The sequence below is a fragment of the Streptomyces tendae genome (assembly GCF_014650435.1).
Classification (GTDB): Bacteria; Actinomycetota; Actinomycetes; order Streptomycetales; family Streptomycetaceae; genus Streptomyces; species Streptomyces tendae.
Genome location: NZ_BMUY01000021.1, coordinates 55,166 through 108,995, shown reverse-complemented (window position 1 = coordinate 108,995; position 53,830 = coordinate 55,166). Strand labels below are relative to the sequence as shown.

The 53,830-nt window shown below is 71.6% G+C and carries 61 protein-coding genes (2 of these 61 cut by a window edge); 37 read left to right on the top strand and 24 right to left on the bottom strand.

Going from position 1 to position 53,830, the window contains the following annotated elements:
• Nucleotides 1-1,113 carry the 5' portion of an FAD-binding oxidoreductase gene (locus IE258_RS37415; RefSeq protein WP_189750253.1) on the bottom strand. 492 nt of this gene lie to the left of the window's left edge, so 1,113 of the gene's 1,605 nt are visible here — the first part of the coding sequence; it begins with the start codon at nt 1,111-1,113; its stop codon lies off the left edge, out of view.
• A 475-nt stretch (nt 1,114-1,588) separates the two neighbouring features.
• On the opposite strand from IE258_RS37415, the gene IE258_RS37410 reads away from it, so the two are divergent.
• Both IE258_RS37410 and IE258_RS37405 read left to right on the top strand, forming a co-directional pair.
• Nucleotides 1,589-2,527, top strand: coding sequence for an SCO4651 family lipoprotein (locus IE258_RS37410; protein ID WP_189750273.1), 939 nt, complete (start codon nt 1,589-1,591; stop codon nt 2,525-2,527).
• Nucleotides 2,528-2,604: 77 nt separating this feature from the next.
• Entirely contained in the window at nt 2,605-2,769 is a 165-nt protein-coding gene (locus IE258_RS37405; RefSeq protein WP_171987290.1) for a hypothetical protein, read from the top strand.
• Here IE258_RS37405 and IE258_RS37400 read toward each other — a convergent pair.
• On the bottom strand, nt 2,755-3,144 hold the full coding sequence (locus tag IE258_RS37400) for a metal-sensitive transcriptional regulator (protein ID WP_127892494.1): 390 nt from the start codon (nt 3,142-3,144) through the stop codon (nt 2,755-2,757). The two genes, IE258_RS37405 and IE258_RS37400, sit on opposite strands and share 15 nt — an antisense overlap.
• A gap of 206 nt (nt 3,145-3,350) precedes the next feature.
• Here IE258_RS37400 and IE258_RS37395 point away from each other — a divergent pair, with 206 nt between their 5' ends.
• A complete protein-coding gene (locus IE258_RS37395) occupies nt 3,351-3,971 on the top strand; it encodes a DUF47 domain-containing protein (RefSeq protein ID WP_030403626.1) in 621 nt (206 codons plus the stop codon).
• A gap of 7 nt (nt 3,972-3,978) precedes the next feature.
• Complete coding sequence (pitH, locus tag IE258_RS37390) at nt 3,979-4,977, top strand: low-affinity phosphate transporter PitH (RefSeq protein ID WP_127892495.1); 999 nt, start codon at nt 3,979-3,981, stop codon at nt 4,975-4,977.
• A 235-nt stretch (nt 4,978-5,212) separates the two neighbouring features.
• Here the strand turns inward: pitH and pstB are convergent, their stop codons facing one another.
• From pstB to IE258_RS37355, 7 genes are all read right to left on the bottom strand, one after another.
• Nucleotides 5,213-5,989 carry a phosphate ABC transporter ATP-binding protein PstB gene (gene pstB, locus IE258_RS37385; RefSeq protein WP_003974830.1) on the bottom strand — a complete coding sequence of 259 codons (777 nt, stop codon included), beginning with the start codon at nt 5,987-5,989 and terminating at the stop codon, nt 5,213-5,215.
• Nucleotides 5,990-6,043: 54 nt separating this feature from the next.
• Nucleotides 6,044-7,108 carry a phosphate ABC transporter permease PstA gene (gene pstA, locus IE258_RS37380; RefSeq protein ID WP_087808558.1) on the bottom strand — a complete coding sequence of 355 codons (1,065 nt, stop codon included), beginning with the start codon at nt 7,106-7,108 and terminating at the stop codon, nt 6,044-6,046.
• Nucleotides 7,105-8,115, bottom strand: a complete 1,011-nt coding sequence (pstC, locus tag IE258_RS37375; protein WP_189750252.1) for a phosphate ABC transporter permease subunit PstC — start codon at nt 8,113-8,115, stop codon at nt 7,105-7,107. The genes pstA and pstC overlap by 4 nt, the downstream gene beginning before the upstream one ends.
• Nucleotides 8,116-8,283: 168 nt before the next feature.
• On the bottom strand, nt 8,284-9,411 hold the full coding sequence (gene pstS, locus IE258_RS37370; protein WP_189750251.1) for a phosphate ABC transporter substrate-binding protein PstS: 1,128 nt from the start codon (nt 9,409-9,411) through the stop codon (nt 8,284-8,286).
• Nucleotides 9,412-9,604: 193 nt separating this feature from the next.
• Nucleotides 9,605-10,087: an NUDIX hydrolase gene (locus IE258_RS37365; protein WP_229892673.1), complete on the bottom strand. Its 483-nt coding sequence runs from the start codon at nt 10,085-10,087 to the stop codon at nt 9,605-9,607.
• 34 nt (nt 10,088-10,121) lie between these two features.
• Nucleotides 10,122-11,507, bottom strand: coding sequence for a CHAD domain-containing protein (locus tag IE258_RS37360; RefSeq protein WP_373309977.1), 1,386 nt, complete (start codon nt 11,505-11,507; stop codon nt 10,122-10,124).
• Complete coding sequence (locus IE258_RS37355; protein ID WP_189750249.1) at nt 11,488-13,728, bottom strand: RNA degradosome polyphosphate kinase; 2,241 nt, start codon at nt 13,726-13,728, stop codon at nt 11,488-11,490. The genes IE258_RS37360 and IE258_RS37355 overlap by 20 nt, the downstream gene beginning before the upstream one ends.
• Before the next feature lie 234 nt (nt 13,729-13,962).
• Here IE258_RS37355 and IE258_RS37350 point away from each other — a divergent pair, with 234 nt between their 5' ends.
• Genes IE258_RS37350 through IE258_RS37330 form a run of 5 tightly spaced genes read left to right on the top strand, consistent with a single transcriptional unit; the run spans nt 13,963 to nt 18,460 of the window.
• Nucleotides 13,963-14,505 carry an RNA polymerase sigma factor gene (locus IE258_RS37350; RefSeq protein WP_127895416.1) on the top strand — a complete coding sequence of 181 codons (543 nt, stop codon included), beginning with the start codon at nt 13,963-13,965 and terminating at the stop codon, nt 14,503-14,505.
• Nucleotides 14,502-15,365 (top strand): cupin domain-containing protein, encoded by an 864-nt coding sequence (locus IE258_RS37345; protein WP_189750248.1) that lies wholly within the window; start codon nt 14,502-14,504, stop codon nt 15,363-15,365. The genes IE258_RS37350 and IE258_RS37345 overlap by 4 nt, the downstream gene beginning before the upstream one ends.
• A gap of 52 nt (nt 15,366-15,417) precedes the next feature.
• Nucleotides 15,418-16,278, top strand: a complete 861-nt coding sequence (locus tag IE258_RS37340; protein WP_189750271.1) for an ABC transporter ATP-binding protein — start codon at nt 15,418-15,420, stop codon at nt 16,276-16,278.
• Nucleotides 16,275-17,795, top strand: coding sequence for an ABC transporter permease (locus tag IE258_RS37335; protein WP_189750247.1), 1,521 nt, complete (start codon nt 16,275-16,277; stop codon nt 17,793-17,795). Before IE258_RS37340 ends, IE258_RS37335 begins: the two co-directional genes overlap by 4 nt.
• A 14-nt stretch (nt 17,796-17,809) precedes the next feature.
• Nucleotides 17,810-18,460 carry an ABC transporter gene (locus IE258_RS37330; RefSeq protein ID WP_229892671.1) on the top strand — a complete coding sequence of 217 codons (651 nt, stop codon included), beginning with the start codon at nt 17,810-17,812 and terminating at the stop codon, nt 18,458-18,460.
• A gap of 47 nt (nt 18,461-18,507) precedes the next feature.
• On the opposite strand, the gene mshD is transcribed toward IE258_RS37330, so the two are convergent.
• Nucleotides 18,508-19,437: a mycothiol synthase gene (mshD, locus tag IE258_RS37325; protein WP_189750246.1), complete on the bottom strand. Its 930-nt coding sequence runs from the start codon at nt 19,435-19,437 to the stop codon at nt 18,508-18,510.
• A gap of 196 nt (nt 19,438-19,633) precedes the next feature.
• Here mshD and IE258_RS37320 point away from each other — a divergent pair, with 196 nt between their 5' ends.
• The 3 genes from IE258_RS37320 (at nt 19,634) to IE258_RS37310 (ending at nt 22,247) form a co-directional block, all read left to right on the top strand.
• Complete coding sequence (locus tag IE258_RS37320; protein ID WP_189750245.1) at nt 19,634-21,478, top strand: bifunctional metallophosphatase/5'-nucleotidase; 1,845 nt, start codon at nt 19,634-19,636, stop codon at nt 21,476-21,478.
• A gap of 86 nt (nt 21,479-21,564) precedes the next feature.
• Nucleotides 21,565-21,852, top strand: a complete 288-nt coding sequence (locus tag IE258_RS37315; protein ID WP_189750244.1) for a hypothetical protein — start codon at nt 21,565-21,567, stop codon at nt 21,850-21,852.
• Nucleotides 21,849-22,247 carry a PIN domain-containing protein gene (locus IE258_RS37310; RefSeq protein ID WP_189750243.1) on the top strand — a complete coding sequence of 133 codons (399 nt, stop codon included), beginning with the start codon at nt 21,849-21,851 and terminating at the stop codon, nt 22,245-22,247. The genes IE258_RS37315 and IE258_RS37310 overlap by 4 nt, the downstream gene beginning before the upstream one ends.
• Before the next feature lie 6 nt (nt 22,248-22,253).
• Here the strand turns inward: IE258_RS37310 and IE258_RS37305 are convergent, their stop codons facing one another.
• Nucleotides 22,254-22,637: a winged helix-turn-helix transcriptional regulator gene (locus IE258_RS37305; RefSeq protein ID WP_109035081.1), complete on the bottom strand. Its 384-nt coding sequence runs from the start codon at nt 22,635-22,637 to the stop codon at nt 22,254-22,256.
• Nucleotides 22,638-22,742: 105 nt separating this feature from the next.
• Here IE258_RS37305 and IE258_RS37300 point away from each other — a divergent pair, with 105 nt between their 5' ends.
• Nucleotides 22,743-23,144, top strand: a complete 402-nt coding sequence (locus tag IE258_RS37300) for a RidA family protein (RefSeq protein WP_127895308.1) — start codon at nt 22,743-22,745, stop codon at nt 23,142-23,144.
• On the opposite strand, the gene IE258_RS37295 is transcribed toward IE258_RS37300, so the two are convergent.
• From IE258_RS37295 to glnR, 5 genes are all read right to left on the bottom strand, one after another.
• Nucleotides 23,119-24,597, bottom strand: coding sequence for a sensor histidine kinase (locus IE258_RS37295; protein ID WP_159328942.1), 1,479 nt, complete (start codon nt 24,595-24,597; stop codon nt 23,119-23,121). The genes IE258_RS37300 and IE258_RS37295 overlap by 26 nt on opposite strands.
• Nucleotides 24,594-25,334, bottom strand: a complete 741-nt coding sequence (locus IE258_RS37290) for a response regulator transcription factor (RefSeq protein WP_123625093.1) — start codon at nt 25,332-25,334, stop codon at nt 24,594-24,596. Before IE258_RS37290 ends, IE258_RS37295 begins: the two co-directional genes overlap by 4 nt.
• A 121-nt stretch (nt 25,335-25,455) precedes the next feature.
• The gene (locus tag IE258_RS37285) at nt 25,456-26,523 is read right to left on the bottom strand and encodes a S1C family serine protease (RefSeq protein ID WP_189750242.1); all 1,068 of its coding nucleotides are present in this window, start codon (nt 26,521-26,523) and stop codon (nt 25,456-25,458) included.
• 100 nt (nt 26,524-26,623) lie between these two features.
• Nucleotides 26,624-27,646, bottom strand: coding sequence for a LacI family DNA-binding transcriptional regulator (locus tag IE258_RS37280; RefSeq protein ID WP_087808575.1), 1,023 nt, complete (start codon nt 27,644-27,646; stop codon nt 26,624-26,626).
• A 42-nt stretch (nt 27,647-27,688) separates the two neighbouring features.
• Entirely contained in the window at nt 27,689-28,465 is a 777-nt protein-coding gene (gene glnR, locus IE258_RS37275; RefSeq protein ID WP_189750241.1) for a two-component system response regulator GlnR, read from the bottom strand.
• Nucleotides 28,466-28,683: 218 nt separating this feature from the next.
• Here glnR and IE258_RS37270 point away from each other — a divergent pair, with 218 nt between their 5' ends.
• The 7 genes from IE258_RS37270 (at nt 28,684) to IE258_RS37240 (ending at nt 33,931) form a co-directional block, all read left to right on the top strand.
• The gene (locus IE258_RS37270; protein WP_189750240.1) at nt 28,684-29,544 is read left to right on the top strand and encodes an alpha/beta hydrolase; all 861 of its coding nucleotides are present in this window, start codon (nt 28,684-28,686) and stop codon (nt 29,542-29,544) included.
• Between the two features lie 36 nt (nt 29,545-29,580).
• A complete protein-coding gene (locus tag IE258_RS37265) occupies nt 29,581-29,835 on the top strand; it encodes a MoaD/ThiS family protein (RefSeq protein ID WP_159328938.1) in 255 nt (84 codons plus the stop codon).
• A gap of 3 nt (nt 29,836-29,838) precedes the next feature.
• Nucleotides 29,839-31,047 (top strand): hypothetical protein, encoded by a 1,209-nt coding sequence (locus IE258_RS37260; RefSeq protein ID WP_189750239.1) that lies wholly within the window; start codon nt 29,839-29,841, stop codon nt 31,045-31,047.
• A gap of 156 nt (nt 31,048-31,203) precedes the next feature.
• Nucleotides 31,204-31,941, top strand: coding sequence for an LmeA family phospholipid-binding protein (locus tag IE258_RS37255; RefSeq protein WP_189750238.1), 738 nt, complete (start codon nt 31,204-31,206; stop codon nt 31,939-31,941).
• Between the two features lie 443 nt (nt 31,942-32,384).
• Nucleotides 32,385-33,230 (top strand): sulfurtransferase, encoded by an 846-nt coding sequence (locus IE258_RS37250; protein WP_087808581.1) that lies wholly within the window; start codon nt 32,385-32,387, stop codon nt 33,228-33,230.
• A 33-nt stretch (nt 33,231-33,263) separates the two neighbouring features.
• The gene (locus tag IE258_RS37245; protein WP_159328934.1) at nt 33,264-33,551 is read left to right on the top strand and encodes a DUF1416 domain-containing protein; all 288 of its coding nucleotides are present in this window, start codon (nt 33,264-33,266) and stop codon (nt 33,549-33,551) included.
• A 122-nt stretch (nt 33,552-33,673) separates the two neighbouring features.
• Nucleotides 33,674-33,931 carry a DUF3099 domain-containing protein gene (locus IE258_RS37240; protein WP_016326801.1) on the top strand — a complete coding sequence of 86 codons (258 nt, stop codon included), beginning with the start codon at nt 33,674-33,676 and terminating at the stop codon, nt 33,929-33,931.
• 28 nt (nt 33,932-33,959) lie between these two features.
• On the opposite strand, the gene IE258_RS37235 is transcribed toward IE258_RS37240, so the two are convergent.
• A complete protein-coding gene (locus IE258_RS37235) occupies nt 33,960-34,592 on the bottom strand; it encodes a TetR family transcriptional regulator (RefSeq protein WP_189750237.1) in 633 nt (210 codons plus the stop codon).
• A gap of 93 nt (nt 34,593-34,685) precedes the next feature.
• Between IE258_RS37235 and IE258_RS37230 the strand changes: the two genes are divergently transcribed.
• Together IE258_RS37230 and IE258_RS37225 are read left to right on the top strand one after the other, a co-directional pair.
• Nucleotides 34,686-35,480 carry an SDR family NAD(P)-dependent oxidoreductase gene (locus IE258_RS37230; protein WP_189750269.1) on the top strand — a complete coding sequence of 265 codons (795 nt, stop codon included), beginning with the start codon at nt 34,686-34,688 and terminating at the stop codon, nt 35,478-35,480.
• A gap of 84 nt (nt 35,481-35,564) precedes the next feature.
• Complete coding sequence (locus IE258_RS37225) at nt 35,565-36,329, top strand: glucose 1-dehydrogenase (protein ID WP_189750236.1); 765 nt, start codon at nt 35,565-35,567, stop codon at nt 36,327-36,329.
• Nucleotides 36,330-36,344: 15 nt separating this feature from the next.
• Here IE258_RS37225 and IE258_RS37220 read toward each other — a convergent pair whose 3' ends face one another.
• Entirely contained in the window at nt 36,345-36,707 is a 363-nt protein-coding gene (locus IE258_RS37220) for a DsrE family protein (protein ID WP_052842954.1), read from the bottom strand.
• A gap of 137 nt (nt 36,708-36,844) precedes the next feature.
• On the opposite strand from IE258_RS37220, the gene IE258_RS37215 reads away from it, so the two are divergent.
• The 6 genes from IE258_RS37215 to ygfZ all read left to right on the top strand — a co-directional run bounded on the left by IE258_RS37215 (nt 36,845) and on the right by ygfZ (nt 41,752).
• Nucleotides 36,845-37,603: a hypothetical protein gene (locus tag IE258_RS37215; RefSeq protein ID WP_189750235.1), complete on the top strand. Its 759-nt coding sequence runs from the start codon at nt 36,845-36,847 to the stop codon at nt 37,601-37,603.
• Between the two features lie 257 nt (nt 37,604-37,860).
• Entirely contained in the window at nt 37,861-38,658 is a 798-nt protein-coding gene (locus tag IE258_RS37210; protein WP_229892668.1) for a hypothetical protein, read from the top strand.
• Nucleotides 38,655-39,521, top strand: coding sequence for a hypothetical protein (locus tag IE258_RS37205; protein ID WP_189750234.1), 867 nt, complete (start codon nt 38,655-38,657; stop codon nt 39,519-39,521). The genes IE258_RS37210 and IE258_RS37205 overlap by 4 nt, the downstream gene beginning before the upstream one ends.
• A 216-nt stretch (nt 39,522-39,737) precedes the next feature.
• On the top strand, nt 39,738-40,313 hold the full coding sequence (locus tag IE258_RS37200) for a heme-binding beta-barrel domain-containing protein (RefSeq protein WP_087808593.1): 576 nt from the start codon (nt 39,738-39,740) through the stop codon (nt 40,311-40,313).
• A gap of 15 nt (nt 40,314-40,328) precedes the next feature.
• Nucleotides 40,329-40,766, top strand: coding sequence for a Fur family transcriptional regulator (locus IE258_RS37195; protein ID WP_115743326.1), 438 nt, complete (start codon nt 40,329-40,331; stop codon nt 40,764-40,766).
• A gap of 20 nt (nt 40,767-40,786) precedes the next feature.
• Nucleotides 40,787-41,752: a CAF17-like 4Fe-4S cluster assembly/insertion protein YgfZ gene (gene ygfZ / locus IE258_RS37190; RefSeq protein WP_189750233.1), complete on the top strand. Its 966-nt coding sequence runs from the start codon at nt 40,787-40,789 to the stop codon at nt 41,750-41,752.
• A 58-nt stretch (nt 41,753-41,810) separates the two neighbouring features.
• On the opposite strand, the gene dtd is transcribed toward ygfZ, so the two are convergent.
• Nucleotides 41,811-42,236, bottom strand: a complete 426-nt coding sequence (gene dtd, locus IE258_RS37185; protein ID WP_007388827.1) for a D-aminoacyl-tRNA deacylase — start codon at nt 42,234-42,236, stop codon at nt 41,811-41,813.
• Between the two features lie 178 nt (nt 42,237-42,414).
• Here dtd and IE258_RS37180 point away from each other — a divergent pair, with 178 nt between their 5' ends.
• The 3 genes from IE258_RS37180 (at nt 42,415) to IE258_RS37170 (ending at nt 45,536) form a co-directional block, all read left to right on the top strand.
• Nucleotides 42,415-43,089: an RsiG family protein gene (locus tag IE258_RS37180; RefSeq protein ID WP_189750232.1), complete on the top strand. Its 675-nt coding sequence runs from the start codon at nt 42,415-42,417 to the stop codon at nt 43,087-43,089.
• A gap of 90 nt (nt 43,090-43,179) precedes the next feature.
• Entirely contained in the window at nt 43,180-44,208 is a 1,029-nt protein-coding gene (locus tag IE258_RS37175) for an asparaginase (RefSeq protein WP_189750231.1), read from the top strand.
• Between the two features lie 71 nt (nt 44,209-44,279).
• Nucleotides 44,280-45,536, top strand: a complete 1,257-nt coding sequence (locus IE258_RS37170; RefSeq protein ID WP_159328924.1) for a GNAT family N-acetyltransferase — start codon at nt 44,280-44,282, stop codon at nt 45,534-45,536.
• 187 nt (nt 45,537-45,723) lie between these two features.
• On the opposite strand, the gene IE258_RS37165 is transcribed toward IE258_RS37170, so the two are convergent.
• Nucleotides 45,724-45,909 (bottom strand): hypothetical protein, encoded by a 186-nt coding sequence (locus IE258_RS37165; protein WP_003974784.1) that lies wholly within the window; start codon nt 45,907-45,909, stop codon nt 45,724-45,726.
• A 153-nt stretch (nt 45,910-46,062) separates the two neighbouring features.
• Here IE258_RS37165 and IE258_RS37160 point away from each other — a divergent pair, with 153 nt between their 5' ends.
• Complete coding sequence (locus IE258_RS37160) at nt 46,063-46,974, top strand: GntR family transcriptional regulator (protein WP_189750230.1); 912 nt, start codon at nt 46,063-46,065, stop codon at nt 46,972-46,974.
• A gap of 9 nt (nt 46,975-46,983) precedes the next feature.
• Here IE258_RS37160 and IE258_RS37155 read toward each other — a convergent pair whose 3' ends face one another.
• Nucleotides 46,984-47,172: a hypothetical protein gene (locus tag IE258_RS37155; RefSeq protein WP_087808600.1), complete on the bottom strand. Its 189-nt coding sequence runs from the start codon at nt 47,170-47,172 to the stop codon at nt 46,984-46,986.
• Between the two features lie 165 nt (nt 47,173-47,337).
• On the opposite strand from IE258_RS37155, the gene IE258_RS37150 reads away from it, so the two are divergent.
• Together IE258_RS37150 and IE258_RS37145 are read left to right on the top strand one after the other, a co-directional pair.
• Nucleotides 47,338-48,213, top strand: coding sequence for a winged helix-turn-helix domain-containing protein (locus IE258_RS37150; protein ID WP_159328922.1), 876 nt, complete (start codon nt 47,338-47,340; stop codon nt 48,211-48,213).
• A complete protein-coding gene (locus IE258_RS37145; protein WP_229892665.1) occupies nt 48,213-48,965 on the top strand; it encodes an HAD family hydrolase in 753 nt (250 codons plus the stop codon). The genes IE258_RS37150 and IE258_RS37145 overlap by 1 nt, the downstream gene beginning before the upstream one ends.
• Here the strand turns inward: IE258_RS37145 and IE258_RS37140 are convergent.
• Together IE258_RS37140 and IE258_RS37135 are read right to left on the bottom strand one after the other, a co-directional pair.
• On the bottom strand, nt 48,959-49,942 hold the full coding sequence (locus IE258_RS37140; RefSeq protein WP_189750228.1) for a hypothetical protein: 984 nt from the start codon (nt 49,940-49,942) through the stop codon (nt 48,959-48,961). The genes IE258_RS37145 and IE258_RS37140 overlap by 7 nt on opposite strands.
• Nucleotides 49,943-50,038: 96 nt before the next feature.
• Nucleotides 50,039-50,779, bottom strand: coding sequence for an HAD family hydrolase (locus tag IE258_RS37135; protein ID WP_189750227.1), 741 nt, complete (start codon nt 50,777-50,779; stop codon nt 50,039-50,041).
• 246 nt (nt 50,780-51,025) lie between these two features.
• On the opposite strand from IE258_RS37135, the gene IE258_RS37130 reads away from it, so the two are divergent.
• Nucleotides 51,026-52,129 (top strand): phosphotransferase, encoded by a 1,104-nt coding sequence (locus IE258_RS37130; RefSeq protein WP_189750226.1) that lies wholly within the window; start codon nt 51,026-51,028, stop codon nt 52,127-52,129.
• Between the two features lie 9 nt (nt 52,130-52,138).
• Entirely contained in the window at nt 52,139-52,756 is a 618-nt protein-coding gene (locus IE258_RS37125; RefSeq protein ID WP_189750225.1) for a TetR family transcriptional regulator, read from the top strand.
• 126 nt (nt 52,757-52,882) lie between these two features.
• On the opposite strand, the gene IE258_RS37120 is transcribed toward IE258_RS37125, so the two are convergent.
• Nucleotides 52,883-53,728: an SDR family NAD(P)-dependent oxidoreductase gene (locus IE258_RS37120; RefSeq protein WP_189750224.1), complete on the bottom strand. Its 846-nt coding sequence runs from the start codon at nt 53,726-53,728 to the stop codon at nt 52,883-52,885.
• An 87-nt stretch (nt 53,729-53,815) separates the two neighbouring features.
• Between IE258_RS37120 and IE258_RS37115 the strand changes: the two genes are divergently transcribed.
• Nucleotides 53,816-53,830, top strand: partial view of a helix-turn-helix transcriptional regulator gene (locus tag IE258_RS37115; RefSeq protein WP_189750223.1) — the 5' portion only. 864 nt of this gene lie beyond the right edge of the window; 15 of the gene's 879 nt are visible here — the first part of the coding sequence; it begins with the start codon at nt 53,816-53,818; its stop codon lies beyond the right edge, outside the window.

Sequence of the window (53,830 nt, the reverse complement as noted above, 5' to 3'; positions counted from 1 at the left end):
CGAGAAGGACGAGCAGCCCGCGTACATCTCCATCGACTCCTCGTACGTACGGCGTTTGAGGGAGACGTGGCTCGCGGACGAGCCGATGCGGTCGGCCAGGCGGTCGACGGCGTTCTGGAGTTCGCCGTAGGAGCCGAGGGAGAAGGCCGAGACCGACAGGGTGGGGGTGTGGCCGGGGGCCGCGGCCAGGTGGAGGGAGGACCAGATCTCGTCGGGCTGGCCGGGACCCCACTCCTGCCAGGCGCGGACCGCCGCGGCCGCCTTCCGCCAGGGCCAGGTCATGTACGCCGATACGGCTCTGGGGGCGGGGTGGGTGCGGAAGTGGAACTCCGTGACGATGCCGAAGTTGCCGTTGCCCGCGCCGCGCAGGGCCCAGAAGAGCTCCTTGTGGTCGCCCGCCGCGTCGGCGGTGATCTCCTTGCCGTCGGCCGTGATCAGGGTGGCCCGGGTGAGGCTGTCGCAGGTCAGGCCGTAGGCGCGGGAGACGACGCCGTGGCCGCCGCCGAGGGTGAGGCCGGAGATGCCGACGGTGGGGCAGGAGCCGGCCGGGACGGTCACGCCCTTCGCGGCGAGGGCGCGGTAGACGTCGATCAGCTTGGCGCCGGCGCCGACGACCGCCTCGCCGGCGGAGGCGCGGACGCGGTTCAGTTTCGAGACGTCGATGATCAGGCGGCCGTCGCCGGAGGACCAACCCGCGTAGGAGTGGCCGCCGTTGCGGATCGCCACGGGGATGTGGTGGGCGCGGGCGTAGGAGAGGGCGGTGCGGATGTCGTCGGGGTGGGCGGCGTAGGCGACGGCGGCGGGTTTCAGGGTGTCGAAGCGGGTGTTGTAGAGCTGGTGGGCCGTTTTCCAGGTGCGGTCGCCGGGGCGGACCAGAGGGCCGTCCAGGGATTTGGCGAGGGCGGTCCAGGTGGCGGGGGGCTTGGGGGTGGGGGCCTTGGGGGTGAGGGTTGCGCTGTTGCCGACGTTGGCTGTGCGTGTGGTTGTGCGTGTGGTTGTGGCTGCGGTCGCTTTGGAGTCGGTGCCTGGGGACTGGTGCTTGCCTGTGCAGGCGGTTGTGGCTGCTGCCAGGGTGGTGGCTGTGGTGGTGGTGAGGAATGTGCGCCGGTGCATGTCGCCTCCGCGTCTCGTGGGGGGTCTTGGGGGGAGACGGGGGTGTGGGGGGCGGGGTTCCCTGGGCGTCGGCTGTACGGGTGCACGGGGGTACGGATGTACGGCGTGGGTGCTTGCCGCGCTGGGCGGGTGCCGCTGCGCCCACCCGTGCCGCCCCAGCGGCACGACTGCCCGCAGCGACGGCGGCGTCGACTGCCCGCAGCTGCCGGGGGGCTAGGTGGTGGTGTGGGTTTGGGCGTCTGTGCGGGCCTGGCTTCTGGCTCTGCGGGCCGGGCCTCGCCAGCCGCAGGTGCAGCGGGCCAGGCAGAAGGGGCCTTGTTCGACCGTTGTCGTGAGGTGTTCCGGGGCGTCCCCGGGGGCTTCGAGACCGTCCTGCTGCGCCACGCCCACAACGTTACCGGGGTCGCCTGCCCCTCGTTAAGCGGGACGGCAGGGGGTCCGGAACGGGCGTGACGGCGTGGGACAGCAGGTGGCGATGGTCGGGCGGGAGCGGAAGCGGGAGCTGCGGAGTCGGAGGGCGGGCGGCGCTCTCGCCCTCGTCGGCGGTGTGGTCTGCGTCTGTCTTACCGGCGCCGGGTGCTCCGGAGAGGGAGCCGCGGTCCAGGGGGCGGACGGCGGGGACCCGGTCGCCGCGCTGCACCGGGCCGCCGACCGGCTGGTGGCCGCCGGGAGCGCCAAGGCGCGTACCGCGATGCAGATGGCCAGCGGCGGGACGCGGGTGACCATCCGGGGCGAGGGTGTGTACGACTTCGAGGAGCGGCTCGGGCAGTTGAAGGTGCGGCTGCCCCAGGACCCGGCGGGGACGAGTGAGCACCGGCCGATCACCGAGCTGCTTGCCCCGGGGGCTCTGTTCATGAAGAACCGGGGCGCCGGTGTCCCCGACGACAAGTGGGTGCGGGTGGAGACCGACTCGTTGTCCGACGGGAACCTGGTGACCGGCGGGGCGACGGATCCGTTCGCCGCCGCCGAGGTGCTGCGGGGGACGCGGACGGCGACGTTCGTGGAGCGCACGGAGGTCGCCGGTACCGCGGTGCGGCACTACCGGGGGACCGCCGATCTGGCGCGGGCGGCGCGCGGGGCATCGGAGGGCAACAGGAAGGCGCTGGCCGCGGCGGCCCAGGGGTTCGCCACCGCCGAGGTGCCCTTCGACGCCTACCTCGACGACGAGGGCCGTATCCGCAAGGTCCGGCACCGCTTCAGCTTCGCCAACGGGCGCCGGGACGGTACCGGCATCGTGGACGTCGCCTCGACGACGCTGCTCTACGACTTCGGCGCCGCCGTCCGCGTACGGTTGCCCGAGGAGCAGGACATCTACGCCGGCAAGATCGCCGCCGAGCCCGGCGAGTCCGGCGAGCCGGGCGGCACGGGCGGACCCGGAGAGGGCTCCGGTGCGGTGGGCGACGGCAAGAACTAGCCCTTCCGTGCCATGCGCGGTGTGTAGGCCGCTCCCTACTCTAGGAAGTCGGTGACGGCAGAGACGAGGTGACGCGTGTGGCTCCGGTCGGCGGTACGGCGGTTCAGGACCACGTGGCCCTCGCCGAGATCGAGCTGTGCGGCGAGCTGATCATCGCGGCGTCGGCCGCCCGGGAGCGGCTCAGCCTGGAGAGCATCGACGAGGTGCTGCGCGTCGCCGAGGAGCGGTCACGTACGCAGTAGGCGGCCGATGGCCTTCGTCGCCTCTTCCACCTTCGCGTCGATCTCGTTGCCGCCCTTGAGGGCCGCGTCGGCGACGCAGTGGCGCAGGTGCTCCTCCAGCAGTTGCAGCGCGAAGGACTGCAGGGCCTTGGTGGAGGCGGAGACCTGGGTCAGTATGTCGATGCAGTAGACGTCCTCGTCGACCATCCGCTGCAGGCCGCGGATCTGGCCCTCGATGCGGCGCAGGCGCTTGAGGTGCTCGTCCTTCTGTTTGTGGTAGCCGTGCACACCGCGGTCGTGGTCGGTCACGATGTCCGTGCCGTCCGTCTCGGCCTGGTGCGGCGTCTGCTCCACGGCGGGGGAGGGCGCACCCGCGCCGGCCTCGGTGGTCGTCATCGCGTCCTCCAATTACGGACATATACCCCTGGTGGGTATATGGTAACGAACTTTCCCGGGTAGGGGGCCCTTGCCGGAGCGGCCGACGTCGCCCCCCTGCTCATCACTCTGCCTGATGGGCGACACTGGTGGACGGCCGATAGCAGTGGCCGGATGATGCGCCTAGCATCAGCCTGACCGAAACCGATGCACCCCGAGGACCCCACGTGCGCTTTCGTCTGACCCCCAGGGAGACGAGCTTCTACGACATGTTCGCCGCTTCCGCGGACAACATCGTCACGGGCTCCAAGCTCCTGATGGAACTGCTCGGGGCGGACGCATCCGCCCGGGCCGAGATCGCAGAGCGTATGCGGGCCGCCGAACACGCGGGTGACGACGCCACGCACGCGATCTTCCATCAGCTGAACTCCTCGTTCATCACGCCCTTCGACCGCGAGGACATCTACAACCTCGCCTCGTCCCTCGACGACATCATGGACTTCATGGAGGAGGCCGTCGACCTGGTCGTCCTCTACAACATCGAGGAACTGCCCAAGGGTGTCGAGCAGCAGATCGAGGTGCTGGCGCGGGCCGCCGAGCTGACCGCCGAGGCCATGCCGAACCTGCGCACCATGGACAACCTCACCGAGTACTGGATCGAGGTCAACCGCCTGGAGAACCAGGCCGACCAGATCCACCGCAAGCTGCTCGCCCACCTCTTCAACGGCAAGTACGAGGCCATCGAGGTGCTGAAGCTGAAGCAGATCGTGGACGTGCTGGAGGAAGCGGCCGACGCGTTCGAGCACGTGGCGAACACGGTGGAGACCATCGCCGTCAAGGAGTCCTGAGCCGTTCATGGACACCTTTGCTCTGGTCGTGACCATCGGGGTCGCGCTCTTCTTCACGTACACCAACGGATTCCACGATTCGGCCAACGCGATCGCCACCTCCGTGTCGACGCGTGCGCTGACGCCGCGGGCGGCGCTCGCCATGGCCGCGGTCATGAACCTGGCCGGTGCGTTCATGGGATCCGGGGTCGCCAAGACCGTCAGTGAGGGGGTGATCGAGACCCCCGAGGGTTCGAAGGGGATGGGGATCCTCTTCGCGGCGCTCGTGGGCGCCATCGTCTGGAACCTCATCACCTGGTACTTCGGGCTGCCCTCGTCCTCGTCGCACGCGCTGTTCGGCGGCATGGTCGGCGCCGCGCTGGCCGGGAGTACGACCGTGTACTGGCACGGGGTCGTCGACAAGATCGTCATCCCCATGTTCGTGTCGCCGGTGATCGGTCTGCTCGCCGGTTACCTGGTGATGACCGCCATCATGTGGATCTTCCGGCGGGCCAATCCGCACAAGGCCAAGCGCGGCTTCCGCATCGCGCAGACCGTGTCGGCGGCGGGCATGGCGCTGGGGCACGGCCTGCAGGACGCGCAGAAGACGATGGGCATCGTCGTGATGGCGCTGGTCATCGCCGACGTCGAGGACTACGGCGACCCGATCCCGGTGTGGGTGAAGCTCGCCTGCGCGCTGATGCTGTCCGCGGGGACGTACGCCGGTGGCTGGCGGATCATGCGGACGCTGGGACGGAAGATCATCGAGCTGGACCCGCCGCAGGGGTTCGCCGCGGAGACGACGGGGGCCTCGATCATGTTCGGGTCGGCCTTCATCTTCCACGCGCCGATCTCCACGACGCACGTGATCACCTCGGCGATCATGGGCGTGGGGGCGACGAAGCGGGTCAACGCCGTGCGGTGGGGGGTCGCGAAGAACATCATCATGGGGTGGTTCATCACGATGCCCGCGGCCGCGGTGGTGGCCGCGGTGTCGTTCTGGGTGGTCAATCTCGCGTTCTTGTAGAGCGCTGCCCTGGGTTGTACCGGGCGGGGGTCGCTGACCGGCGCTGGCCGGGTGCCGCTGCGCCCACCCGTGCCGCCCTGGGGGTACCTCCCAGGCCGTTCAGGCACCGGCGGAGGCACGACTGCCCGCAGCTACGTGGAAGGGCCCGCCCCCGGATTCCGGGGGCGGGCCCTTGTGCTCCTCGCGGTGGCACCGCCATGCAGCACCGCGAGGGGTTCGGTGGGGCGGGGCCGGTCTAGCCGAAGCGGCCGGAGATGTAGTCCTCCGTGGCCTGGACCGACGGGTTGGAGAAGATCCGCTCCGTCTCGTCGATCTCGATCAGCTTGCCGGGCTGCCCGACCGCCGCCAGGTTGAAGAACGCCGTACGGTCCGAGACGCGCGCCGCCTGCTGCATGTTGTGCGTCACGATGACGATCGTGAAGCGCTCCTTCAGCTCGCCGATCAGGTCCTCGATGGCGAGGGTGGAGATCGGGTCCAGGGCGGAGCAGGGCTCGTCCATCAGGAGCACGTTCGGCTCGACCGCGATCGCGCGCGCGATGCACAGGCGCTGCTGCTGGCCGCCGGAGAGGCCGGAGCCCGGCTTGTTCAGGCGGTCCTTGACCTCGTTCCAGAGGTTGGCGCCGCGCAGCGACTTCTCGACGACGTCGTCCAGCTGGGACTTCTTGTACTTGCCGTTCAGACGCAGACCCGCCGCCACGTTGTCGTAGACCGACATCGTGGGGAACGGGTTCGGGCGCTGGAAGACCATGCCGACCTCGCGGCGCACGGCCACCGGGTCGATGCCCGCGCCGTAGAGGTTCTCGTCGTCGAGCATCACCTTGCCGTCGACGCGGCCGCCCGGGGTGACCTCGTGCATGCGGTTGAGCGTGCGCAGGAAGGTGGACTTGCCGCAGCCGGAGGGGCCGATGAAGGCCGTCACGGAGCGGGGCTCGACGGTCATCGAGATGTCCTCGATGGCGAGGAAGGAGCCGTAGTAGGCGTTGAGGCCGCTGACATCTATGCGCTTGGCCATGGGTATCACTGCTTCTTTCGGGTCCGGTCGCGGACGGTGCTTCTGCGGGTCGCGTCAGCGACCGGTCTTCGGGGCCTTCCAGCGGGCGATGCCGCGGGCCGCGAGGTTGAGGATCATGATGAACGCGATCAGCGTCAGGGCCGCCGCCCAGGCACGGTCGTAGGCCGCGTCGGAGCCCGCGCCGTACTGCAGGTAGATGTACATCGGCAGCGACTCCTGCGGGTCCTGGAAGGGATTCGCGTTGATGAAGTCGGTGCCCCAGACCAGCAGCAGCACGGGGGCCGTCTCGCCAGTGATGCGGGCGACGGCCAGCATGACGCCGGTGACGATGCCGCCGATCGAGGTCGGCAGGACCACCTTGAGGATCGTGCGCCACTTGGGCACGCCCAGGGCGAGGGACGCCTCGCGCAGCTCGTTCGGGACGAGCTTCAGCATCTCCTCGGTGGAGCGGACGACCACCGGGATCATCAGGATGCACAGGGCGAACGAGCCGGCCACGCCGGACGGGCCCATGTCCAGGATCAGCACCCACAGGCTGAGGACGAACAGACCGGCGACGATGGACGGGATGCCCGTCATGACGTCCACGAAGAAGGTGACGGCCTTGGCGAGCCGGCCGCGGCCGTACTCGACCAGGTAGATCGCGGTGAGCACGCCGACCGGCACGGAGAACAGCGTGGCGAGGCCGACCTGCTCCAGGGTGCCGAGGATGGCGTGGTAGATGCCGCCGCCGGGCTCGCTGTCGCCGACCACGCCCATCGAGTGGGTCAGGAAGTAGCCGTCGAGGACCTTCACGCCCTGCTTCACGGTCTCCCAGATCAGGGAGAGCAGCGGGATCAGGGCCAGCAGGAAGGCGACCCAGACCATGCTGGTCGCGACCCGGTCCTTGGCCTGCCGACCGCCCTCGACGCGCGCCGAGATGCCGTACGAACCGGCGACGAAGAGGACCGCGGCGATCAGGGCCCACTGGATGCTGCTGTTGAGCCCGGCGGCGGTGCTGATGCCGAGGCCGAGGAGGACCGAGCCGGCCGCGACCGCCCAGGGGAACCACTTGGGCAGGGTGGCGGCGCGCAGGGAGCTGCGGTTCTTGGGGGCGGGGGTCAGGGTTGCGTTGCTCATGCGTTGGCCCCCGAGTACTCCTTGCGGCGGGCGATGATCATGCGGGCGCCGCCGTTGACCAGCAGGGTGATGACGAACAGGACCAGACCGGAGGCGATCAGGGCGTCGCGGCCCATCTGGGTGGCCTCGTTGAACTTGCTGGCGATGTTCTGGGCGAAGGTGCCGCCGCCCGGGTCGAGCAGACTCGGGGTGATGTCGAAGGTCGGGGAGAGCACCATGGCCACGGCCATCGTCTCGCCGAGCGCGCGCCCGAGGCCGAGCATCGAGGCGGAGATGACGCCGGAGCGGCCGAAGGGCAGCACCGACATCCGGATGACCTCCCAGCGCGTGGCGCCGAGGGCCAGGGCGGCCTCCTCGTGCATGCGCGGGACCTGCCGGAAGACCTCACGGCTGACGTTGGTGATGATCGGCAGGATCATGATCGCCAGCAGGATGCCCACGGTGAGCAGCGAGCGTCCCGCGCCGCCGTTCCACTCGAAGATCCTGGTCCAGCCGAGGTACTCGTCGAGCCAGCCGTACAGGCCGTTCAGGTGCGGCACGAGGACGAGCGCGCCCCACAGGCCGTAGACGATCGAGGGCACGGCGGCGAGCAGGTCGATCACGTACCCGATCAGGCCGCCCAGCTTGCGCGGGGCGTAGTGCGTGATGAACAGCGCGATGCCGACCGAGATCGGGACGGCGATGGCCATGGCGATGATCGACGACACGACGGTGCCGTAGGCCAGGACCGCGATGCCGAACTCCGGCGGGCTGCCGGTCGGGTTCCATTCGAAGCTGGTGAAGAAGTTCGCCTCGTCCTCGCCGATGGCGAGAACGGCGCGGTAGGTGAGGAAGGCCGCGATGGCGGCCATGATGACCAGCACGAGGATGCCGGACCCGCGGGAGAGGCCGACGAATATCCGGTCGCCGGGGCGGCTGACGCCGCGGCCGGCGCGCTTGCTCCCGGCGGCGGGCGGCCGGGGGGTGCTGGAGGGGGCTGGCTTCTGGGTGTCCGTTGTTATGTCCATCGGGTTCTCCGGTCTGCGGAGCCGTCGTGGTCGGCGGCTCGGGCGGAGCCCCGGTCAAGGGCTCCTGGCGGCGGTGCACCGGACGGTGCGGTCCGGCCCCCGGCGGGGACGCTGTCGGTCCCGGGAGGGACGCTGTCGGCTCCGCGTGGAGGCCGGACCGCACTCGGGTCAGCTCAGGCCCGAGATGGTCTCGCGGACCTTGGTGATGATCTCGGTGGGCATCGGGGCGTAGCCGGCGTCCGCCAGCAGGCCCTGGCCGTCCTCCGAGGCCATGTAGTTCAGGAAGGACTTGGTGGCCGCCAGGGTGTCGGCCTTGTTGCCCTTGTCGCAGGCGATCTCGTACGTCACCAGGACCAGCGGGTAGGCGCCGGCGGCGTCCGGGGTGTAGTCCAGCTCCAGGGCCAGGTCCTTGCCGGTGCCGACGACCTTGGCCGCGCCGATGGCGGCGGTGGCGTTCTCGACGGTGGCCTTGACCGGCTCGGCGGCCGCGGTCTTGACGTCGACGGTCTTGATGCCGTCCTTGGCGTAGGACAGCTCGAAGTACGAGATGGCGCCGGGGGTCCCCTTCACCTGGCCGGCCAGGCCGGAGGAGCCCTGCGCGGACTGGCCGCCCTTGGCCTCCCAGGACTTGCCGCCCTCGTACTTCCAGTCGTCGGGCGCGGCGGCCTTGAGGTACTTGGTGAAGTTGTCCGTGGTGCCGGACTCGTCCGAGCGGTGGAAGGCCTGGATCTTCAGGTCCGGAAGCTTGGCGTCGGGGTTGAGCTTCTTGATCGCCTCGTCGTTCCAGTTGGTGATCTTGCTGTCGAAGATCTTCGCCATGGTCGGGGCGTCCAGGACGAGCGAGTCGACGCCCGTGACGTTGAAACCGACCGCGATCGGGCCGCCGACCATCGGCAGGTCGATGGCCTGGCCGTCCTTGCAGACCTTCTTCGAGGCCTCGACCTCTTCCGGCTTCAGCGCGGAGTCCGAACCGGCGAACGCGGTCTGGCCCTGCGTGAAGGCGGTGATGCCCGCGCCCGAGCCGGTCGGGTTGTAGTTGATCTGCACGCCGTTGCAGGCCGCGACGTACTGCTTGACCCAGGCGTCGATGGCGTTCTTCTGGGCGGACGAACCGGATGCCTGGAGCTGGCCCTTGGCGTCGTCGCACTTGATGTTGCTGTTGGCGGCGGCGCTGGCGTCGCCGCCGTTGCTGTTGCCGCCGGTGTCGTCCGAGCCGCACGCCGTGAGGGCCAGGGCGCCGGAGACGGCGAGAGCACCGAGAGCGAGGGCCCGCCGGTTCATGCGCTGAAGCTTCACTTGAGGGAGTTCCTTCCAGGAGCCGCCGTCCTGAATTCGGCGGCGTGCGAGGAGTGGTAAGGCCGAAATTAGGCAGATGAGATGAAGGCGCCGAAGGGCGTAAATGAACGCCGGGTGAACCCCTGAGGACGGTGCGGTGAGGTCACGGAACGCTTACGTCAAGGACACGGGCCGGTTCCGAGGGGGCGGGGGCTCAGGTCTCCCCGGGTGCTCCGGGAAGGCGCGTCGCCAGCAGCGCGTCCACGAGGGCCCGGTCCCGGGGCTGGGTGAGGCGGGTGCGGGCCGCCTCCGGGGACAGCCACAGGATGCGGTCGACCTCGTCGGAGGGGGCGAAGGCGCCGGGGCCGGCCGCCGCGGCCCAGTAGCGGACCTCTTTGGGGCGGCTGTTCGCGAGGTAGCGCACCGTGGGCAGCTCGGCGTCCGGCTCGGCGGCGTACCCCGTCTCCTCCGCGACCTCGCGCAGGGCGCCGGCGAGCGGCGCCTCACCCGGCTTGAGCTTGCCCTTCGGATGCGACCAGTCGTCGTACTTCGGGCGGTGCACGAGGCACAGCTCCAGGCCGGGGGAGGCAGTCGAGCCCGGGGACGCGGTCGAGCCGGGGGACGCGGTCGAGGGCGCGGGGCGCCACAGGACGCAGCCGGCCGCGCGGACCGTGGTGTCGTCGTCTGCGAGGCTCACGGCACGCACGCCTCCCGTCCTCCTGCGGCCGTTCCTACGGCAGCCTGATCGGTTCCTTGCGCCAGCTGTGCTGGAACGCGTACCGCGCCGCCTCCACCTCATGCCGCTGGTCGGCGTGGAGCACGCCCAGCGCGTACGCCGTCGCCGGGGCGATGCGCGGGGTGCGGGCGGCCTGGGCGGCGGCCGCGGCGGCCTCCGCGGCGTCGCGGTGGCGGTTGAGGGCCTCGCCGGCGGCCAGGAGACGTACGTCCGTGCCGTCGTCCACGTCCCCGGCCGCCGCGCCGGCCAGCGCCTCCAGGGCGTAGCGGTGCAGGCGCAGCAGCAGGCGGACCTGGTGCCAGGGGGCGTCCTGGGGGTGCGGGGCGGGGTCCGGGGAGAGCCCGTGGACCAGCGCCTCGGCGTTGTACGGGCTGCCCGCGGTGACCAGCGGGAGGGCGGCCACGGCGTCGGTGAGGCGCTCCTGCGCGGCGGTGGCCAGTGGGCGCAGGTCGACGGGGGCGGCGTCGGGGCGGGGGGCGGCAGCGGTCCCGCGGCCCGTACTGCTCAGCGGGACTTCGCTGGCCAGTAAGGCGACCTTGTCGGCGACGGCGTGGAAGCGGCTGCTGCCCAGCGCCTGGAGGGCGGTGGAGTGCGCCCGGGTGCGGGCCAGGGTCAGCTGCCGGTCGAGCAGGGCGCCCGCCTTGGCCGCGCCCACCGTGAGGTTGCCGCGGTTCGCGGACGCCGGATGGGCGGCGGCGGGCACGGAGGGCACGGCGGACACGCCGGGCGGCACGGTCGTCGTGACGGTGGACCGGCCCACCGGCCGCGGGGCCGGGAACGCCGTGGAGCCGGAGAGCCGGTGCAGGGCCTGGAGCAGGCGTTCCAGGCGCGACGCGTAGGCGTGCTCCATCGCCAGCGTGCCGGACAGCCAGGCCAGCTCGGGGCGCATCTCCTCCGCCCAGTCGGCGTCCAGCAGCGGCTGGAACGTGTGCAGGGTGGCGCTGATACGGCGGGCGGCGCGGCGCAGGGCGCGGGCCGCGTCCACGTCGTCCGCTGGCGGGGCCGCCCGGTCCGGGCCGCCGTACGTGCCGGTTCCCGTTCTTGTCGGCGCGCCCGCGTGCGCGCCGGTTCCCGCTCCGGCGCCCGCGCCCTTTCTGGCCCCCGGGCCCGTTCCGGCTCCGGTTGCCGGCCCCGTTGCCGGTGCGGTTCCCGCGCCCGTCCCCGACTCCCGGTGCCGGCGCAGTGCGCGCAGGAACTCCGTGGCCTGGGCGCGCAGGTAGCCCACGAGTGCGTCGGTGTCGGTGTCGGCACGCGGGCCCGCACCGGCGTCCCCGCGCGCGGTCGCGCTCGTGTCTGTGCCCGTACCCGCGCTGGCGCTGGTGGGGTGCGGCGGTGGGGCGGTCGCCGCGGGTTCCGTCGGGTCAAGGTGTCGCTGTGCCACGCCGGCGCCTCCGGGCGTCTATGAGCATCTCCTGGATGTTGCGCAGGGGCTGGCCGTCCGCGTCGGTCGCGTGCCGGGTCCACTCGCCGTCCGGGCCGAGGTGCCAGGAGGCGGTCGCGTCGGACATACCGTTCTCGAGGAGCCGGTTCAGGGCCGCCCGGTGGGCCGGGTCGGTGACCCGGACCAGGGCCTCTATCCGGCGGTCGAGGTTGCGGTGCATCATGTCGGCGCTGCCGAGCCACACCTCGGGCTCCCCGCCGTTGCCGAAGGCGAAGACCCGCGAGTGCTCCAGGAAGCGGCCGAGGACGGAGCGGACCCGGATGTTCTCCGACAGAGCCGGCACTCCCGGGCGCAGCGCGCAGATGCCGCGCACCCACACGTCGACCGGCACACCCGCCTGGGACGCCCGGTAGCAGGCGTCGACCACGGCCTCGTCGACCATCGAGTTGACCTTGATGCGGACGTGGGCGGGGCGGCCGGCGCGGTGGTGCTGGATCTCCTTGTGGATGCGGGAGACGAGGCCGTCGCGCAGGGACTTGGGCGCGACGAGCAGACGGCGGTAGGTCTCGCGCCGCGAGTAGCCGGAGAGCCGGTTGAACAGGTCGGAGAGGTCCGCGCCGACCTGCGGGTCCGAGGTGAGCAGGCCCAGGTCCTCGTAGAGCCGGGCCGTCTTCGGGTGGTAGTTGCCGGTGCCGACGTGGCTGTAGCGGCGCAGCGTCTCGCCCTCCTGGCGTACGACCAGGGAGAGCTTGCAGTGCGTCTTCAGGCCGACCAGGCCGTAGACGACGTGACAGCCGGACTCCTCCAGCTTGCGGGCCCACTTGATGTTGGCGGACTCGTCGAAACGGGCCTTGATCTCCACCAGGACCAGGACCTGCTTGCCGGACTCGGCCGCCTCGATGAGCGCGTCGACTATGGGGGAGTCGCCGGACGTCCGGTACAGCGTCTGCTTGATCGCCAGCACGTCCGGGTCGGTGGCGGCCTGCTCCAGGAACGCCTGCACGGAGGTGGAGAAGGAGTCGTACGGGTGGTGCAGCAGGACGTCCTTGCTGCGCAGGGCGGCGAAGATGTCCGGCGCGGACGCCGACTCCACCTCGGCCAGGTCGCGGTGGGTGCCGGCGACGAACTTCGGGTACTTCAGTTCGGGCCGGTCGAGGCTGTGGATGCGGAAGAGGCCGGTGAGGTCCAGGGGGCCGGGCAGTGGGTAGACCTCCGCCTCGCCGATCTTCAGCTCGCGCACCAGAAGGTCCAGGACCTCGCGGTCGACCGACTCCTCGACCTCCAGGCGGACGGGCGGGCCCAGGCGCCGCCGCATCAGCTCCTTCTCCAGGGCCTGGAGCAGGTTCTCCGCGTCGTCCTCCTCCACCTCCAGGTCCTCGTTGCGGGTGAGGCGGAAGGTGTGGTGCTCCAGGACCTCCATGCCCGGGAACAGCTCCTCCAGGTGGGCGGCGATGACGTCCTCGACGGGGACGTAGCGGCCCGGGGACGCCTCAAGGAAGCGGGAGAGCAGCGGCGGAACCTTGACGCGGGCGAAGTGGCGGTGGCCCGTGACGGGGTTGCGGACGACGACCGCGAGGTTGAGGGAGAGGCCCGAGATGTACGGGAAGGGGTGCGCCGGATCGACCGCGAGGGGGGTGAGGACCGGGAAGATCCGGTGCCGGAAGAGGGTGAACAGGCGGGCCTGCTCCTTCTCGGCCAGCTCGTTCCAGCGGACCAGGTGGATGCCCTCCTCGGCGAGCGCCGGGGCGACGTCCTCGTGGAAGCAGGCGGCGTGCCGGGCCATCAGCTCGCGGGAGCGGGCCCAGATCATGTCCAGCACCTCGCGGGGCTGGAGGCCGGAGGCGGAGCGGGTGGCGACGCCGGTCGCGATGCGGCGCTTGAGGCCGGCGACGCGGACCATGAAGAACTCGTCCAGGTTGCTGGCGAAGATCGCGAGGAAGTTGGCCCGCTCCAGCAGGGGCGTGTTCGGGTCCTCGGCGAGTTCGAGCACGCGTTCGTTGAACGCGAGCCAGCTGCGCTCGCGGTCCAGGAAGCGGCCCTGCGGGAGACGGGCGCCGCCGTCCTGGGACTCCTCCGACTCCTCGTACGCGTCGAGGTCGGCGTCGATGTCCGGCTCCAGCCCGGAGACCGTGGCGGCCACCGTGTCCGGGCGGTGCGCCGCGATGGAGCCCACGGAGGGCTGCGTGTGCTGGACCTCTGCCTGGGTGTTCGGCTGCCTCATGAACCCATTCTTCCGCGCCGCGCGCGAGTCAGGCGCGTCGGAGGGCTCCCAGGGCCCGGAAGGCTGTGGCTCGGTCGGCTTCATTCGGTGAGCCTCGCAAGGCTGTCTGAATCGATGGTTACGGGGACATGACGTGCGGGATAGCGGCGGGCCTCCGAAAGGTCGCCGGGAAGGGCGGCGGGGCCTCTCTGGGATCGTGTGAACCGATCGGCTGGGCTCGTGCGATGAGGAGATGTGAGCGAAACGAGAAGCGACGGGGAGCTGCTGCGGGCCGTCGCGGCCGATGCCGACCGCCGCGCCTTCGAGGAGCTGTACCGCCGGTACGCACCCTGGCTGACCGCCCGCATGCGCAGCCGCTGCGCCGACGCCGCCGTGGTCGACGACGTCGTGCAGGAGACCTTCCTCGCGGTGTGGCGCGGCAGCGCGCGCTACCGGGAGGAAGGGGACGTGGCGGGGTGGCTGTGGCGGATCGGATCGCGGCGGCTGATCGACGTGCTGCGCGGTGAGGGTGCGCGCGGACGGCTGCGGCAGGCGCTGGCGCGGCTGCGGCACCGGGACGAGGTCTCGGCGGAGGAGCGCGTCCTCGCCGGGGTCGAGCACGGAGACCTCGCCGGCGCGCTCGTACGGCTCTCGCCGGAGCTGCGCGCGGTGCTCCAGGCCACCGTCGTCGACGGGCTGACCACCCGTGAGGCGGCCGTCCTGCTCGGCATCCCGCCGGGCACGGTCAAGACGCGGGCGATGCGGGCCCGCCGGCAGTTGCGGGAGGCGCTGGCATGAGAATCGAGGAAAACCGTCCCCGGGACGCCTGGCACGTGGACGAGGACGACCTGCGGGCCTACGCCCGCGGAGAGCTGGCGGCGCCCGCCCTCTGGTCCGCCGACGCCCATCTGACCTCCTGCGCCACCTGCCGGGGCGTCCTCGCCGAGGTGAGCGACGTCGCCGCGCTGGACGCGGGGTGGGCCCGGCTCGACGCCGAGCTGGACGCCCCCCGGCCGGCCCTGCTCGAGCGCCTGCTGGTGCGGTGCGGCGTGGGCGACGGCACCGCGAGGCTGCTCGCGGCCACGCCCATACTGCGCCGGTCCTGGTTCGGCGCGCTCGCCGCCGTGCTGATCACGACCTTCCTCGTGGCCGTCGCGGCCGGTGCCGCCGGCCGGCCCACCCTGTTCCTGGTCTGCGCCCCGCTGCTGCCGCTGGTCTCCGTGGCACTCGCCTACGGGCCCGCCCTGGACCCCACGCACGAGATGGCCGTCGTATCGCCGATGCACGGCTTCCGGCTGCTGATGATCCGTACGGTCGCCGTGCTCGTGGTGGCGCTCGGGGTGGGCGGACTGGCCAGCCTCGCCCTGCCCGGGTTCGGACCGGCCGCCCTGGCCTGGCTGCTGCCCGGGCTCGCCCTCACCGCGACCGGCCTCGCGCTGACACCGCGGCTGGGTCCCGTGCTGGCACCGTCCGTGCTCGTGTGCGCCTGGGCGGCCGTGCTGCTGGCCGCGGACGCGGCCCGCGCGTCCACGGACGGCCCGCTGGCCCCGTTCACCGCGGCCGGACAGGGCGTGTCCGGGTGTGTGGCGGCGCTGGGCGCCGGGCTGCTGTTCCTGTTCCGCGACCGGTTCGACGTCTCCACGCGCGGTGTCGCGTGAGCCCCTCCTTCTTCCCGACCCTTCTCCCGTACGGAAGTGCCGTATGACCTCCATGACCCCCACCGTCTCCGCGTCCGGGCTCAGCCTCCACTACGGCCGCACCCGCGCCCTCGACGACGTGTCGCTGCGGCTGACCCCGGGCGTCACCGGGCTGCTCGGGCCCAACGGCGCCGGGAAGACGACGCTGCTGCGGGTGCTCGCCACCGCCGTGCCCGCCGACCGGGGGGCCTTCACCGTCCTCGGGCACGACCCCGCGAGTGCGCGCGGCCGGCAGGAGGTGCGGCGGCGGCTCGGCTATCTGCCGCAGACGCCCGGTTTCCACCCGGACTTCACCGCCTTCGAGTTCGTCGACTACGTGGCGATCCTCAAGGAGCTGGCGGACCGCCGGGAGCGGCACCGCGAGGTGCGGCGGGTACTGGACGAGGTCGACCTCGGGGACGTGCGCGGGCGCCGGATAAAGAAGCTGTCCGGAGGCATGCGGCAGCGGGTCGCGCTCGCCGCGGCACTGGTGGGCGACCCGGGGTTCCTGGTGCTGGACGAGCCGACCGTCGGTCTCGACCCCGAGCAGCGGATGAGGTTCAGGGAGCTGATCGCCGGAGCGGGGGAGGGGCGGACCGTGCTGCTGTCCACCCACCAGACCGAGGACGTGGCGATGCTCTGCCACCGCGTGATCGTGATGGCGGCCGGGGCGGTGCGGTTCGACGGGACTCCGGCCGAGCTGACGGCGCGGGCCGCCGGGCGGGTGTGGAACAGCACGGAGAAGGATCCCGGCGCCAAGGCAGGCTGGCGCACCGGCACCGGTTCCTTCCGGAACGTGGGCGATCCGCCCCCCGGTGCCGAGCCCGCCGAACCCACCCTGGAGGACGGCTACCTGCTCGTCCTCGACGGCGCCGACACGGAGGTGACGGCGTGAGCGCCGTACTGGTGGAGGAGTCCGCGCCCGTCCAGGCACCGCTGCGGGACCGCGGGGTGCGGGCCGTGCTCGCGCTGGCCCGCTTCGAGGCCCGCAGGCTGCTGCTGAGCATCCCCGTCCTCATCGCCTTCGCGGCGTACGTCGCGTGGATCGTCTGGCGCACCAGGACATCCTGGGACGGCAGCCCCGCCCTCCAGGACGCCGACCGCGCCACCCAGTCCATGCCGATGCTCGTCGGCCTGGCCGTCCTGCTCTACGCCAACTACGCGGTCGTCCGCTCCGAACGGCACGGCACGGAGCCGCACTTCTCGATCCTGGTCCTGCAGCCCTGGCGCCGTACGGCCGCCCACGCGCTGTCCGTCGTGCCGGCCGCCCTGCTCGCCGCCGTGTGCGTGGTCGGTCAGTTCACCTGGGAGGCACTCAAGCCGGGCGCGATCGGGCACGGTTCGCCGGCCGAGCTGGCCGTGGGGCCGCTGACGGTGCTGGTGTTCGGGGTGCTCGGGGTGCTGCTCGGCAGACTGGCGCGGCGGTGGGCGTTCGCCGCGCCGCTGCTGGTGGTCGTGCTGCTGTTCGCCTTCGTGCTCGGTACCGCGCCCGGCGACGCGAACGGGCGGTCCTGGCTGGCACCGGTCGTCTCCGAGACCGGCCCGGACACCCTGCCCTCCGACCTGCTGGGACGACCCGCCGCCTGGCACGCCCTCTACCTGGCGGGTGTCGCCCTGTGCATCGCCCTGCTCGCCGTGGTCGTCGCCGGCGGACGCAGCGCGGCCGTCCGCACGGGCCTCGCCCTCGGCCTCGCGGCGGCCGTGACGGGCGGGGTGCTCCAGGCCGGGGGCGCGACGCCGTCACCGGAGCTGACCGCGGCCCGTGAGCGCGCCTCGGCACGGCCCGAACTGACCTGCGCCGAGCACGGCGGTTCGACGTACTGCGCCTTCCCCGAGTGGGTGCCGCGCACCGATGCCTGGGCCGAGGTCGCGGACCGCGTCCAGTCCCTGGCCGGCGGCCCCGCGCACGACCGGCCACTCCTCGTACGGCAGCGCATCGACGCCCGGTACGGGCCGAGCGCCGACACGTCGATCCCGGCGTCGACCGAACCGCACCGGGTCACGGTGGGCACCGCCTGGGGCGGCAACCGGGTCCCCGAGTTCTCCAGTGCCGTCGCCGCCGTCCTCGTCGCGGGCACGGAGGCGGCGGGGAGCGAGATCTGCGACGGGCGGATGGTCACCGTCATGTGGCTCTCCCTGAGCTGGCAGGACGACCCGATGGCCGCGCTGCGCCGGGTCCGCCTGGACGACAGCGTGACGGGCTCCGCGATCGTCCTGTCCCCCACCGACCCGCTGAGCATGACGGAGGGTCAGACCGACGTCGTACGGCACCTGCTGGAGAAGCCGCCCGCCGGTGTCGGGGCGCGGGTGAAGGCGCACTGGGCCGAGCTGACCGCGCCGGGCGTCACCACCGCCCGCGCCGCCGAGCTGCTGGGCGTGGCCAAGCCGGGGAAGGCGGACTCGTGCGAGTGACGGCGGTCCGAGGCGTGACGCCGGATTTGGTCGGCCCGGTGTGGCGCACGCTTCCGTGGCGGGCGCTGGCGGCGGCGGGCATCCTGGGCCTGCTGGTCGCCGCCACCCCCCTCGTCACCGGGGGCGAACCGGCGCCCTGGCAGACGCTGTTGCTGCTGCGGGGCATCGCCCTGATCGGCGCGCTGGGCCTGGCCTTCCTGCTGGACGACCCGGCCCGGCACCTCACCGCACCCCTCCCGACCCCGAGGCCCGTGCGGCAGGCGCTGCGGGTGGCCCTGGTCACGCCCATCGCCGCCCTGTGGTGGGCAGCCGTCCTGCTGCTGACCCCTTCGGCGTCCCGGCCTCCGGTCGGCGAGGTGACCCTGGAGGCGGTGGCGGTGGGCGTCCTGGCCCTCGCCGCGGCCGCCCTGGCGGTACGGCTGACGGACGAGGCGCGTCCGGGGCCGTTCGTCGCCGCGGTCCTGCTGCTCACGGCCGTCCTCGCGCCCCTCCTCGCCCCGGAAGGGTGGGCACTGTTCGCCCAGGCCGACGACCCGCGCTGGCCGGCCGCGCACGACCGCTGGGCGGTGCTGGCGGTGGGGGCGGCTGTGGCGGGGGCGCTGTGCGGGCCCGAGCCCTTGGGGCGCGGGGCACGGCGAATACGCGGGGCAGGCGCCCCGGTGTGACTCCGGGGCGGGGGCGGCGACCTACGGTCCCGTGTCGGATCGGGCGCTCAGGTCTCCGTGCGGTACATCAGGTCCGTCTCGTGGGTGGTGAATCCGAGGCGCTCGTAGACGGCCACCGCCGCCTTGTTGTCGGCGTCCACGTACAGCATCGCCGTGGGCAGACCCTGTCCCTCCAGGTGCCGCAGGCCGATGGTGGTGAGGGCCTTGCCCAGGCCGCCGCCCTGGGTGTCGGGGCGGATGCCGAGGACGTACACCTCGCCGAGCCCCTCCTCGGCGTGCACCTTGGTCCAGTGGAAGCCGATCAGCTCGCCGTCCCGCTCGGCGAGGAAGAACCCCGCCGGGTCGAACCACGGCTCGGCCTTGCGGTCGTCGAGGTCGCGCTGGGTGAGCGAGCCCTGTTCGGGGTGGTGGGCGAAGGCGGCCGCGTTCACCGCGAGCCAGGCCGCGTCGTCCCGGCCGGGCACGAAGGTCCGCACGCCCACGCCCTCGGGCAGCCTCGGTTCCGGCAGGTCGAGGCCGGCCAACGGGCGGCGCATCTGCCGCAGTTCGCGGAAGAGGGACAGCCCCAGCACCTGCGCGAGATGCCGGGCGGCGGAGTGACCGCCGTGCGCCCAGACCCGCAGCCGCTTGCCGGAGGCGGCGAGCAGCGCGGAGCCCAGGGCCCGACCGTGCCCCTGGCCCCGGTGCGAGGGGTGGACGACCAGCTCGGCGGCCGGCGGCTCGACCGGGTCGGTGCCCTCCAGCTGTGCGTAGCCGACGAGTTCACCGTCGCCGACGGTGAGCAGAAGATGCGCGACGCCCTCCCGCGCGGGCCCGCGCAGCTGCAGCCGCCCCTGCTCGGACACGGCATGCTGCCCGTCGTTCCGGGCCGCCTCGGTGAGTAGGGCGAGGACGGCGTCGGTCTGCTCCGGCGTGAGTTCGGTGAGGGTCTCGATCGAGCGGGGGCGGCCGGGCCGCACGGTGTCGTCGCTGGTCATGCGTACGAGGGTAAGGGGCGGGCGGGGCAAAGCGGCGGCAGTGGACGGGGGCGAGGAAGAGGGCGAGGAAGGGGGTGAAGTTAAACCAGGCTGTAACCCGGAAGCCCCTGTCGCGCTACGCGCGTTGACTCTAGGCTGCTGCGCCGACGAGCCGTCGCCTCAGCGGCTCGCGCCACGCACACCCACAGGGGGGCGCATGCCAGTCACAGCACAGCCGCACCAGCCGCGTCGCAGACGCCGTACGAGCCGTCTCCTCGTCGCCGCCGCCACCGTCGTCACCGCCGGGGCGCTCGCCGCGGCGGCGCTGCCGGCCTCGGCGAGCGCGGGCGGGAACGACCGCGGGCACGGCGGCAACGGGCACGGACACGGCCATGGTCACCGCCAGGGCCGTTATCAGGACGTCCAGCTGCTCTCCTTCAACGACCTGCACGGCAACCTGGAGCCGCCCGCCGGTTCCTCCGGCCGGGTCACCGAGGTCCAGCCGGACGGCACGACGAAGACGATCGACGCGGGCGGCGTGGAGTACCTCGCCACCCACCTGCGCGAGGCGCGCAAGGGCAACCGGTACTCCATCACCGCCGCGGGCGGCGACATGGTGGGCGCCTCCCCGCTCCTCTCCGGCCTCTTCCACGACGAGCCGACGATCGAGGCGCTGAACAAGCTCGACCTGGACGTGACGAGCGTCGGCAACCACGAGTTCGACGAGGGCGCCAAGGAGCTGGCCCGCCTCCAGAACGGCGGCTGCCACCCCACCGAGGGCTGCTACACGGAGAAGGAGTTCAAGGGCGCCGACTTCCCCTACCTGGCGGCCAACGTCCTGGACGAGAAGACCGGGAAGCCCCTCCTCAAGCCCTACTGGGTGTGGAAGCAGCGGGGAGTCAAGGTCGGGTTCATCGGCGTGACCCTGGAGGGCACCCCGGACATCGTCTCGGCGGAGGGCGTGAAGGGCCTGAAGTTCAAGGACGAGGTCGAGACGATCAACAAGTACGCCAAGGAGCTGCAGCGCCAGGGCGTGAAGTCGATCGTCGCGCTCATCCACGAGGGCGGCTTCCCAGCCTCGTCCTCCTACAACTACGACTGCGACTCCCCGGGCGCGGGCGACGGCATCTCCGGTCCGATCGTCGACATCGCCAAGAACATCACCCCGCAGGTCGACGCGCTGGTCACCGGCCACACCCACAACGCGTACGTCTGCACGATCCCGGACCCGGCGGGCAACCCCCGCATGGTCACGTCGGCCTCCTCCTTCGGCCGCCTGTACACGGACACCACGCTGACCTACGACCGCCGCACGGGTGACATCGCCCGTACGTCGGTGAAGTCGGCGAACCACGTGGTGACGCGGGACGTCCCGAAGGCTCCCGACATGACTCGGCTGATCGGCAAGTGGAGCACCCTGGCCGCCCCGATCGGCAACCGCCCGATCGGCTACGTCTCCGCCGACATCAACCGCGACGGCACCGAGTCCCCACTGGGCGACCTGATCGCCGACGCGCAGTTCGCGTACGGCAAGGCGCAGGATCCGGAGACCGACCTGGCGCTGATGAACCCGGGCGGCATCCGGGCCCCGATCACCTACGCGGCCTCCGGTGCCGAGGGCGACGGCGTCGTCACCTACGCCGAGGGCTTCACGGTCCAGCCCTTCGCCAACACGGTGAACCTCAAGGACTACACGGGCGCGCAGCTGATCCAGGTCCTCAAGGAGCAGGTGAGCGGCCCGAACGAGGCGGACCCGAAGATCCTCCAGGTCTCCTCCGGCCTCACCTACACCCTGGACCTGACCAAGTCGGGCGCGGACCGCGTCGTCACGGACTCCATCCGTCTGAACGGTTCGCCCATCGACGAGAACGCCACCTACCGCGTCGCGTCCAACAGCTTCCTCGCGGGCGGCGGCGACGGCTTCACGACCCTGGGCGAGGGCACGAACGAACTCGTCGGCGCGGACGACCTGGCGGCCTTCGAGCAGTACCTGACGGCCAACTCCTCGGCGACCGCCCCGATCGCTCCGCCGGCGGCGGACCGGATCACGGTCGTGCAGTAGGCGTCGGTCGGCTGCTCCGGACACCTTCGGGTGACAGGCGTCGGCGGAAACGGTTCGCTGCTTTGTGGCGTGAGTATGGTGGGGCCATGGCAGAGAACACGACCATTCAGGTGTCGCGCCGGGCCCGCGACCACCTCGCGCAGGTCGCCAAGGAGCGGGGCATGACCCTCGGCCAGCTGGTCGAGCAGCTGGCCTCGGAGCAGCCGACGGCGGAGCAGATCGCGGAGCGGGTGGCGGCCGACCGGCAGGTCGTCCGTGATGTCGTCGGCGTCGACATCAGCGACGAGGAGTTCGACCGGGCACCCGATGTACTCGGCAACATCTACCGGATCGCCGCCGAGAAGATCCGCATGGCCCGGGGCGCCGCCGCGTGATCATTCTGGACACCGGCGCGACCCGTGCCCTCGCGGACGGCCACAAGACGCTGAACCTGCTCGCGGGGAACATGGCCCGTACGCCGGGCGACCTGCTGCGTGTCCCCGCCCTGTGTCTCATGCAGGCGGAGTCGGAGGAGGCCGGGGCGGGCGGCAGGGTCCTGGCGTTCTCGTCGGTGGTCGTCGACGACCTGGACACTGCCGGATCGGTCACCGTCGGGACCATGATCCGCGACGGCTCCGGAGGCGCCGACACCTGTCACGCGCTGTACTGCGCCCTACCCCGCGCCGAGTTCACCGGCATGTCCATCCTCCTCACGGACCGGGAGGACGCGTATCCGCCCGGTGTCGTCACTGTCGACATCGACTCGCCAGGCATGCTCGGCTACTACTGACGCCGCTCAGGCGTCGAAGCGCTCCCGCGCTCCCTCGATGTGGCCGAGGTGGCTCTGGGTCCATTCGCAGATCAGGTCGACCGTGGCGCGCAGGGCGCGGCCCGGCTCGGTGAGGGTGTACTCGACCTTCGGTGGCACGGTCGGATGCACCGTGCGGTGGACCAGGCCGTTGCGCTCCAGCATCCGCAGGTTCTGGGTGAGCATCTTGTGGCTGATGCCCTCGACCTCGCCGCGCACCTCGCTGAAGCGCAGGGTGCGCTCGCCGAGCGCCTCGATGATCAGGAGCGCCCACTTGTTGGCGACGTCCGAGAAGATCTCCCGCGCCAGGGAATCCGCGCGCCGCAGGTCCGCGTCCTCGGGCAGGCCGTTGAGCAGTTGCTTGGTCACCATCAGGTACCCCAGTCACCGAAAAGTGCGTTCTTCCAGTTCAGCCTTCACTCTCCTACGGTTCCCGAGTAACCACAAGAGAGTGGATCTGACTGAAGGGCGAGCACCATGACCACCCACGACGTCTTCCGGTTCGACGTGCCGGCCGAGGACGACTTCGGCTACTCCCAGGCGATCAGGTCGGGCGAGCTGGTCCATGTGTCCGGGCAGCTCGCGTTCGACGAGGCGGGTGAGTTCCCGGACGGCGGTGACTTCGCCGCCCAGCTCCGGCGCACCCACGCCAACATGGACCGGGTCCTGGAGCACTACGGAGCCACCCGCAACCAGATCGTGTCGCAGACCCAGTACGTGGTGGACCTGGGGGAGCACGCCGCCGCGGTGGCGCGGGGCAACCTGGCGTACTTCGGCCGGCATCGCCCGGCCAGCACGGTCCTGGGCGTGACCGAGCTGACCCTGCCCGGTCAGGTCGTCGAGATCGGCTTCGTCATCGATCTTCGGCTGCCGGCCTGAGGTCCTGCTCCGGCGGTGGCACCGGCGCCCCCGGCAGCCGGATCGTGGCGGTGGTCCCGCCGCCGTCGGCCGGGGTCAGGCTCACCGTGCCGCCCGCCTGCTGCACCGTCCGCGCCACGATGGACAGGCCCAGGCCCGAGCCGGGCAGGGCGCGGGCGCTCGGGGAGCGCCAGAAGCGGTCGAAGACGTGCGGGAGTTCGTCGGCGGAGACGCCGGGGCCGTGGTCGCGGACGGTGAGGACGCCGTCGGCGAGGCGCACGTCGACGGTGCCGCCGTCGGGGCTGAACTTCACCGCGTTGTCCAGGATGTTGACCACCGCCCGTTCCAGCGCGGCGGGTTCCGCCCGTACGTACCAGGGGTGTACGTCCGCGTTGATCGCCAGCTCCGGTCCGCGCAGGCGGGCGCGGCGCAGCGCCGACTCGACGACGTCGTGCCAGGCGAGGATGCGGGTGCGGCCCTCGTGCTGGCCGGTGTCGGGGCGGGAGAGTTCCTGGAGGTCGCCGATGAGCGCCGCCAGTTCCGTCATCTGCGCCTTGACCGAGGCGAGGAGTGCCTTGCGGTCGGCCTCCGGGATCGGGCGGCCCGTCTCCTCGCTGCGGGTGAGCAGCTCGATGTTGGTGCGCAGCGAGGTGAGCGGGGTGCGCAGTTCGTGGCCCGCGTCGGCGATGAGCTGCTGCTGGAGGTCGCGGGAGCTGGCCAGGGACGAGGTCATGCTGTTGAAGGACCGCGAGAGGCGGGCGATCTCGTCGTCGCTGTCGTCCTCGACGGGGATGCGGACGGTGAGGTCCTCGGTGCGGGCGACGTGCTCGACGGCCTCGGTGAGTTCGTCGACGGGACGCAGCCCGGTCCGCGCCACCCACAGCCCGGCGGCGCCGGCGCCGATGACTCCTACGCCGGAGACGAGGAGGAGGATCAGCGCCAGGTCGTTGAGCGTGGACTGGGTGCCCTTCAGCGGTACGGCGGCGATGAGTGCGGCGCCCGCTCTGTCCTGTGTGACCGGGTTGGTGATGGTCACCGGCAGCGTCAGCACGCGCAGCTCGGTGCCGTCCTCGGCCGTGCCGTTGCGGAAGCTGCCCTCGCGGGGCGAACCGTTGTCGATCACCTCGTGATCGGCTTCCGTCACCTTGATCTCACCCACCGAAGTGGTGAACAGGCAGACCGTCCCGCTCGCCGTGACCACCTGGGAGTAGGTCGTCCGCAGGCCGTTGACGCCTTCCCGTGGAGTCTGTGAGCAGTTGTTGAGCGCTTCCCTGGCCTGGTCACGCTGCTGCGGGTCGTTCAGCATCGTGGCCTTCTTGAGGTCGCTGTCGACCTGGTCGTACAGCCTCCCCTGGACGATGAACCAGCACGTCACCGAAACCGCCGCCACCGCGAACGCCACCGCCGCCGCCACCAGCAACGACAGTCGTGCCCGGATGGGCAGGGCTCGGACCCGGCGGGTGAGGGATGTCACTCCGCGCCGCCCTGCCGCAGGACGTAGCCGACGCCGCGGACGGTGTGGACCAGGCGCGGCTCGCCGCCCGCCTCGGTCTTGCGGCGCAGGTACATGACGTACACGTCGAGGGAGTTCGACGACGGCTCGAAGTCGAAGCCCCAGACGGCCTTCAGGATCTGCTCCCGGGTGAGGACCTGGCGCGGGTGCGCCATGAACATCTCCAGCAGCGTGAACTCCGTGCGGGTCAGCTCGACCGGGCGTCCGGCCCGGGTGACCTCCCGGGTCGCCAGGTCCATCGTCAGGTCGGCGAAGCTCAGCGTGTCGTCGTCCTCGGCCGTGGCCTCCACGGCCGCCGCGTAGGAGCTGCGGCGCAGCAGCGCGCGGATGCGGGCGAACAACTCGTCCAGCTCGAACGGCTTGACCAGGTAGTCGTCCGCCCCCGCGTCCAGGCCGGTCACCCGGTCGCCGACCGTGTCGCGGGCCGTCAGCATCAGGATGGGCGTCAGGTCACCGGCGCCGCGGATGCGGCGGGCGGCGGTCAGGCCGTCCATGCGGGGCATCTGGATGTCCAGGACGACGAGGTCGGGCCGGTAGGCCGCGGCCTTCTCCAGCGCGTCGGCGCCGTCGACGGCGACCTCGGTGTCGTACCCCTCGAAGGCGAGGCTGCGCTGGAGGGCCTCGCGGACCGCCGGCTCGTCGTCGACGATCAGGATGCGCTGGATCTCGCGGTCGCGGTCGGCGTCTGCGGGGCTCATGGGCTCGGGTCCTCGGGTGCGGTCGGATGCGGGTACGGGAGTCAACCGTGGTGTCAACGCCTTCAGCGTCGCACGTCTTCGCGCCCGCTCAGTCGCTCGTCAGGTGCTCGTCAGGTGGTCGTCAGTTGCTCGCGCCCGCCCGCAGCTCGGGCAGGTCGGCCTTGACCGTGTTGATCGGGATGGCGAAGCCCAGGCCCACGCTGCCCGCGCTCGCGGAGGACTCGGTCGCCGAGTACATCGCGGAGTTGATGCCGATGATGTTGCCGTTCATGTCGATCAGCGCGCCGCCGGAGTTGCCCGGGTTGAGGGAGGCGTCGGTCTGGATCGCCTTGTACGTCGTCGTGGACGAGCCGGTGTCGCCGTTGAACTGCTGGCCGCCGAACTCGAACGGCCACTGGCCGCCCTGCCGCTGCTGTTGCTGCTGCTGGCCCTCGTCCGTGGAGACGGTCACGTCCCGGTCGAGGGCGGAGACGATGCCGCTGGTCACGGTGCCGGTCAGGCCCTCGGGGGAGCCGATGGCGACGACCTGGTCGCCGACCCCGATGCCGTCGGAGTCGCCGAGGGTGGCGGCCTTGAGGCCGGAGGCGTTCTGCAGCTTGATCAGCGCGAGGTCCTTCTTGCTGTCGGTGCCGACGACGTCGGCGGTGTACTGCTTGCCGTCGTTCGTCGTCACCTTGACGGAGGAGGCGCCCGCGACGACGTGGTTGTTGGTGATGATCTCGCCGTCGTCGGTGATGATCACACCGGAACCGGTGGAGGACCCGGCGTTCGAGGTGGCGTTGATCTCGACGATGCTCGGGCTGACCGCCTTCGCGACGCCGGACACCGTGCCCTTCTGGCTGGACGGCACCACGTTGGTGCTGGTCGAGCTGGAGGCGACGGCGCCGCTGCCGGTCAGCTCCTGGATGCCGTACGCCGTGCCGCCGCCGACGGCCGCCGCGACGATCGCCACGGCCACCAGCAGGGCGGCGGGGCCGCGCCGCCGGGCCGGGCGCCTGCCGTGCGGTTCCGCGGGCTGCTCGGGCTGCTCGGGCCGCATGTCCGGCAGGGGCTGCGTGGGGTGGTTCCCGGGCGGCTGCGCCGGCGGGGGCGGCCACTCCGGGTTGACGGGAGAGGAGGCGTGCTGGTGGGGTCCCTGGTACGGGTTCGCGTGCTCGTACTCGCCGTTCTGGCGGAGGCTCTCGGTCATGTCCATGAGCTTCCCGCCCCCGTATGAGAGCGGCCTGAGTGCTGCCTGAGAAGCCCGGCAGAACCTCGTATGCCCGATATAAAGGCGTCGACGGAGCGACTTACGCGCAACCGCAGGACTGCCGTACCACCAGCTGCGACGGGAACACCTTCAGCCGCTCGCGGCGGGAACCCGCCACCCGCAGTCCGTCGTCCAGGACCAGGTCCACGGCGGCGCGTGCCATCGCCGACCGGTCCGAGGCGACCGTCGTCAGCGGCGGATCGGCGAGGTCCGCCTCCTTGATGTCGTCGAACCCGGCCACCGCCAGCTCGCCGGGGACGTCGATGCGCAGCTCGCGGGCCGCGCGCAGCAGACCGATCGCCTGGTCGTCTGTGGAGCAGAAGATCGCGGGCGGGCGCTGCGGCCCGGAGAGCAGCTCCAGACCCACGCGGTACGCGTCGTAGCGGTTGTACGGCGCCTCGAAGAGCCGGCCCTCGGTGGAGAGACCGGCCTCCTTCATCGCGCGCTTCCAGCCCTCGACGTGGTCGGAGACCGGGTCGCCGACGGACGGGGTCTCGGCGGTGCCGCCCATGCAGGCGACGTACGCGTAGCCGTGCTCCAGCAGGTGGCGTACGGCGAGCTGGGCGCCGCCCAGGTCGTCGGTGACGACGGCGACGTCGTCGATGGCCTCGGGGCGCTCGTGCAGCAGGACCACCCGGGCGTCCCAGGCGTCGATCTCGGCGGCGGCGTTGTCGTTCAGCGCGTGGCTGACCAGGATCAGGCCGGAGACCCGCATGCCGAGGAAGGCGCGCAGGTAGTGGACCTCGCGCTCGCCGACGTAGTCGCTGTTGCCGACGAGCACCATCTTCCCGCGCTCGGAGGCGGCCCACTCGACAGCGTGCGCCATCTCCGCGAAGAACGGCTGGCGCGCGTCCGGCACGATCAGACCTATGAGGTCCGTGCGCCGCGACGCCATCGCCTGGGCGACCCGGTCCGGGCGGTACCCCAGTTCCTTGATCGCGGCGAGGACACGCTCGCGCGTGGCCGGGGCGACCGGCCGGGGTCCGTTGTTGATGACGTAGCTGACGACGGCGGTCGAAGTCCCCGCCAGTCGCGCCACATCATCCCGAGTCACCTTGGCCACGCGCGGAGTCTACGCGGATGGACCCGCTCCGGGCAGGGCGTATCACACCTTGGATGACCTTGCGCCCGCCGCCTCACTCGCTTCGGTGTCCGCCTTTTCGGGCGCCTCGGCCTTCTCCGCCTTCTCGGCTTTCTCGCCCTTCTCGGGCTTCTCCGGCGTCACGAAGCGGTAGCCGACGTTGCGGACGGTGCCGATCAGCGACTCGTGCTCGGGGCCGAGCTTGGCGCGCAGCCGCCGCACGTGCACGTCGACCGTGCGGGTGCCGCCGAAGTAGTCGTACCCCCACACCTCCTGGAGCAGCTGCGCGCGGGTGAACACGCGGCCCGGGTGCTGGGCGAGGTACTTCAGCAGCTCGAACTCCTTGAAGGTCAGGTCCAGGACCCGGCCCTTCAGCTTCGCGGAGTACGTCGCCTCGTCCACCGACAGGTCGCCGTTGCGGATCTCCATGGGGGAGTCGTCGCCGCCGAGCTGCTGGCGGCCCGTGGCCAGCCGCAGCCGCGCCTCGACCTCCGCCGGACCCGCGGTGTCGAGCAGTACGTCGTCGATCCCCCAGTCGGCGGTGACGGCGGCGAGGCCGCCCTCGGTGACGATGAGGACCAGCGGACAGCTGAGGCCCGTGGAGCGCAGCAGCTGGCACAGGCTGCGGATCTGGGGAAGGTCGCGGCGGCCGTCGACGAGGATGACGTCGGCGCCCGGGGTGTCGACGAGGGCGGGTCCCTCGGCCGGGGCGACGCGCACGTTGTGCAGCAGCAGGCCGAGGGCGGGGAGCACCTCCGTCGACGGCTGGAGGGCGTTGGTCAGGAGCAGCAGAGAACTCATCGCGCCCCACCTGCCTGGGACGGGTTGTGGTCGTGCCCGGTTCGCTCGCCCATAACGTCTGGTTCCTCCTGGGTCCCTGCGAGGACGTTTGCGGCACTGCTTCGTACTGGTGGCGTCCGGGAGGTGAACGCCCGGCGCCCGCCCGGCATCGCTCCCGAAAGCACAAAAGGACCCGGGGGCTACGTTGCCCGAGTCCTCTGCCCAGCAGAATAGCCGACATGAGCAACCGACCGCCGGGTCATGTGGCGCGTTCCACCCGTGGTCCAGCCAATCGTCCGCATCCCGAGACGCCCCGGGGGGCGCCGCGCCGCACACCCGCGCGCACCTTCCTCCGTACGGCCGACGGGGTCTCCATCGACGCCGTGTACGAGCCGGGGCCGACCGGGCGCGACCCCTCTGACCTGGTGTTCGTCGTCGCGCACGGGTTCACGGGCGACGCCGACCGGCCGCACGTGCGGCGGATCGCGGAGGCGTTCGCGCGGCACGGTGCCGTGGTCACGTTCTCCTTCCGGGGCCACGGCGCGTCCGGCGGGCGGTCCACCGTCGGCGACCGAGAGGTGCTCGACCTGGCCGCGGCAGTCGAGTGGGCGCGCGGCTTCGGGCACGCGCGCGTGGTGACCGTCGGCTTCTCCATGGGCGGCTCGGTGGTCCTGCGGCACGCCGCGCTGTATGCCGCCGACGACGGGGCGGGCGCGGACGCCGTCGTGTCGGTCAGCTCCCCCGCCCGCTGGTACTACCGGGGCACGGCACCCATGCGCCGGCTGCACTGGCTGGTGATGCGCCCCGCCGGGCGCCTGGTGGGCCGCTACGGCCTGCGCACCCGGATCCACCACCGCGACTGGGACCCGGTGCCGCTGTCGCCGGTGGAGGCGGTGCCCCGGATCGCGCCGAGGCCGCTGCTCGTCGTGCACGGCGACCGGGACGGTTACTTCCCCCTCGACCACCCCCGGATGCTGGCCGAGGCCGCCGGTGACCACGGCGAACTCTGGCTGGAGCCCGGCATGGGGCACGCCGAGAACGCCTCCGACGAGGAACTGCTGCACCGCATCGGCGACTGGGCGGTGGCCCGGGCGGGCTAGCCTGACGTTGTTCATCGCCGACGACGAAGGAACCAGATGGCAAAGGTCACGGTGCGCTACTGGGCCGCCGCGAAGGCCGCCGCGGGGGTGGCCGAGGAGCCGTACGACGCGGCGACGCTCGCCGAGGCGCTCGACGCGGTCCGCGAGCGCCACCCCGGCGAACTCACGCGCGTGCTGCTGCGCTGCTCGTTCCTCGTCGACGGCGACCCCGCGGGCACCCGCGGGCATGAGACGGTACGGCTGGCCGACGGCGGCACGGTCGAGGTGCTCCCGCCGTTCGCAGGAGGGTGAGCGATGACCGACCAGCCGCACCAGCCGTACCAGCAGTACGGCCAGGGTCAGCAGTACGGCCAGGATCAGCGGTACGAGGGATACGACGCGCACGCGTGGCCCGGACAGGAGCCGCAGCAACCGCAGCAGTCGTACCCCTCCCACCAGTCGTACGAGGGGTACGGGGAGCAGTCCGACCCGAACGCCGGCCAGTACACGCAGCAGTGGCAGGGGCAGACCTGGGAGACGCAGGTGCAGCCGCCGGTCTCCGCGGAGGAGACGGCGTACCTGCCGCCGCACGCCCAGCCGCAGCCGTACCCCTCGCAGGGGCACGGGCAGTCGCAGGCGCAGCCGTACCAGTCCCCGCAGCAGCCGTACGCGCAGCAGCAGCCCGCGCCGTACGAGCCCCCCGCGCCCGCTCCCGCTCCCGACACCTCCGCCGATCCGGGCTACGGTCCGGCGACCGTCGCCGGGAACACGCGGATCACGGACGCGCAGCGGGCCCGCGCCGAGGGGCGTTCGCCGATCATCGACCCGGGCATGCAGCCGGCCGGGCTCACCGCGCTGCTCGGGCTGCTGCTGTCCGGCGCGGCGGCGCTCGGTACGTACGCGCTGCTCGTCCCGCTGGTCGTCCTGCAGGCGGTCACCGCGGCGGGCTGGTTCCGGCTGAACGGCATGTGGCCGGCCCGGCAGGGCATCGCGCTGGGCTTCGCGGGTGCGCTCGCCGCCGACGCGGCGCTGCTGGTGTCGGACCGCTCCCCGGCGGCGATCCTCGGCACGCTCGGGGTGTGGGTGCTGCTCTCCCTGGTCCTGCAACTGCGCTCGCACGCCGACCCCGACGAGCGCATGTACGGCCTGATGGCGACCATCGCCGCGGCGGCCCTGGCCGTCGTCGCGGGCGGGTACCTCGCCGCCGACGCGGACGCGGTGACGGTCGGCGGGATCGCGGTGGCCGTGGCCGCCGTGGCCCGTGCGCTGCCGCTGCCGACCCCGGCGTCCGTGGTCGTCGCGCTGCTCGCGGCGGCCGGGGCGGGGATCGCGGTCGGCTCGGCGACGGACTTCGGGGCGTCGGGGGCGCTGCTCGGCGCGGGGGCGGCGGTCTGCGCGCTGATCGGCCTGCGGGTGGCCGCCTACGACTACCCCTCCCGCTTCGTGCACTTCACGGCGGGCGTGGCCCTGCCCCTGGCGGCGGCGGCCCCGGCCGTGTACCTGCTGGGCCGCGCCCTGGCCTGAGCCCCGTGGCGCCCCTTGTCACGGGTGGCGGCACCCCCTGTCACAGCTGTTCGACAAAACCCGGGGGGTGCCGCCGGCCCGCGTTACGCTCGCGCTGGACGGCCGCCGGTCGTCGGGTCCGCCGCCGTCGAGCGTCCAGGGTTGGGGAAACACCGCATGCGCGCACTGCGAATACTGTTGATCGTCGTCGTGATCCTGGGCGGCCTCTTCGTGATCGCCGACCGTGTCGCCGTCAACTTCGCCGAGGACGAGGCGGCCGACAAGCTCCGCAGCACCGAGAACCTGGCCTCGACGCCGGACGTCTCCATCAACGGCTTCCCCTTCCTCACCCAGGTCGCCGGCGGTGAACTGGACGACGTGGAGGTCGGCATCGACGACTACGAGGCGTCCACCGGCAACGCGAACGAGAAGATCCGCATCGCCCACCTGCGCGCGAACATGAAGGGCGTCGAGTTCTCCGGCGACTACAGTTCCGCCACCGCGGCCACCGCCACCGGCACCGCGACCGTCGGCTACGACGAGCTGATGAAGGCCACCAAGTCCGAACCCACGGAGATCGCGCCCGGCATCGACGCCAAGGTCGTCGGCCTCTCCGACGGCGGCAACGGGAAGATCAAGGTGTCGCTGCAGGCCACGGTCCTCGGTGTCGAGGTGCCCGAGCCGGTCGAGGTGCTCAGCTCGGTCAAGGTCAAGGACGACGACGTCGAGGTCGTCGCCGACGGCCTGCCGACGATAGGCGGCAGGCAGCTCGCCGAGTCCCGGATCCGCGCCATCACCGACTTCCAGCAGACCATCGACGAGCTGCCCGGCGGCATCAAGCTCGACAAGGTCGAGGCGGCGAAGGACGGCGTCGAGATCACGGTGAAGGGTTCGAACGTCAAGCTGGCCGGGTAGGACGAAGGCCGGCGCCGCGCGGACGGTCGTCGACGGCACCCGCGTCCGACAGGCGAGACGGCGCTGTCCGTACCGCAGATGCGGTGACACCGGCGTCGTCCCGAGTGACCCACCGGGGCAGGGCGACGGGCTTCCCGATCCCGCATCTCGGACGATCCCGTCTCATCATGCGACACATCGGTGACACGGCCCGCCCTCAATCCCTACGATCGGGACCTATGAAGCGACAGGCGGACCTCACGAAGCGGCGGGCAGTGGACCTGTGCCGCGTTGCCGCCATGCTCTGTCGCACCTTCTGAGGCGGACGGCGACGTCGCCGTCCGTGTCCCCCTCATCCCTCGCCCCGCCCCGGGCTGCCCGGGGCACCCGCGCGCCGCCGCACGGCCCGAGCGCGTACCCCCTCGCACCGCACGCCCCGCCGCAACTGCCCCGGAGGAGAAAACATGAGCCGCAGCGACGTCCTGGTCGACGCCGACTGGCTGCAGGACCACCTGGACGACACCGACATCGCGATCGTCGAGGTGGACGAGGACACGTCCGCCTACGAGAAGAACCACATCAAGAACGCGATCCGGATCGACTGGACCCAGGACCTCCAGGACCCGGTCCGCCGCGACTTCGTCGACCAGGAGGGCTTCGAGAAGCTCCTGTCGGCCAAGGGCATCGCCAACGACACGCTGGTGGTCCTCTACGGCGGCAACAACAACTGGTTCGCGTCGTACGCCTACTGGTACTTCAAGCTCTACGGCCACGAGAACGTCAAGCTCCTCGACGGTGGCCGCAAGAAGTGGGAGCTGGACGCCCGCGAGCTGGTCCCCGGCGACGAGGTGCCCCAGCGCGCCGCCACCGACTACAAGGCCAAGCCGCAGAACACCGCGATCCGCGCCTTCCGCGACGACGTCGTCAAGGCGATCGGCGCGCAGAACCTGGTCGACGTCCGCTCGCCCGACGAGTTCTCCGGCAAGCTGCTCGCCCCGGCCCACCTGCCGCAGGAGCAGTCGCAGCGTCCGGGCCACGTCCCGTCCGCGCGCAACATCCCGTGGTCGAAGAACGCCAACGACGACGGCACCTTCAAGTCGGACGACGAGCTGAAGCAGCTCTACACCGACGAGCAGGTCGACCTGGCGAAGGACACCATCGCCTACTGCCGGATCGGTGAGCGCTCGGCCCTGACCTGGTTCGTCCTGCACGAGCTGCTCGGCGTGGAGAACGTCAAGAACTACGACGGCTCCTGGACCGAGTACGGCTCCCTGGTCGGCGTGCCGATCGAGCTCGGCGCCAACAAGTAAGCCCGCCCCCTCTCAACCCCTCAGGAGTACGACATGTGCGGAGCGAAGGCCGGCGGCCCCGACGCCTCGACGATCAAGCCCGGTGAGACCACCATCCAGGGTCAGGTGACCCGCGACGGCGAGCCGGTGACGGGCTACGTCCGTCTGCTGGACGCCACCGGCGAGTTCACGGCGGAGGTCCCGACCTCCGCGACGGGCCAGTTCCGCTTCTACGCGGCCGAGGGCACCTGGACCGTACGCGCACTCGTCCCGGGCGGCACCGCCGACCGCACGGTCGTCGCCCAGCACGGCGGCCTCGCGGAGGTCGCGATCGCCGTCTGACGGCAGGCAGCGCGGCGCGCACGCCGCGCGACGGCCGAAGGGGCCGCACCCACCGGGTTGGACGCCTGGAGTGCGGCCCCTTCGGCGTGTCCGGACGGAGGGTCCGGACCTACTCTGGAGGTATGTACGCGCGGCGGCGGCACGTCTACTTCGCCATGATGGGGACCTGCATCGTCCTCTTCGTCCTGGCCTGGGGAGTCGTGCGCCTCTGGTCCGTCCCGGCGGCCGTCGGACTGTGCGTGTTCACGATGCTCATCCCCCCGGTGGCCGCGATGGTCGCCAACCGGCGCGGTCCGGACGACCGCTGGTGGGACGACCCGTCGGGCGACGCCCAGTCCGACGAGTGGTGGGACGAACTGGACGGCAAGAAGCGCCACTGACGAGAAGCGCCACCGACAGGAAGCGCCCCTAAGGCGTGTCGTCCCCGGGGCCGAGGAGGCTGCGCAGGCAGCGCACCGCCAGGTCGGCGGGGGAGTCGGGGCCCTCGGTCGCGGCCTCGGTGCCGGACCAGGTCTCCAGGGCGATCCGGATGGCGTCGGTGGCCGCGGCGGCGACCAGACGCACCTCCAGCGGGTCCCGGCGGCCGTCCGCCAGCCGGGCGATCACCGGAATGAGCAGCTCCTCCGACTCCTGGTTCACGCGGTACCAGACCGCTCGCAGCGCGGGATCGTCCGCGGCGGCGCGCAGCAGACCACGCGTGCGCAGCAGCGCCTCGACGGCCTGCGGATCCGGCGTCGCCAGCGCCTGCTCCACCGCGCCGCGCAGGGCGGGACCGAGCGGGCTGCCCGGCGGCGCCTCGGCCAGCAGCGCCCGCCAGCGGTCGGCGCCGACCGTGAGCAGCGGGCCGACGGCGTCCTGCTTGGAGCGGAAGTACCGGTAGAAGGTCCGCAGCGCGACCCCCGCCCGCCGGGCGATCTCCTCCGCCGTCGTGGCCTCCGGGCCCCGGGTGGCGAAGAGCTCTGCCGCTGCGTGCGCGATGTCGAGCTGGGTGGCGGCCTTGCGGCGTTCGGTCAGCGTCGGGGGCGGTGGCTCGGTGCTCACCCGAGAAGCGTACGGCCTGCGACCGTCAGACGGCATGCCGTGACGTAATGGCAAAACGTGCCACCTAGGCGTACGGTGACGGACATGAACTACATGAACTACTCGCATCGTTACGAAGGCCGTCGCGCCCTGATCACCGGCGGCGGTTCGGGCATAGGCCAGGCCACCGTGCTGCGGCTGCTCGCGGAGGGCGGTGCCGTCGTCGCGGCGGACGTCAGCGAGCCGGGCCTGAAGGACACCGTGGACAAGGCCGGGCACCACGCGGACCGGCTCACCACGCTCGTCGTCGACATCGCCGACGAGACCTCGGTGCGCGAGGGGGTCCGTGCCGCGACGGACGCGCTGGGCGGCCTCGACGTCCTGGTCAACGCGGCCGGCATCCTGCGTTCCTCGCACACCGGGCAGACCGGCCTCGCGGACTTCACCCGGGTCCTGACGGTGAACCTCGTCGGCACCTTCCTGGTGATCCGCGAGGCGATCCCCGCGCTGCTGGAGGGCCGGGACGCGGCGGTGGTCAACTTCAGCTCGACCTCCGCCGCCTTCGCGCACCCCTACATGGCGGCCTACGCGGCGAGCAAGGGCGGTATCCAGTCCATGACCCACGCCCTGGCCGCCGAGTACGCGGGGCGCGGCATCCGCTTCACCGCCGTCCAGCCCGGCTCCATCTCATCCGGCATGACGGACGGCAGCGGGGTCAGCGGGCAGAGCGCCGGTCCCGGGCTGCCCGAGGACGCCGACATGGCCCTGTTCGCGAAGCTGTCCCCCGCACTCGGCCAGGGCTTCGCCGGCCCGGAGACGGTGGCGTCGGTCGTCGCGATGCTGGCCTCGGAGGACGGCCGGTTCATCACGGGCACCGAGGTCCGCGTCGACGGCGGCACCCACTTCTGAAGGCACCCGCCCCCAGAACCCCCAGAACCCCCAGAACCCCAGAACCCCAGAACCCCCAGAAACCCCGAAAGGAAAGCACGCACCATGCACGACCTGACCGGCAAGAACGTGATCGTCACCGGCGGCGCCCGCGGCCTCGGCGCACAAGCCGCGAGGCAGGCGGTCGCCGCCGGGGCGCACGTCCTGATCACCGACGTACTGAACGGCGAGGGCGAGAACACCGCCCGCGAACTCGGCGCCCGCGCCCGCTTCCTGCACCACGACGTGACCTCCGAGGAGGACTGGCGGCGGGTCGCCGACTTCGCCGTCACCGAGTTCGGCGCGCTGCACGGACTGGTGAACAACGCCGGGATCTCGACCGGTACGCCGCTGGAGTCGGAGTCCGTCGAGCACTTCCGCACGGTCCTCGACGTCAACCTCACCGGCGTCTTCATCGGCATGAAGACCGTGGTCCCCGCGCTGCGGGAGGCCGGCGGCGGATCGATCGTCAACATCTCGTCCGCGGCCGGCCTGATGGGCCTCGCCCTCACGGCAGGCTACGGCGCCTCCAAGTGGGGCGTACGCGGGCTCACGAAGATCGGCGCCGTGGAGTGGGGCACCGCCCGGATCCGCGTGAACTCCGTGCACCCCGGGATGACGTACACCCCGATGACCGCGGCCGTCGGCATCGAGCGCGGCGAGGGCAGGTACCCGAACACGCCCATGGGCCGGGTCGGCGAGGCCGACGAGATCGCCGGCGCGGTCGTCTTCCTGCTCTCGGACGCCGCGTCCTACGTCACCGGCGCCGAACTCGCGGTGGACGGCGGCTGGACCACCGGCCCGACCGTGGCGTACGTCATGGGGCAGTAGGCCGCGAGGCGCCCGTCAGTAGACGAGGGCCTGGGTGTCCTCGCCCAGTGCCTCCTGGACGAACACCTGCGCCCCGGCGATCCGTACGCCCTCGATGACGTCCTTCTCGGTGAGGTCGCGGCGGGCCGCGCACTGGGTGCACAGTGTCACCCGGCCGCCCGCCAGGAGCGAGTCCAGCAGGTCGGGCAGCGGCGCGGCGTGCGGAAGCTCGAACTCGGCCGCCCGCCCGGGCACCGCGAACCACGCGGACTCACCGGTCAGCCACAGCGACACGTCGACCCCACTGGCCACGGCCACCGCCGCCACCGTGAACGCCTGCGAGCAGCGCTCCGGAGCATCGGCCCCGGCCGTCACCTTGATCACGAGCTTCTTCGCCATGGCCGAATCGTAATCAACGCCGCCACAACCCAGGAGCAGGGCTGTGGGTCTCCTGTGCGCACACTTGATCGAATGCGTCACACGTTCTGTGGGGGGACGTCTTGGAAGAGGAACCGGAACCCGAGGGCGGTTCACCGGTGACCGAAGCACCTGAAGCACCCGAAGCACCCGAAGCGCCCGCGCCGCGGTCACGGCCGCGTCGGCTCGGGCGCACCGCCGCGCTCATCTGCACCGCCGCCGTGCTGGGGCTGGTCGGCGGCACCTGCACCGGCTACCTCGTGCAGGCCGACCGGGAGCCGACGAGGCTGCCGTCTCCGGTCCAGCCCCTGGCCGCGCCCGGTGCGGGCGAGGTGCCGAAGCGGCTGCCGGCCGCCCAGGACCGCAGGGTGCGGACCGACGGCGACCTGCGAGAGCTGTTGCTGAAGAAGCCGCGCGGGGCGCGGGACCCCGAGTGGCCGGAGGGCAACGACGGCTGGATGGACCTCGCCGCGTACGCCGGGACCTTTCAGCGGTCGAGCGAGCAGTTCGAGTCGTTGCTCGCCGACGAGTTCCGCCGGGCGGCCGTCGGCGGCTGGTACGTCGAAGGCTCGTACACCGTGTCCATCCGGCTGATCCAGTTCCGCCAGGAGGAGGTTCTGGTGACGGCCGAGGCCAACGAAGGGGCGCAGTACTGGGCGGACGACCTGGACGGCGAGAGCTGGCCAGTCGAGGGGACCTCGGACGGGCGGGCGTACGTCCACGCGCCGAACGGCGAGCCGGGAGAGGGGCCGACGTACACGGCGGAGGCGCATGCCCGGCGGGGCGACATCCTGGTGGAGATCTACGTCGGCGGCGAGAAGCGGATCAGCAAGAAGACGATCCTGGATCTGGCCGAGCGGCAGATGGAGCGGCTGTGAACGAGGACCGGAACGACGAGCCGGCTCCCCCGGCGCCCGCCGCTGAAACCCCTGAGCCCGAAACCCCTGAGCCCGAAACCGCAGAGCTCGAAACCCAGGGGCCTGAAACCCAGGAGCTCGAAACCCCCGAGCCCGCGCCCGCCGTGCCCGGGGCACCCGAGTCGGAGGCTGCTGATCCCGGGCCCGACGCGGCTGCCGCGGACGACGAGGTCGCGCCTGCCGGGGAACGGCCGGGACGTGGCCGGCGGATCGCCGTGATGGGGAGCGTGCTCGTGCTCGCCGCCGCCACCCTCGCAGGCGCCGGGTACACCGCCGTGACCGTGAAGGACGCCGACCGCGACCCCGGGGCCCCCGTCTGGACGCTGCCCAAGGCCGCCCCGGAGAAGAAGGCGGAGGCGTCGGCCGGGGCCACCGGTCTGGCCCGGGCCCTCGTGCCGTACCGGATCGACGGCTGGTCCCGGGGCCCCGACCTCGCGGAGTACGGCTCGGACGTCACGCTGAGCGGCGCCCAGGCCACCGCCCTGCGCAAGGAGTCGCTGATCGGCCTGCCCCGCTCCGAGCGCAAGGAGCTCGAGAGGGAGATCGACCGCCGGCACATCACGGGCATGGCGATGCGCAGCTACGCCGGCACCGGCACCTTCACCGCCGACGGGATGACCGGCGACTCCACGGTGACGATCGTGCTGTCGCGGATGGAGAACCGGTCGGCCGTCCGGGACATGGCGACACGGCAGAACGAGTTCTTCGCGGCGCTGGACGACTTCCGTGAGGGCCCGCGGATCAAGGGCCACAAGGACGCCCGCTGCTTCCGCCTGCCCGGCGACTCCGCCGAGCCCGGTGATTCGGGTGGGTCGGGTGAGTCGGGCGGTTCTGACGAGCTCGACCTCTTCGGCGCCTCCGACGACCCGCTCGACACGCTGTTCTGCGCCGCGTACCAGGGAGACGTGCTGGTCACCGTCACCGCCGACGCCATGCAGCCGTTCGACACCGAGGGCATCACCGCGCTGGTGACCGAGCAACTCGACCGCATCGCCGAGCCCGGGGAGTCCGTATGACCGAGCAGACCACTTCACCGGCGCCCTCGCTCCCCCCGATGCCGGAAACCCCGCCGGCCCCGCCGCCGCTCCCGCCCCCGGTCGCGGCTCCCGGAAAGGGAGACCGCCGCGTGCTGCGCGCCGTACTGCGCTGGACCGCGGCCGTCGCCGTGTTCGCGGCCGTCGGGTCGGCGACGGCGTACGGCGTCACCCGCATGGAGCGCACGGACGTACCCGGTCTGGCGACCGAGTCGGACGGGCGGTGGGACTACCCGGAGCTCACCGCCGCGCCGCTGCCGTCCGGCAGCCCCGGACCGTTCGCCGAGGAGAACAAGGCGGGCGCCCACTACGCCGACCTGCGCGACCTCGTCCTGCCGGCGCCCGAGGGCGCGAAGGAGGACGAGGCGCTGCGCGGGAACGACGGGTGGCTGGCGACGGACGTCTTCCTCAAGGAGTACCGGGACGTGGCGGACCGGGACGGGCTGCGGCCGATGCTCGTCGACGAGGGGCTGCGGCACATCGCCGCCCGCGGCTGGACCACGCCGGACGGCACCCACACGCGGATCTACCTGCTGCACTTCGACACCGCGGCGGTCGTCGACGACCTGCAGTCCCGCCACATGGCGCCGTTCGTCGGCCCGTCCTACAAAGTGAGGGGGACGGACGAGTCCTACTCCGACGAGGCATACCCGACGAAGGCACAGCTCGACGACCTCACGTACTCCTTCTACGTGGAACCCGAGCCGTACGGTGCCGAACAGGTGCGGCAGGCATACTTCGGTGCCGGCGACGTGCTGGCCGTCGTCCTGCAGAGCCGCAAGGGCGGCGCCCGGGCGGTGCCCTTCCAGCAGACCGTCCTCCTGCAGAGCCGGCTGCTGCACTGATCCGCACGGCGGACCTCGCACTGAGGGCCGGGCCCCGGCCGCGTAAGCTGGGGCCCGGCCCTGTCGTATGCCCCCCGCTCAAGGAGCACCCCGTGGAGATCTTCTTCGAAGCCCTGCTGGTCCTGGTCTGCGTCGGCGTTCTCGCCTTCGCCGGTCTGACCGTGAAGAAGCTGTACCAGGGCCAGCGCTGATCACCGACGCCAGGAAGTACCGCTCATGATCGAGATCCCGTCCGACCTGCACAAGGACCTCGTGCCGCTCGTCTTCCTGCTGGGTGACTGGGCCGGCGCGGGTGTGCACGACTTCCCCGGTGCCGAGAAGTGCAACTTCGGCCAGGAGGTCTCCTTCACCCACGACGGCCGGGACTTCCTGGAGTACCAGTCCCACACCTGGGTGCTGGACAACGACGGCAACAAGGTCCGCCCGCTGGAGTCCGAGCACGGCTTCTGGCGCATCGACGCGAACCGCAAGGTCGAGGTCACGATGACCCGCGACGACGGCGTCATCGAGATCTGGTACGGCGAGCTGGCCGACCAGAAGCCCCAGATCGACCTGGTCACGGACGCGGTCGCCCGTACCGCGGCGTCGAGGCCCTACACCGGCGGCAAGCGGCTGTACGGCTACGTCAAGAGCGACCTGATGTGGGTCGGCGAGAAGCAGACCCCCGAGGTCGAGCTGCGCCCGTACATGTCGGCGCACCTGAAGAAGGTCGTCACCCCGGAGGACGTCGAGCGCTGGGCCAAGGCCCTGCCGGACGACATGCCGGACGACGGGATCGCTTTCTTCAAGTAGTCCTAGACTCGTGGTGTGGTGAGCACCGACTGGAAGAGCGACCTCAGGCAGCGCGGCTACCGGCTGACGCCCCAGCGGCAGCTGGTGCTCGAAGCCGTGGACACCCTCGAGCACGCGACCCCCGACGACATCCTCGGCCAGGTGCGGAAGACGGCGTCGGGGATCAACATCTCCACCGTGTACCGCACGCTGGAGCTCCTTGAGGAGCTGGGGCTGGTCAGCCACGCCCACCTCGGGCACGGTGCGCCCACGTACCACCTGGCCGACCGGCACCACCACATCCACCTGGTCTGCCGGGACTGCACGAACGTGATCGAGGCCGATCTGTCGGTGGCCGCCGACTTCACCGCCAAGCTGCGCGAGCAGTTCGGCTTCGACACCGACATGAAGCACTTCGCGATCTTCGGCCGGTGCGAGAGCTGTTCCCTGAAGGGTTCAACTACCGAGTCGTAAGCGAGTCGTAGGCTGGGCGTATGAAGAGCCCCCTGCTGTCCCTGCCCGGCGCCGTTCCCGCCGAGGGGGTGGACGAAGGCGTCGCCGCCCACTACGGCGACCTGTTCCGCGAGCAGCGTGCCCTCGCCGACGGCACCGGCTTCGTCGACCTCTCCCACCGCGGTGTCGTCACCGTCACGGGCGACGACCGGCTGAGCTGGCTGCACCTGCTGCTCACCCAGCACGTCAGCGACCTGCCCACCGGCCAGGCCACCGAGGCGCTGATCCTCTCCGCGAACGGCCACATCGAACACGCCCTGTACCTCGTCGACGACGGCACGAGCGTCTGGGCCCACGTCGAGCCCGGCAGCCAGGAGGCGCTGATCGCCTACCTGGAGTCGATGAAGTTCTTCTACCGGGTCGAGGTCGCCGACCGCACCGCCGACACCGCCGTCGTGCACCTGCCGGCCGGTTCGATCGCCCAGGCCCCCGCCTCGGCCGTCGTCCGCGAGACGCCGTACGGGCGTGACCTCTTCCTGCCGCGGGAGGAGCTGGAGAGCTTCGCCGCCGAGGCCGGGCCCGCGGCCGGGATCCTCGCCCACGAGGCGCTGCGGGTCGAGCAGCACCGGCCGCGCCTCGGCTTCGAGACCGACCACCGGACCATCCCGCACGAGCTGGGCTGGATCGGCACGGCCGTGCACCTCCAGAAGGGCTGCTACCGCGGGCAGGAGACCGTCGCCCGGGTGCAGAACCTCGGCAAGCCGCCGCGCCGGCTGGTCTTCCTGCACCTGGACGGCAGCGAGGTCCACCTGCCGCCGAACGGGGCGGAGATCCGGCTCGCGGACGACGGGCCCGACGGCCGGAAGATCGGTTTCGTCACCACGTCCGTGCGCCACCACGAGCTGGGCCCGGTCGCCCTCGCCCTGATCAAGCGGAACGTACCGGTGGACGCGCGGCTGATGGCCGAGGAGACCGCGGCCGCACAGGAGACCGTCGTCGAGCCCTGATGCCCTGATGCCCTGAAGGGCGGGGCTCGGACCTCGACGGGCTCGGACCTCGACGGGCTCAGACCTCCACGAGGACCGTGAAGGGGCCGTCGTTCGTCAGGGACACCCGCATCTGCGCGCCGAAGCGGCCAGTCGCCACGGTCGCGCCCAGCGCGCGCAGGTGCGCGACGACCTCGTCGACCAGCGGTTCGGCGACGTCGCCGGGTGCGGCCGCGTTCCAGGTGGGGCGGCGGCCCTTGCGGGCGTCGCCATAAAGAGTGAACTGGCTGATCACCAGCAGCGGGGCGTCGAGGTCGCTGCACGACTTCTCGTCGTGCAGGATCCGCACCGACCAGAGCTTCCTGGCCAGCTGCGCCGCCTTCTCCTTGGTGTCGTCGTGCGTGACGCCGACCAGGACGCACAGGCCCTCGCCGTCGATCGCGCCCACCGTCTCGCCGTCCACGACGACGCTCGCGCCGTCCACCCTCTGCACCACTGCACGCATCCCGTAATGATGCCGTGCGCCCCCAGGGTGTGGACGGGCGGGACCGTAGGGGGTTTCTTATCACTGCGAACCCCCCATCTGGGGCCGATCGTGGCCGATCGGGGGCACTCGTTCACATAGCGGCCACTTGGGGTGGCACGATGCTCCCAGACGCCGGGCGAGGGGACGGTTGAGGCACATGAGCACACCGAGTACGGGGCGGTCGTTCGGGACTGCCGCGTTGACATGTCCGAGTGGGCGGGGCGGTCCGAGTGGTCCGGCCGGCCTGGGTGGTCTGGAGGCGCCCAGGGCGCCCCTGCAGCGCACGGACAGCCCCGAGCTGCCGGCGGAGCCACAGGCGGACCCGCCGGAGCGGGACCTGACCGCCCTGAGCCTGCCGGAGCTGCGCACGCTGCGCCGGGACGCCCAGCGCGAGGAGGCCGACCTCAGCTACGTACGGCGGCTGTTGCAGGGCCGTATCGACATCCTGCGCGCGGAGCTGGCGGGGCGCGGGCCGACGTCGTCGTCCGTGGTGACCACCGCGACGACCGGGTCGGTGGTGGAGCGGCTGTCGGAGATCCTCGCCGACGCGCCCGCCCGGCAGCGTTCCTCCGCCCGGCACGTGACGCTGGCCACTCCGCGCAGCGAGGAGTGCAGGCGGCTGGCCGCGGAGATGATGGGCGAGGTGGAGCTGTCCGACCTGACGGCCCGCACCGACGTCGAGCTGACCACCGGCATGGGGCGGCTCGTGCGCTACGAGCAGCAGGTCTCCCGGAGCCGGCAGCGGCTCCAGCGCACGGCGGACGGCTGCAGCGCGGAGATCGCACGCCGGTACCGTGAGGGGGAAGCACAAGTCGACGACCTGCTCGTGTGACACGGGGGGCGGCCAGCCGCGCCGCCCTCCGGGGCCCGGTGATCCCGGGCCGTCGCCGCGGGGGGTCGCCCGTTCGGAAGGCCACCGCCGATGCCCGCGCCCCAGCCGTCACAAACGCCCCAGCCGCCGCAGCCGTCGCATGCGGTCCAGGGCGCGCCCACGTCCGCCCTGTCGCCCGTCGTGCCGCCCGTCCTCGCCGAGGTCGTCCGGTCCGGCTTCGTCGAGGGGCGGCACCGGGGCAGCCTGGTGGTGCTGGGCGCCGACGGGGCGGTGGAGCTGGCGCTGGGCGAGGTGACGGCGCCGGTCTTCCCGCGCTCCTCCAACAAGCCGATGCAGGCGGCGGGCGTGCTGCGGGCGGGCCTGGACCTCGCGGGGGAGCGGCTGGCGCTGGCCGCCGCTAGCCACTCCGGAGAACCGTTTCACCGCGATCTGGCCCGCAAGATGCTGGACGAGTACGGCCTGGACCCGGCGCTGCTCCAGTGCCCGCCCGACCTGCCGCTGGACGCCGAGGAGCGGGAGACGTACCTGGCGTCGGGTGCCGTGCCCGACCGCGTCACCATGAACTGCTCCGGCAAGCACACCGCGATGCTGGCGGTCTGCGCGCAGCAGGGCTGGCCGCTGGAGACCTACCTCGACCCGGAGCACCCGCTCCAGCGCGTCATCCACAGGGTTGTGGAGGACGCGGCGGGCGAGCCGGTCGCCGCCGTCGGCACCGACGGGTGCGGGGCGCCGCTGATGGCGATCAGCCTGGTCGGGCTGGCCCGCGCCTTCCGCTCCTTCGTCGCCGCCGAGCCCGGTTCGGCCGAGCGCCGGGTCGCCGACGCGATGCGCGCCCACCCCGAGTACGTGGCCGGCAGCCGCCGCGCCGACACCTGGCTGATGCGGGAGGTGCCCGGCACGCTCTCCAAGATGGGCGCGGAGGCCGTCCAGGCGGTCGCCCTGCCCGACGGCCGCGCCCTCGCCTTCAAGATCGAGGACGGCGCGACCCGGGCGCTGGGTCCGGTGCTGGCCCGCGCCCTGACGCTGCTGGGCGTGGACGCGCCGGTCGTCGAGCGCATCGGGCGCGCACCGCTGCTGGGCGGCGGCCGGGAGGTGGGGGAGATCCGGGCGTCCTTCTGACGGCCGGGGCCTTCGGGGCCGCCCTGTTTAATCCCCGAGACGCGGCCGGGCCGGCGATCTACGGTGAGCGTATGAGCCGCCGCACCGAGATAGACGTACGTCCCATCACCGAGGCCGAGTTCCCCGACTGGAACCGGGCCCTGAACACCGGGTTCCTGCAGCCGCCCGCCGTGGCCGAGGAGCAGCTGGAGGCGCGGCGCCGGCAGTTCGTGCCCGGCCGGTCGCTCGGCGCCTTCGACGGCGACCGGTGCGTGGCGACCTTCCGGTCCTTCGACCAGGAGCTGACCGCCGTCGGCGGCGCCCCCGTCCGGGCCGACGCCGTCTCCAACGTCACCGTCACCGCGACCCACCGCCGCCGCGGCCTGCTCACCCGGATGATGGCGCAGGACCTGGCCGCGGCGAAGGAGCGCGGGGACGTGGTCGCGACGCTGATCGCGGCGGAGTACCCGATCTACGGCCGGTACGGCTTCGGCCCCGCCACCACCCTGACCGAGTGGGCGGTCGACGTGCCCCGGGCCGGCCTCGACCGGCGCTGGGCGGCCCCGGAGGACGGCGGCAGGATCGACCTGGTGGACGGCGCGGACGTCCGTAAGCTCGGCCCCGAGCTGCACGAGCGGCTGCGCCGGGCCCAGCCGGGCGCGGTCAGCCGCACCGAGCTGTGGTGGCAGGCCAGGACCGGCGTCGTGAACATGAACGGCACGCCCTGGACCGAGCCGTACTACGCCCTGTACCGCTCGGCGGACGGCGAGGTCGAGGGCCTGGCCTCGTACCGCACCGACGACCACTGGGGCGACGCCAAGCAGCCGCTGAACACGGCGACCGTCGAGTGGCTGCTCGCTGTCACCCCGGCCGCCGAGCGGGCGCTGTGGCACTACCTCTGCTCGATCGACTGGGTCCAGACGGTGAAGAGCGGCTGGCGCTCCCCGGACGACCTGCTCCCGCACCTCCTGCCGGACCCGCGCGCCGCCCGCATCACCACGCAGGCCGACTGGCTGTGGGTGCGGATCCTGGACGTCGCGCGGGCGCTGGAGGCGCGGACGTACGACGGGCAGGGCGCGCTGGTCCTCGAGGTCGTGGACCGGGGAGGCCTCACCGGCGGGCGGTGGCGGCTGGAGGCGGGGCCGGACGGGGCGTCCTGCGTGCCGACCACCGAGAGCGCCCATCTCGTGCTCGACGTGGCGGAGTTGGGAGCGCTGTGGCTGGGCGACGCCTCGGCCGTACGGCTGGCCGCGCTCGGCCGGGTGCGGGAAGAACGAGCGGGCGCCGCCCGTGTGGTCGACGCCCTGCTGCGTACGTCCAGGCGGCCTTGGTGCCCGGACATGTTCTGAGGTGACTCCCTTCCTCCGGTGACGGTGGACGTGCGCATCCGTAGCGCGGGTACTTCGACGTGCTCTTCAGTTGTGGTTGTGGTTGTTGTGCCTGTCGTGCTTTCTGTGCTTGTTGTGCGTGGTGCCTACTGACCGGCCGGGCTCCCGGCTCCCCTCCGGAAGGGGGCCCGGCCGTCAGTACGTCGGTTCAGCCGGACTGGGCGAGCAGCATCACGAGGATCACCGCACCCACACCGCCGATCATGGTGTTCTTCGCCTTGATGCCGATGGACAGCGCGACGAACGCGATGATGCCCATCGGCCCGTACTTCCACTGCACGAGCTGCTCGAACCCGATGGCCAGAGCGGCGACGACGATGGCGATGAGCGGCATGGTGGACCCCCTGTCACCGTGGTGGCCAACCCTGGTGAGGTTCGACCACGTTGCTCAAGTTGGCTGCCAACTTCACTGTACTTATCTCCGCTTGGAAGCGTCTCATAACCACCTTTCCTTGAACTGCCGGAAGATGGCGAGAAGTTGTAGGGTTTGGTCGTGGAGCCGGAACACGTCCCCGTCAACGGGCGGGAGAGACCGCAGCGGCCACAGCCAACACATCGAGAGGTGGCCGACGAGCTGCGCGCCCGGATCAGGTCCGGTCGGCTGCGGCCGGGTCAGCGCATGCCCACGCAGGCCCAGTTGGCCGAGGAGTTCGGCGTGGAGCGCGGCACCGTCCGCCAGGCCCTGCGCACCCTGCAGTCGGAACGTCTGCTCACCAATGTGTCCAAGGGGAGCCCGGCGACCGTCGCGCCCGACCTGTACGGCCCCCAGGCCGGTCCCGAGGCGCGGCCGATGCCCACCACCGTGGCCCTCGCCTCCCGGATCGCGGCGGCCTTCGCCGCCGAGCACGTCGAGGTCGACGCCCTCTGCCTGACCTCCGTCTCCCTCACCCTCGCCCTCGGCGAGCCGCTGCGCCAGATCCACGCGGGGCGGCTGAAACCGGCCAAGATCGACGTCCGGGTCCTGCTGCCGAGCAGTGACATCGACCTCGCCTTCCCGGTGGCGGTCTCGGGCGGCGCGGCGGTCGGCCCGGTGCACGAGCGATGGCTGGCGATGCGCAACGCCCAGGGCCAGGTGCTCCAGCACAACCTGCTGGGCCTGCGCGCCACGCACGGCATAGACGTGCGCGTCTCCTTCCGGGCGCTGCCCTTCACCCCGCCCGTGAAGCTGTACGTGCTCAACGGCAGCGAGGCCCTCTTCGCGTACTACACCCTCAGCCGGCGCGAGCAGGAGATCGACCACGAGCCGCTGGAGATGTACGACGCGGAGGGCATCCGCTCGACGCTGTTCGCCTTCGATCAGGGCGGTGGCCTGCGCGACGGCGTGTTCGTGAAGCAGTCCCGGCTGTGGTTCGACGCGCTGTGGGGGACGATCAGCTCGGAGTTGGTGCTCACGGGCTGACCGTCCCCCTCACAGCGCGGGACCCGCGACCAGGAGGGCCAGCAGCACCGCTCCGGCGGAGCTGACGGAGGGGCTCTTGGCCTTGATGCCTATGGTGAGCAGGAGCAGGCCGACGATGCCGGTGGCACCGTACTTCCACTGGACGATCTGCTCGAAGGCGATGACGAAGACCGCGGAGACCAGGGTGAGGACGGGCATGGTCTTCCCCCCTTCGGGAAGTTCGGGAGGTGCTTCGTTCCAGGAGGTAAACTTCCACCAACCTGGCGAAGTTGGCAACCAACTCTGCCTATGTTGTCCCCACTTGGCTACTACCTATAAACAAGTTTCAAACAACTCCCTATAGGTAGGTCGAAGTTGTAGCGTTTGGTCGTGACTCAGGAGAACGTGTCCGTGAACGGCAGCAGAAGGCTCTCGTCCCAGGAGATCGCCGAGGCCCTGCGGGAGCGGATCCGCCAGGGAGACCTCAAGGCGGGCGACCGCCTGCCCACCCAGGCCGAACTGGCCGACGAGTTCGGCGTGGAGCGCGGCACCGTCCGCCAGGCCCTGCGCGCGCTCCAGGAGGACGGCCTGCTCACCAACGTCAGCAAGGGCAGCCCGCCCCGCATCGCCGAGCCCGCCGCGCCGCGGGCCGAGCCGCAGCCGACGATGGTGGCGCTCGGGCCGCGCCTGGCGGAGGCGTTCGCGGCGCCGCGCGTGCGGGTCGACGTCGTGTGCCACACCTCGGAGACGCTGATGCTGGCCCTCAGCGAGCCGCTCCGCCTGATCCACGAGGGCCGCATCCACCCCGAGGCGATCGACTTCCGGGTCCTGATGCCCTCCCGCGACATCGAACTCGCCTTCCCCGTCCTGGTCGAGGACGAGGAGGACGACCCGGTCCACCAGCGCTGGCTCCAGATGCGCAACGCCCAGGCCCGCGTCCTCCAGCACAACCTGCACGCCGTGCGCTCCACCCACCGCGTGGACGTGCGCATCGCGTTCCGCGCCCTGCCGTTCACCCCGCCGATGAAGCTGTACCTGCTCAACGGCGAGGAAGCCCTCTTCGGCTACTACATGCTGACCCGGCGCGAGGAGGAGTACGAGAGCCGGACGCTCCAGATGTACGACGCGCTCGGCTCCCAGTCGCTGCTGTTCTCGTTCCTGAAGCGGGCCGGTCACCGGGACGCGGTGTTCGTGGACGAATCGCAGAAGTGGTTCGACGCCCTCTGGGAAACCATCACCACGGACATGACACTCTCCTAGTGACTTCCGATACGGATCAGACGGAACCGGTGGGCGAGTGGGCCGGCCGGGACGAGCAGTCCGAGGCACTGCGGGACCTGGTCGTGGGCGCCCGCGTCGTCCTGTGGGACTTCGACGGCCCCATCTGCAGGCTCTTCGCGGGCTACTCGGCCGACCGGGTGGCGGGCGAACTGGTGGACTGGCTGGAGCGGCTGGGCCTCAAGGAGCTGCTCACCCAGGAGGAGCAGGTCCACCCGGACCCGCACGCCCTGCTGACCGCGGTCAACCGCAGACACCGGCAGAGCGACCTGGTCGCCGAGTTCGAGGAACGGCTGACCCGGGAGGAACTGCGCGCCGTGCCCACCGCGTGGCCGACCGCGTACGCGGACGCCCTGATCCGTACCTGGTCCGCCCTCGGCGTCGGCCTCGCGGTCACGACCAACAACTCGCCCCGCGTGGTGAGCGAGTACCTGACTACCCGGGACCTGCTGGGCTGCTTCTCCCCCCACATCTACGGCCGCACCGGGGACCCGCATCTGCTCAAACCCGACCCCTACTGCCTCAACCGCGCCCTCAGCGCGACGGGCACCGCCCCCACGCGGGCCCTCATGGTCGGCGACTCCCCCTCCGACGTGACCGCCGCCCGAAGGGCCGGAGTGCCCTTCCTGGGCTACGGCCACAACGAACGAAAGACCAAGCTCCTCCGCGACGCAGGCGCCGAAACGGTCGTCCACTCCCTGGAACCGGTGCTGCGGCTGCTGTGGGATCAGTGACCAGTCCGTTCCTCGGGGGGTGTCCACCTCGGGTCGTCCAGGACGGGCCTTTCGGGTCTGACGTACTCCAGGGTGTCCCACAGATTCCGCTGCCACTCGATGTGGTGCTCGGCGAGTTCCTGCGTTGAGCGGGAGGGGGACCTTCGGTCCCAGCCGATGATGCGGGCGTTGCCGTGCCGGGCACCGAAGCCTTCGGTGTCGAGTATCTGTACGGAACGCCCGCGCCAGCTCGTCGTCTTCCTGCGTATCCCGTACGGAGCGGAGAAGACCTGCTCCTGGTTGAGTATGTAGAGCTTTCTCTCCGGAACGTTGGGGGATTCCCGTACCTCGCAGGATATGACGATGTGTGGATTCTTATCGTGGACACGGTCCAGAAGTTCGTTCAGCTCTTCCCAGTTGCGCTTGGTGAAGTCCTCACGCATCCGTTCGCGATTCTCCGGTGAGTCCCCGAAGTAGAGCGTTCCGGCGGGGAGCCCGGCACTGTCGGGCGCGGGCTCCAGCTTCCCCGGGATACTGAGGGGAAGGTTGAGATGGGCCACCACGAGGTGGAGCGTCAGATCGCGCATGGCGGTTTCCTGATCCGCAAGCCTGGTGAGCGAAGGCCGGAGCAGACCGAGCAGGGTCTGCATGCTGAAACCGTGGAAATCTATCCGGACGTGGCGGGCCTTGAACGCCTCCGCGACCGGCTGTCCCAGTTCTTCCAGATCGCCGAGTACGTAGACACCCGACGTTTCTTCCGGGCTCGACTCGCCGACCGCGTCGAAAAGGATGAGGGCCACGAGTGCGGCGAAGGAACCGCCGACGAAGTCCTGCGCCTTGAGGAGGTCTCCCAGCGGGTCGAAGATCTCGGCGGCCACTCCGAGGGCAACGACGAGGGCGAGCGCCCATTTGATGACGCGGGGTTTCCAGTCACTCAGTGAACGGCGCAGACGCCGGAGTCTGGTCGGTCTGCCGATGCCGGAGCTGTCAGATGACACCCTCTACCCCCATGCCGAGCGCCGCCGTCCTGGACGGCGGTGATGGCTTCGTCGTCGCCGCCATGATGCCCGGACCAACTTGCCTTCACCAGAAGGTCATTCAGGTTGCGACAACCTTCTGGCGGCGCTGAGCAGCGGGACGAGCGAGGACACGACGTGATCGGCACCGCGTCGCGTCATCTCCGCCGACCGCGCGGGAGATCCGGTGAACCCGAGGAACCGGGTCCCCGCCGCGACGGCCGCTGCCAGATCCGTCAGTTGGTCTCCGAACAGGACGCAGCCGGCCGGGCTGAGGCCGAGCTGCCGGACCGCCCGCTCGACGGACTCGGGAGATGGCTTCATGTGGTGCAGTTCCTTCGGGTCCCGCCCCACGATCACGTCGAATCCGGACTGAAGGTCGTAGGCATTGAGGAACTCCCGGATCGGGCCTTCGGCGTTGTTGCTGACGATGGCGAGGCGCAGGCCCAGGCCGAGCAAGGCGTCCAGGACGGTGTCCAGGTGCGGTACGGGGCGGGCTGACCGAACGATGTCGTACTCGTGCCGGGTCACCCGGGCTTCGGCCAGGTCCAGGGCGTACCGGCTTCGGTGCGCCGCGGTGGGGCGGTCTGCCATGTCCCGCAGGCGCAGCAGGATGCCGTGTGAGTCTTCGCAGTCCTCGACGTCCTGGTCGAGTTCCCCCCAGTGAAGTCGGACCGTCTTCTTGATCTCGTCGGCGACCGGCGCGGTCGTCATTCCGCGAAACAGGTCGGTGATGGGACCGTCGAAGTCGAAGAGCACCGCGTGAGCGTTGCCGAGGAGGCGCGCCAGTTTCGCCTGGCTGTCTGAGGCGTCGTACATGGTCTCCCTCTCCGGTCGCCCGCCTCAGTGTGGACCAGGGGGAAGTGGGGCTGCCAGCACCGCAGACCGGGGCGTGGTCCACGGACCCGGACAAGCCCTGTGTCGTACACCTGCTCAGCCGTTCGCCATGGGGAGGGACGGCGCGGCGGTGTTCGTCGGGGTTCCGCGTGGACGGCGACGGCAACAGGAGTACCGTTTTCCCACTCCTGCACCTCCGCAAGGGTCTCAGGCGAAAGAAAACGGTAGATGTCGCCTAATTCGACCTCCCCTGCCAGGCTCCGCGCCGTCGGCGTGAGCGGTGACGAGAGTGTGGTCGAGGGGCCACTGCGCGGCTACCACCACGAGACCTACGTCGTACCGCTGCCCGGAGCGACGGGTGCTACGGGACGCTGGAAGTGCCGGGAGCCGCGCAGCGGCCTGCTGTGGTTCGACCGCCGGTGCTTCGTGTCCGAGGAGCAGCTGCTGCGCGCCCTGCAGGGCCGGATCACCGACGTGCCGGACGTCTTCGAGGTCGGCGGGCTGACCCTGCAGCGGTTCGTCGAGGGCCGGACCCTCGGATCGCTGCACGGGGCCGGCCGGACGGTGCCCGAAGCGTTCACGCGGCAGATCCTGCGGCTCTTCGGCGAGATGGCGGCCGTGACCGCGCCGACGCTGCCGGTGGACCGGCGGTGCAGTTCCGAGGACCGGCCGGCGGACGGCGACACCGACGGCTTCATGGAACGGCTCGTCTGCTTCACCGAGCAGCGTGTCCACGCGGAGAACCTGCCGCGGTTCGGTTCCCTCTTCGCGGCCCTGGGGCTGGACGACGACGCGTTCAAGCGCTTGCGCAAGCACGTCGCCGGCCTCCATGAACGTCCGTTCTGCCTGCTCCATGCCGACCTGCACCGCGAGAACATCATCGTCGACGCGGACCGGCGGCTGTGGACCATCGACTGGGAACTGGCGATGGTCGGCGATCCGCTCTACGACCTCGCCACCCACCTGCACCTGATGCGCTATCCGTCCTGGCAGCGCCCCCGGGTGGTGGAGAAGTGGCGCCGCACGGTCGAGGCCGTGCGCCCCGGCGGTACGCGCGGCTGGCGGGAGGACCTGGCGCGGATCGTCGGCTACAAGAGGGCCCAGTCGGTCTTCACCGACGTCATCCGCGAAGCCGTCTCGCTGGGGCGTGAGGCGCGGTCGGCCGGTCCCGAGGTCGGGGCCGCCGCCGCCAGGCTGCACACCATCCTGACCCGCGCGGTCCTGCCCCTCGGCCTCGAGTCGGTGCCCGGCCCCGCCGAGATCGGTACCGCCCTCGTGCGGTGGGGCAGGGCGCACCCGGACGCGGAGGAGTCCCCGCCGGACACCCCCTAGGCTCGCCCCATGAACGCCCCCGGTCTGCGCGAGCGCAAGAAGCAGCGGATGTTCCGGACGCTGTCGGACATCGCCGTCGAACTCTTCCTGGAGAAGGGCTTCGACGCGGTGTCCGTCGCGGAGGTGGCGGCCGCGGCCGAGGTCTCCAAGCCGACGCTCTTCCGGTACTTCCCGGCCAAGGAGGACCTCGTCCTCCACCGCATCGCCGACCACGAGGACGAGGCGGCCCGGGTGGCGGGACAGGGGCCCGCGCCGATCGAGGCGCTGCGGCGGCACTTCCTGGCGGGGCTGGACCGGTGCGACCCGGTGACCGGGCTCAACGACCACCCCGCCGTACTCGCCTTCCACCGCCTGCTCTACGGCACCCCCTCCCTCGTCGCCCGCATGCACACCCAGCTGGAGCGGTCCGAGGCCGCGCTCGCCGAGGTGCTGGGCGGTGATCTGGGAGCCAGGCTGGCGGCCGGGCAGATCATCGCCGTGCAGCGGATCCTCGCGCTGGAGAACTGGCGGCGGATCGCCGCCGGGGAGCGGGTGGAGGACGTGCGGGGCGACGCGGTGGCGGCGGCGGAGCGGGCGTTCGCCGGGCTGGCGAGGGGGCTGGCGAGGGGGCTGGCGTCGACGGAGTGACCGGCGCCGGTCGGTTCGGTTCGGAGAGTTCGGTCCCTGCGGTACCGCATCCCCGTTCCTGCGGTCCGCCACCCTCCCTCCCTACGGTCCCGCACCCCCCGTTCTTGCGGTCCCCCCGGGTCTCGCTCAGGCGCCCGCGCCGCCGTCGACCGGCACGATCGCGCCGGTCACCCACGAGGCGCGGTCGCTGAGCAGCCACGCGGCCACCTCGGCGACCTCGCGGGGCTCGGCCATCCGGCCGAACGGGGTCGCGGCGTTGTTGCGCTCGATGACCCCGGGGGTCGTCGCCTCCCACGCGGCCATCATCTCGGTGGCCGTGCCGCCCGGCGTGATGCCGTTCACCCGGATGCGGTCGCCGGCCCAGCTCACCGCGGCGGACTCGGTGAGGCTGTTCAACGCGCGCTTCATCGCGCCGTACGCGGGCAGGACCGGGTTCGCGCGGCGGCTGCCGATGCTCGACGTGTTCACGATCGCCCCGCCACCGGCACGTCGCATGAGCGCGGCCTCGGCGTTCATGGCCGTCCAGTGCGAGCGGAAGTTCACCGCGAACTGCTCGTCGACGTCCTCGTCGCTCGTCGTGTCGAGCGGACCGGGCCGCTGGATCGCCGCGCCGTTGTTGAAAGCACCGTCGAGCCGGCCGTGCAGGTCCCCCACGTGGTCGACGGCGGCGCGGATGCTCGCGGGGTCGGCGAGGTCCATGCCGACGGCGTCGGCCACACCGCCGTCGGCGCGGATCTCCTTCACGACGCGGTCGAGGGCGTCGGTACCGCGGGCGGCGAGCACGACGGCGGCGCCCTCGGCGGCGAAGAGCCGGGCCGCGGCCGCCCCGATGCCGCGGCTGGCACCGGTGATGAACAGGACCTTGCCGGTGAGCAGGCCGATGGGTGCGCTGGGGGTGGTGTGCGTGCTGTGCGGCGCGTTGGTGACGTTCACGTCATTCGCGTTGTTCGTGTCGGTCGTGTTGTTCGTCATGGTTGACAGCGTCCGGCCGGCCGCCGGGCGGATACAGGCACAGGCTGTACCAGGCATCCGTCGCCGTGCGGCGTGCAGACTCGGGGTATGGACAACAAGAAG

Excerpts from the sequence above, each read along its gene's own strand:
- IE258_RS37410 (WP_189750273.1), top strand. The coding sequence starts at position 1,589 with ATGGTCGGGCGGGAGCGGAAGCGGGAGCTGCGGAGTCGGAGGGCGGGC.
- IE258_RS37400 (WP_127892494.1), bottom strand. The coding sequence starts at position 3,144 with ATGACGACCACCGAGGCCGGCGCGGGTGCGCCCTCCCCCGCCGTGGAG.
- pitH (WP_127892495.1), top strand. The coding sequence starts at position 3,979 with ATGGACACCTTTGCTCTGGTCGTGACCATCGGGGTCGCGCTCTTCTTC.
- pstB (WP_003974830.1), bottom strand. The coding sequence starts at position 5,989 with ATGGCCAAGCGCATAGATGTCAGCGGCCTCAACGCCTACTACGGCTCC.
- pstA (WP_087808558.1), bottom strand. The coding sequence starts at position 7,108 with ATGAGCAACGCAACCCTGACCCCCGCCCCCAAGAACCGCAGCTCCCTG.
- pstC (WP_189750252.1), bottom strand. The coding sequence starts at position 8,115 with ATGGACATAACAACGGACACCCAGAAGCCAGCCCCCTCCAGCACCCCC.
- IE258_RS37355 (WP_189750249.1), bottom strand. The coding sequence starts at position 13,728 with ATGAGGCAGCCGAACACCCAGGCAGAGGTCCAGCACACGCAGCCCTCC.
- IE258_RS37345 (WP_189750248.1), top strand. The coding sequence starts at position 14,502 with ATGAGAATCGAGGAAAACCGTCCCCGGGACGCCTGGCACGTGGACGAG.
- IE258_RS37340 (WP_189750271.1), top strand. The coding sequence starts at position 15,418 with ATGACCCCCACCGTCTCCGCGTCCGGGCTCAGCCTCCACTACGGCCGC.
- mshD (WP_189750246.1), bottom strand. The coding sequence starts at position 19,437 with ATGACCAGCGACGACACCGTGCGGCCCGGCCGCCCCCGCTCGATCGAG.
- IE258_RS37320 (WP_189750245.1), top strand. The coding sequence starts at position 19,634 with ATGCCAGTCACAGCACAGCCGCACCAGCCGCGTCGCAGACGCCGTACG.
- IE258_RS37315 (WP_189750244.1), top strand. The coding sequence starts at position 21,565 with ATGGCAGAGAACACGACCATTCAGGTGTCGCGCCGGGCCCGCGACCAC.
- IE258_RS37305 (WP_109035081.1), bottom strand. The coding sequence starts at position 22,637 with ATGGTGACCAAGCAACTGCTCAACGGCCTGCCCGAGGACGCGGACCTG.
- IE258_RS37300 (WP_127895308.1), top strand. The coding sequence starts at position 22,743 with ATGACCACCCACGACGTCTTCCGGTTCGACGTGCCGGCCGAGGACGAC.
- IE258_RS37290 (WP_123625093.1), bottom strand. The coding sequence starts at position 25,334 with ATGAGCCCCGCAGACGCCGACCGCGACCGCGAGATCCAGCGCATCCTG.
- IE258_RS37285 (WP_189750242.1), bottom strand. The coding sequence starts at position 26,523 with ATGACCGAGAGCCTCCGCCAGAACGGCGAGTACGAGCACGCGAACCCG.
- glnR (WP_189750241.1), bottom strand. The coding sequence starts at position 28,465 with ATGAGTTCTCTGCTGCTCCTGACCAACGCCCTCCAGCCGTCGACGGAG.
- IE258_RS37270 (WP_189750240.1), top strand. The coding sequence starts at position 28,684 with ATGAGCAACCGACCGCCGGGTCATGTGGCGCGTTCCACCCGTGGTCCA.
- IE258_RS37265 (WP_159328938.1), top strand. The coding sequence starts at position 29,581 with ATGGCAAAGGTCACGGTGCGCTACTGGGCCGCCGCGAAGGCCGCCGCG.
- IE258_RS37260 (WP_189750239.1), top strand. The coding sequence starts at position 29,839 with ATGACCGACCAGCCGCACCAGCCGTACCAGCAGTACGGCCAGGGTCAG.
- IE258_RS37255 (WP_189750238.1), top strand. The coding sequence starts at position 31,204 with ATGCGCGCACTGCGAATACTGTTGATCGTCGTCGTGATCCTGGGCGGC.
- IE258_RS37250 (WP_087808581.1), top strand. The coding sequence starts at position 32,385 with ATGAGCCGCAGCGACGTCCTGGTCGACGCCGACTGGCTGCAGGACCAC.
- IE258_RS37245 (WP_159328934.1), top strand. The coding sequence starts at position 33,264 with ATGTGCGGAGCGAAGGCCGGCGGCCCCGACGCCTCGACGATCAAGCCC.
- IE258_RS37240 (WP_016326801.1), top strand. The coding sequence starts at position 33,674 with ATGTACGCGCGGCGGCGGCACGTCTACTTCGCCATGATGGGGACCTGC.
- IE258_RS37230 (WP_189750269.1), top strand. The coding sequence starts at position 34,686 with ATGAACTACTCGCATCGTTACGAAGGCCGTCGCGCCCTGATCACCGGC.
- IE258_RS37225 (WP_189750236.1), top strand. The coding sequence starts at position 35,565 with ATGCACGACCTGACCGGCAAGAACGTGATCGTCACCGGCGGCGCCCGC.
- IE258_RS37220 (WP_052842954.1), bottom strand. The coding sequence starts at position 36,707 with ATGGCGAAGAAGCTCGTGATCAAGGTGACGGCCGGGGCCGATGCTCCG.
- IE258_RS37210 (WP_229892668.1), top strand. The coding sequence starts at position 37,861 with ATGGGGAGCGTGCTCGTGCTCGCCGCCGCCACCCTCGCAGGCGCCGGG.
- IE258_RS37205 (WP_189750234.1), top strand. The coding sequence starts at position 38,655 with ATGACCGAGCAGACCACTTCACCGGCGCCCTCGCTCCCCCCGATGCCG.
- IE258_RS37200 (WP_087808593.1), top strand. The coding sequence starts at position 39,738 with ATGATCGAGATCCCGTCCGACCTGCACAAGGACCTCGTGCCGCTCGTC.
- ygfZ (WP_189750233.1), top strand. The coding sequence starts at position 40,787 with ATGAAGAGCCCCCTGCTGTCCCTGCCCGGCGCCGTTCCCGCCGAGGGG.
- dtd (WP_007388827.1), bottom strand. The coding sequence starts at position 42,236 with ATGCGTGCAGTGGTGCAGAGGGTGGACGGCGCGAGCGTCGTCGTGGAC.
- IE258_RS37180 (WP_189750232.1), top strand. The coding sequence starts at position 42,415 with ATGAGCACACCGAGTACGGGGCGGTCGTTCGGGACTGCCGCGTTGACA.
- IE258_RS37175 (WP_189750231.1), top strand. The coding sequence starts at position 43,180 with ATGCCCGCGCCCCAGCCGTCACAAACGCCCCAGCCGCCGCAGCCGTCG.
- IE258_RS37170 (WP_159328924.1), top strand. The coding sequence starts at position 44,280 with ATGAGCCGCCGCACCGAGATAGACGTACGTCCCATCACCGAGGCCGAG.
- IE258_RS37165 (WP_003974784.1), bottom strand. The coding sequence starts at position 45,909 with ATGCCGCTCATCGCCATCGTCGTCGCCGCTCTGGCCATCGGGTTCGAG.
- IE258_RS37155 (WP_087808600.1), bottom strand. The coding sequence starts at position 47,172 with ATGCCCGTCCTCACCCTGGTCTCCGCGGTCTTCGTCATCGCCTTCGAG.
- IE258_RS37135 (WP_189750227.1), bottom strand. The coding sequence starts at position 50,779 with ATGTACGACGCCTCAGACAGCCAGGCGAAACTGGCGCGCCTCCTCGGC.
- IE258_RS37130 (WP_189750226.1), top strand. The coding sequence starts at position 51,026 with ATGTCGCCTAATTCGACCTCCCCTGCCAGGCTCCGCGCCGTCGGCGTG.
- IE258_RS37125 (WP_189750225.1), top strand. The coding sequence starts at position 52,139 with ATGAACGCCCCCGGTCTGCGCGAGCGCAAGAAGCAGCGGATGTTCCGG.
- IE258_RS37120 (WP_189750224.1), bottom strand. The coding sequence starts at position 53,728 with ATGACGAACAACACGACCGACACGAACAACGCGAATGACGTGAACGTC.